At 36.8% G+C, this 57,671-nt stretch carries 51 protein-coding genes, 1 tRNA gene and 1 pseudogene (2 of these 53 cut by a window edge); 7 read left to right on the forward strand and 46 right to left on the reverse strand.

The window, feature by feature from the left end; genetic code table 11:
• Nucleotides 1-196: the 5' end (the start) of an acyltransferase family protein gene (locus AB3I72_RS07400; RefSeq protein ID WP_061101409.1), read on the reverse strand. Its footprint begins 1,682 nt before the window's first position; only the first 196 of its 1,878 coding nucleotides appear in the window; it begins with the start codon at nucleotides 194-196; its stop codon lies beyond the left edge, outside the window.
• Between the two features lie 199 nt (nucleotides 197-395).
• Nucleotides 396-1,727, reverse strand: a complete 1,332-nt coding sequence (rpoN, locus tag AB3I72_RS07405; RefSeq protein ID WP_002366210.1) for an RNA polymerase factor sigma-54 — start codon at nucleotides 1,725-1,727, stop codon at nucleotides 396-398.
• Between the two features lie 58 nt (nucleotides 1,728-1,785).
• On the opposite strand from rpoN, the gene AB3I72_RS07410 reads away from it, so the two are divergent.
• Nucleotides 1,786-1,857, forward strand: a tRNA-Arg gene (locus AB3I72_RS07410).
• 656 nt (nucleotides 1,858-2,513) lie between these two features.
• On the opposite strand, the gene AB3I72_RS07415 is transcribed toward AB3I72_RS07410, so the two are convergent.
• The 6 genes and pseudogenes from AB3I72_RS07415 to AB3I72_RS07440 all read right to left on the reverse strand — a co-directional run bounded on the left by AB3I72_RS07415 (nucleotide 2,514) and on the right by AB3I72_RS07440 (nucleotide 9,656).
• Nucleotides 2,514-2,714, reverse strand: a complete 201-nt coding sequence (locus tag AB3I72_RS07415; RefSeq protein WP_002355647.1) for a cold-shock protein — start codon at nucleotides 2,712-2,714, stop codon at nucleotides 2,514-2,516.
• Nucleotides 2,715-2,947: 233 nt separating this feature from the next.
• A complete protein-coding gene (locus AB3I72_RS07420) occupies nucleotides 2,948-3,355 on the reverse strand; it encodes an NUDIX hydrolase (RefSeq protein ID WP_002361287.1) in 408 nt (135 codons plus the stop codon).
• Between the two features lie 25 nt (nucleotides 3,356-3,380).
• Complete coding sequence (locus AB3I72_RS07425; RefSeq protein ID WP_368023772.1) at nucleotides 3,381-5,168, reverse strand: glycerophosphoryl diester phosphodiesterase membrane domain-containing protein; 1,788 nt, start codon at nucleotides 5,166-5,168, stop codon at nucleotides 3,381-3,383.
• 29 nt (nucleotides 5,169-5,197) lie between these two features.
• Nucleotides 5,198-5,707, reverse strand: a complete 510-nt coding sequence (locus tag AB3I72_RS07430; RefSeq protein ID WP_061101408.1) for a hypothetical protein — start codon at nucleotides 5,705-5,707, stop codon at nucleotides 5,198-5,200.
• Nucleotides 5,708-5,880: 173 nt separating this feature from the next.
• Nucleotides 5,881-6,263, reverse strand: a pseudogene (locus AB3I72_RS07435) (bacteriocin).
• A 24-nt stretch (nucleotides 6,264-6,287) separates the two neighbouring features.
• On the reverse strand, nucleotides 6,288-9,656 hold the full coding sequence (locus AB3I72_RS07440; RefSeq protein WP_368023774.1) for an isopeptide-forming domain-containing fimbrial protein: 3,369 nt from the start codon (nucleotides 9,654-9,656) through the stop codon (nucleotides 6,288-6,290).
• Between the two features lie 464 nt (nucleotides 9,657-10,120).
• Here AB3I72_RS07440 and AB3I72_RS07445 point away from each other — a divergent pair, with 464 nt between their 5' ends.
• A complete protein-coding gene (locus tag AB3I72_RS07445) occupies nucleotides 10,121-10,525 on the forward strand; it encodes a DUF1622 domain-containing protein (RefSeq protein WP_002383026.1) in 405 nt (134 codons plus the stop codon).
• 20 nt (nucleotides 10,526-10,545) lie between these two features.
• Here AB3I72_RS07445 and AB3I72_RS07450 read toward each other — a convergent pair whose 3' ends face one another.
• On the reverse strand, nucleotides 10,546-11,064 hold the full coding sequence (locus AB3I72_RS07450) for a hypothetical protein (protein WP_002355635.1): 519 nt from the start codon (nucleotides 11,062-11,064) through the stop codon (nucleotides 10,546-10,548).
• Nucleotides 11,065-11,259: 195 nt separating this feature from the next.
• Between AB3I72_RS07450 and clpP the strand changes: the two genes are divergently transcribed.
• Nucleotides 11,260-11,853 carry an ATP-dependent Clp endopeptidase proteolytic subunit ClpP gene (gene clpP, locus AB3I72_RS07455; RefSeq protein WP_002355633.1) on the forward strand — a complete coding sequence of 198 codons (594 nt, stop codon included), beginning with the start codon at nucleotides 11,260-11,262 and terminating at the stop codon, nucleotides 11,851-11,853.
• Between the two features lie 42 nt (nucleotides 11,854-11,895).
• On the opposite strand, the gene AB3I72_RS07460 is transcribed toward clpP, so the two are convergent.
• The 8 genes from AB3I72_RS07460 to uvrB form a co-directional block, all read right to left on the reverse strand.
• On the reverse strand, nucleotides 11,896-12,414 hold the full coding sequence (locus tag AB3I72_RS07460) for a DsbA family protein (protein WP_368023776.1): 519 nt from the start codon (nucleotides 12,412-12,414) through the stop codon (nucleotides 11,896-11,898).
• Between the two features lie 112 nt (nucleotides 12,415-12,526).
• Nucleotides 12,527-13,450, reverse strand: a complete 924-nt coding sequence (locus tag AB3I72_RS07465; RefSeq protein WP_002358737.1) for a PEP phosphonomutase — start codon at nucleotides 13,448-13,450, stop codon at nucleotides 12,527-12,529.
• A 233-nt stretch (nucleotides 13,451-13,683) separates the two neighbouring features.
• Entirely contained in the window at nucleotides 13,684-14,619 is a 936-nt protein-coding gene (whiA, locus tag AB3I72_RS07470) for a DNA-binding protein WhiA (protein ID WP_002358736.1), read from the reverse strand.
• 33 nt (nucleotides 14,620-14,652) lie between these two features.
• Nucleotides 14,653-15,648 carry a YvcK family protein gene (gene yvcK / locus AB3I72_RS07475; protein WP_002355627.1) on the reverse strand — a complete coding sequence of 332 codons (996 nt, stop codon included), beginning with the start codon at nucleotides 15,646-15,648 and terminating at the stop codon, nucleotides 14,653-14,655.
• Complete coding sequence (gene rapZ / locus AB3I72_RS07480) at nucleotides 15,648-16,535, reverse strand: RNase adapter RapZ (protein WP_002355625.1); 888 nt, start codon at nucleotides 16,533-16,535, stop codon at nucleotides 15,648-15,650. The genes yvcK and rapZ overlap by 1 nt, the downstream gene beginning before the upstream one ends.
• 165 nt (nucleotides 16,536-16,700) lie before the next feature.
• Nucleotides 16,701-17,495 carry a YusW family protein gene (locus tag AB3I72_RS07485; protein WP_368023778.1) on the reverse strand — a complete coding sequence of 265 codons (795 nt, stop codon included), beginning with the start codon at nucleotides 17,493-17,495 and terminating at the stop codon, nucleotides 16,701-16,703.
• A gap of 171 nt (nucleotides 17,496-17,666) precedes the next feature.
• On the reverse strand, nucleotides 17,667-20,486 hold the full coding sequence (gene uvrA, locus AB3I72_RS07490; protein ID WP_002375984.1) for an excinuclease ABC subunit UvrA: 2,820 nt from the start codon (nucleotides 20,484-20,486) through the stop codon (nucleotides 17,667-17,669).
• A gap of 253 nt (nucleotides 20,487-20,739) precedes the next feature.
• On the reverse strand, nucleotides 20,740-22,737 hold the full coding sequence (gene uvrB, locus AB3I72_RS07495; RefSeq protein WP_002355618.1) for an excinuclease ABC subunit UvrB: 1,998 nt from the start codon (nucleotides 22,735-22,737) through the stop codon (nucleotides 20,740-20,742).
• Between the two features lie 278 nt (nucleotides 22,738-23,015).
• On the opposite strand from uvrB, the gene AB3I72_RS07500 reads away from it, so the two are divergent.
• The gene (locus AB3I72_RS07500) at nucleotides 23,016-25,184 is read left to right on the forward strand and encodes an amino acid ABC transporter substrate-binding protein/permease (protein ID WP_002355617.1); all 2,169 of its coding nucleotides are present in this window, start codon (nucleotides 23,016-23,018) and stop codon (nucleotides 25,182-25,184) included.
• Nucleotide 25,185: 1 nt separating this feature from the next.
• Nucleotides 25,186-25,923 (forward strand): amino acid ABC transporter ATP-binding protein, encoded by a 738-nt coding sequence (locus AB3I72_RS07505; RefSeq protein WP_002355616.1) that lies wholly within the window; start codon nucleotides 25,186-25,188, stop codon nucleotides 25,921-25,923.
• 47 nt (nucleotides 25,924-25,970) lie between these two features.
• On the opposite strand, the gene AB3I72_RS07510 is transcribed toward AB3I72_RS07505, so the two are convergent.
• From AB3I72_RS07510 to AB3I72_RS07580, 15 genes are all read right to left on the reverse strand, one after another.
• On the reverse strand, nucleotides 25,971-26,690 hold the full coding sequence (locus AB3I72_RS07510; protein ID WP_002361276.1) for an MgtC/SapB family protein: 720 nt from the start codon (nucleotides 26,688-26,690) through the stop codon (nucleotides 25,971-25,973).
• Between the two features lie 35 nt (nucleotides 26,691-26,725).
• Nucleotides 26,726-28,630: a heavy metal translocating P-type ATPase gene (locus tag AB3I72_RS07515; RefSeq protein ID WP_368023779.1), complete on the reverse strand. Its 1,905-nt coding sequence runs from the start codon at nucleotides 28,628-28,630 to the stop codon at nucleotides 26,726-26,728.
• A 109-nt stretch (nucleotides 28,631-28,739) separates the two neighbouring features.
• Complete coding sequence (locus AB3I72_RS07520) at nucleotides 28,740-30,188, reverse strand: helix-turn-helix domain-containing protein (RefSeq protein ID WP_368023780.1); 1,449 nt, start codon at nucleotides 30,186-30,188, stop codon at nucleotides 28,740-28,742.
• Nucleotides 30,189-30,191: 3 nt separating this feature from the next.
• Nucleotides 30,192-30,641 carry a hypothetical protein gene (locus tag AB3I72_RS07525; protein ID WP_002408010.1) on the reverse strand — a complete coding sequence of 150 codons (450 nt, stop codon included), beginning with the start codon at nucleotides 30,639-30,641 and terminating at the stop codon, nucleotides 30,192-30,194.
• A gap of 201 nt (nucleotides 30,642-30,842) precedes the next feature.
• Nucleotides 30,843-31,937 carry a DUF916 and DUF3324 domain-containing protein gene (locus AB3I72_RS07530; RefSeq protein WP_002361272.1) on the reverse strand — a complete coding sequence of 365 codons (1,095 nt, stop codon included), beginning with the start codon at nucleotides 31,935-31,937 and terminating at the stop codon, nucleotides 30,843-30,845.
• A gap of 75 nt (nucleotides 31,938-32,012) precedes the next feature.
• Complete coding sequence (locus AB3I72_RS07535; RefSeq protein WP_061101403.1) at nucleotides 32,013-32,753, reverse strand: WxL domain-containing protein; 741 nt, start codon at nucleotides 32,751-32,753, stop codon at nucleotides 32,013-32,015.
• Between the two features lie 22 nt (nucleotides 32,754-32,775).
• Entirely contained in the window at nucleotides 32,776-34,875 is a 2,100-nt protein-coding gene (locus AB3I72_RS07540) for a MucBP domain-containing protein (RefSeq protein WP_061101402.1), read from the reverse strand.
• 19 nt (nucleotides 34,876-34,894) lie between these two features.
• Nucleotides 34,895-35,674 carry a WxL domain-containing protein gene (locus AB3I72_RS07545; protein ID WP_368023781.1) on the reverse strand — a complete coding sequence of 260 codons (780 nt, stop codon included), beginning with the start codon at nucleotides 35,672-35,674 and terminating at the stop codon, nucleotides 34,895-34,897.
• A gap of 16 nt (nucleotides 35,675-35,690) precedes the next feature.
• Entirely contained in the window at nucleotides 35,691-36,422 is a 732-nt protein-coding gene (locus AB3I72_RS07550; protein WP_002361269.1) for a WxL domain-containing protein, read from the reverse strand.
• Nucleotides 36,422-36,805 carry an LPXTG cell wall anchor domain-containing protein gene (locus AB3I72_RS07555; RefSeq protein ID WP_025191083.1) on the reverse strand — a complete coding sequence of 128 codons (384 nt, stop codon included), beginning with the start codon at nucleotides 36,803-36,805 and terminating at the stop codon, nucleotides 36,422-36,424. Before AB3I72_RS07555 ends, AB3I72_RS07550 begins: the two co-directional genes overlap by 1 nt.
• Nucleotides 36,806-36,984: 179 nt before the next feature.
• Nucleotides 36,985-37,935, reverse strand: a complete 951-nt coding sequence (locus AB3I72_RS07560) for a rhodanese-related sulfurtransferase (protein ID WP_002355603.1) — start codon at nucleotides 37,933-37,935, stop codon at nucleotides 36,985-36,987.
• A gap of 495 nt (nucleotides 37,936-38,430) precedes the next feature.
• On the reverse strand, nucleotides 38,431-39,141 hold the full coding sequence (locus AB3I72_RS07565) for a DUF1003 domain-containing protein (protein ID WP_002355601.1): 711 nt from the start codon (nucleotides 39,139-39,141) through the stop codon (nucleotides 38,431-38,433).
• Nucleotides 39,142-39,239: 98 nt separating this feature from the next.
• Complete coding sequence (locus AB3I72_RS07570) at nucleotides 39,240-40,406, reverse strand: serine hydrolase domain-containing protein (protein ID WP_368023782.1); 1,167 nt, start codon at nucleotides 40,404-40,406, stop codon at nucleotides 39,240-39,242.
• 152 nt (nucleotides 40,407-40,558) lie between these two features.
• Nucleotides 40,559-40,939 carry a VOC family protein gene (locus AB3I72_RS07575; RefSeq protein ID WP_002363195.1) on the reverse strand — a complete coding sequence of 127 codons (381 nt, stop codon included), beginning with the start codon at nucleotides 40,937-40,939 and terminating at the stop codon, nucleotides 40,559-40,561.
• 131 nt (nucleotides 40,940-41,070) lie between these two features.
• Nucleotides 41,071-42,462 carry an L-cystine transporter gene (locus tag AB3I72_RS07580; RefSeq protein ID WP_002355598.1) on the reverse strand — a complete coding sequence of 464 codons (1,392 nt, stop codon included), beginning with the start codon at nucleotides 42,460-42,462 and terminating at the stop codon, nucleotides 41,071-41,073.
• A 297-nt stretch (nucleotides 42,463-42,759) separates the two neighbouring features.
• Here AB3I72_RS07580 and AB3I72_RS07585 point away from each other — a divergent pair, with 297 nt between their 5' ends.
• Nucleotides 42,760-43,095: a hypothetical protein gene (locus AB3I72_RS07585; RefSeq protein WP_002419997.1), complete on the forward strand. Its 336-nt coding sequence runs from the start codon at nucleotides 42,760-42,762 to the stop codon at nucleotides 43,093-43,095.
• Between the two features lie 46 nt (nucleotides 43,096-43,141).
• On the opposite strand, the gene AB3I72_RS07590 is transcribed toward AB3I72_RS07585, so the two are convergent.
• The 9 genes from AB3I72_RS07590 to ptcA form a co-directional block, all read right to left on the reverse strand.
• Nucleotides 43,142-43,528 (reverse strand): DUF1149 family protein, encoded by a 387-nt coding sequence (locus AB3I72_RS07590; RefSeq protein ID WP_002358717.1) that lies wholly within the window; start codon nucleotides 43,526-43,528, stop codon nucleotides 43,142-43,144.
• Nucleotides 43,529-43,640: 112 nt separating this feature from the next.
• Nucleotides 43,641-44,072 (reverse strand): hypothetical protein, encoded by a 432-nt coding sequence (locus tag AB3I72_RS07595; protein ID WP_002383008.1) that lies wholly within the window; start codon nucleotides 44,070-44,072, stop codon nucleotides 43,641-43,643.
• Between the two features lie 350 nt (nucleotides 44,073-44,422).
• On the reverse strand, nucleotides 44,423-45,067 hold the full coding sequence (locus AB3I72_RS07600; protein ID WP_002355594.1) for a deoxynucleoside kinase: 645 nt from the start codon (nucleotides 45,065-45,067) through the stop codon (nucleotides 44,423-44,425).
• Between the two features lie 8 nt (nucleotides 45,068-45,075).
• Nucleotides 45,076-45,774: a nicotinamide riboside transporter PnuC gene (gene pnuC, locus AB3I72_RS07605; RefSeq protein ID WP_002355593.1), complete on the reverse strand. Its 699-nt coding sequence runs from the start codon at nucleotides 45,772-45,774 to the stop codon at nucleotides 45,076-45,078.
• Between the two features lie 554 nt (nucleotides 45,775-46,328).
• A complete protein-coding gene (locus AB3I72_RS07610; RefSeq protein ID WP_368023783.1) occupies nucleotides 46,329-47,915 on the reverse strand; it encodes an amidase family protein in 1,587 nt (528 codons plus the stop codon).
• A gap of 196 nt (nucleotides 47,916-48,111) precedes the next feature.
• Nucleotides 48,112-49,041 (reverse strand): carbamate kinase, encoded by a 930-nt coding sequence (arcC, locus tag AB3I72_RS07615; RefSeq protein ID WP_368023784.1) that lies wholly within the window; start codon nucleotides 49,039-49,041, stop codon nucleotides 48,112-48,114.
• Nucleotides 49,042-49,052: 11 nt separating this feature from the next.
• Nucleotides 49,053-50,150 carry an agmatine deiminase gene (gene aguA, locus AB3I72_RS07620; protein ID WP_002364800.1) on the reverse strand — a complete coding sequence of 366 codons (1,098 nt, stop codon included), beginning with the start codon at nucleotides 50,148-50,150 and terminating at the stop codon, nucleotides 49,053-49,055.
• A complete protein-coding gene (locus AB3I72_RS07625; protein WP_002355588.1) occupies nucleotides 50,143-51,519 on the reverse strand; it encodes an APC family permease in 1,377 nt (458 codons plus the stop codon). The genes aguA and AB3I72_RS07625 overlap by 8 nt, the downstream gene beginning before the upstream one ends.
• A 66-nt stretch (nucleotides 51,520-51,585) precedes the next feature.
• Nucleotides 51,586-52,605: a putrescine carbamoyltransferase gene (gene ptcA / locus AB3I72_RS07630; protein ID WP_002355587.1), complete on the reverse strand. Its 1,020-nt coding sequence runs from the start codon at nucleotides 52,603-52,605 to the stop codon at nucleotides 51,586-51,588.
• A 398-nt stretch (nucleotides 52,606-53,003) separates the two neighbouring features.
• On the opposite strand from ptcA, the gene AB3I72_RS07635 reads away from it, so the two are divergent.
• A complete protein-coding gene (locus AB3I72_RS07635) occupies nucleotides 53,004-53,849 on the forward strand; it encodes a helix-turn-helix transcriptional regulator (protein WP_025189171.1) in 846 nt (281 codons plus the stop codon).
• Between the two features lie 46 nt (nucleotides 53,850-53,895).
• Here AB3I72_RS07635 and AB3I72_RS07640 read toward each other — a convergent pair whose 3' ends face one another.
• The 5 genes from AB3I72_RS07640 to gatB form a co-directional block, all read right to left on the reverse strand.
• Complete coding sequence (locus AB3I72_RS07640; protein WP_002383003.1) at nucleotides 53,896-54,213, reverse strand: thioredoxin family protein; 318 nt, start codon at nucleotides 54,211-54,213, stop codon at nucleotides 53,896-53,898.
• Nucleotides 54,214-54,352: 139 nt separating this feature from the next.
• Nucleotides 54,353-54,481: a hypothetical protein gene (locus AB3I72_RS07645; protein WP_002355577.1), complete on the reverse strand. Its 129-nt coding sequence runs from the start codon at nucleotides 54,479-54,481 to the stop codon at nucleotides 54,353-54,355.
• Nucleotides 54,482-55,855, reverse strand: a complete 1,374-nt coding sequence (gene rlmD / locus AB3I72_RS07650; protein ID WP_086281258.1) for a 23S rRNA (uracil(1939)-C(5))-methyltransferase RlmD — start codon at nucleotides 55,853-55,855, stop codon at nucleotides 54,482-54,484.
• Nucleotides 55,856-56,054: 199 nt separating this feature from the next.
• Nucleotides 56,055-57,143, reverse strand: a complete 1,089-nt coding sequence (locus AB3I72_RS07655; RefSeq protein WP_002355572.1) for a diacylglycerol kinase — start codon at nucleotides 57,141-57,143, stop codon at nucleotides 56,055-56,057.
• Nucleotides 57,144-57,161: 18 nt separating this feature from the next.
• Nucleotides 57,162-57,671, reverse strand: partial view of an Asp-tRNA(Asn)/Glu-tRNA(Gln) amidotransferase subunit GatB gene (gene gatB / locus AB3I72_RS07660; protein WP_002358703.1) — the end only. It continues 921 nt past the right edge of the window; only the last 510 of its 1,431 coding nucleotides appear in the window; its start codon lies off the right edge, out of view — the gene reads right to left on this strand; its stop codon occupies nucleotides 57,162-57,164.

Genomic DNA, 57,671 nt, shown 5'->3' on the forward strand with positions numbered 1-57,671 from the left:
TTTCTGCCCATTCTTGCCGCAACAAGTCGTTAATAAGATAACCTGAAACAACAAAGAAAATCGGAACACCTAAGTAGCCACCTCGCATGACTTGGGGAAAAAGGTGATACAAAATCACGCCAATTACAGCGATCGTCCGAATGCCATCAAAACCTGTAATATAGCGTTTTTTCTTGCTATTTGCTGTCTGATTCATTTGTGCTTTCCAACTTTTCTATAAAATTATTCTTTTCCTTTATTTAAAGAAGCAAGTAACTTTAATATACGTTTTTTCCTAGGAAATGGCAAGCAAACTTTGTCTCCTTTAGGCTTTTTTTACAATTCAAAAAACCAACATTTTTTAAATTTAAAAAAACAACCAAAGCTTATGAAAATCACTCATAAGCTTTGGTTGTTTACTCATATCGTTTTCGTTTAGATGAAGATGGAATCCCTAAGGCTTCACGATACTTTGCCACCGTTCGCCGGGATATTTCCATGCCTGAATCTTTTAATCGCTCGACTAATTTTTGATCAGATAACGGTTTACTTTTTACTTCTTCATCAATTAATTTTTGTAGTTGCTTTTTAACCATTGTTGTTGAGACATCCTCGCCATCTTCTTCTGATGAAAGAATACTTGTGGAGAAGAATGAGCGCAATTCAAAGACGCCAAACGTGGTTTCTAGATATTTTCCATTGACCGCACGACTAACTGTCGATTCATGAATAGACAAAGCATCCGCAATTTCTTTTAAAGTCATTGGTTTTAATGGCCGATCTGCTTCTAAAAAGAAGGCTTCTTGACGGCGCACAATTTCTTGCCCTACACGTAAAATTGTATCCCCCCGCTGATTCACTGCGCGCTCTAACCATTCAAATTCGTTTTTCTTATCCTTAATATATTCTTGGACTTCTTTGTCGTCAGTCTCTTGCATTCGTTTGAAATAATTTTCTTGAAAATTTAATGTCGGTCGACCAGCTTTGTTGGAAATCACCACTATTCGATCTTCCTTGATTCGGACAGTTAAATCTGGTCGAATATACAATTCCTCGGTCGCATCAAAAATATTCCCTGGCGCTGGCGATAACGTTTGTATATAATCAAAAATCAATTGAATTTCTGCTAATTCAATCCCAAATTTTTTAGCTAACGGGCCCCATTTACGACTCACTAAGGCATCAAACTCTTCCTCCAATAAAATATACGCTAAATTAGGCGCGGTATCGTCTCGTTCTGTTTGTAGCATCAAGCATTCTTGTAAATTGCGTGCCCCCACACCTGCTGGATCTAGCTGTTGTAACAAAGTTAATGCATCTAGCATTTGAATGGCGCTTGCTTCGGTTTTCTCTGCCGCTTCTTCTAACGAAATCGTTAAATAACCATTCACGTCTATATATTCTACTAAAAACAAAACCAATGTTCGCAAGTATGTATCGCGGTAATTCAAATGAATTTGATCAATTAAAGACTCAAATAATGATAAATGATAGTCTGGAATTTGATTCATATAATTATTTTCTTCGTCTTGGTTGGTGTAAGAACGACTAGTTATCGGAAAATCTGTGGTGTACTGCGTGTCTACTTGTAAATCAATTAATGGATTCTCTAGTGCTTTCGCTTCAACAAAGGCAGCGAGTTCTTCCGTATTAAATTGTAAAATTTGAATGGATTGTTGAAGCTGTTGAGTCATGGCCAACTTCTGGACTTGTTTTTGTTGTTGGGACATTCGTTGCTCAAATTTCATTATTTTCGTCCTCCCTCTTGTAATTTTTGTCAATATCAGCTAAACTAGTATTCGTGCCGCGCCCTTAGTGTAGTGGATATCACGTAAGATTCCGGTTCTTGAGACGGGGGTTCGATTCCCTCAGGGCGCGTTATTTAAATATGTTGATTTATCAACGTTTCTGGACACTCTTTATTCATCTAAAGAGTGTTTTTTCTTGTTTAGGAATGATTTTTCTATCCGTAGTTTTTTCAAATGTTGCTTGTGGCAAGCTCAATCGCACTTAACGCGACAACATTTGTTCTGCTTCAGCTACAAATCCAATAAGGTTAAAATTCCTCCGTTCCTATTGTAACGCATAACGTTTCCTTTTTCTATCTGCTAAACAAAGTATTACGACAAGCAAACACCTGCTTCTCTCTTAAAGATCCCTTTCTGATTATATAGTAAATTGCTTTTAATTTGTTAATTATTTTACCTAAAACTTAATACCCTAATTAAATAAAGAACCTGGGGCAAAAATCACTTTGGATTTTTGTCCCAGGCTTAAAACCTGATAATTGGCGGGAACAGAATCGTTCAGCTCCGACCTCTAAAATACTTAATTAGAAATATGCTACCCGCAATCACACCAATTATGATTACTAGCCAAAATAATCCACTTACAAGTAACAGCTCAGTTAAGGTCATCTTCAGATTTTCCTCCTTTAAATGGCATCTGCTTTGTTCTGCTATATAATTAATGGCGAGATCAGACAACAGCTATCAAAAAAAACGGACCAACACGTGGTCCGTTTTCATTCATTATTAAGCTTTTACGATGTTCGTTGCTTGTAAGCCGCGTGGACCTTCTTCAGTATCAAAAGTTACTGCTTGGCCTTCGTCTAAAGTTTTAAATCCATCTGATTGAATAGCTGAAAAATGTGCAAATACATCATTGCCATCTTCACCTGTAATAAATCCAAAACCTTTGTCTGCGTTAAACCATTTTACTGTACCGTTGTTCATATATATTTCCTCCTAGTGCATAAAAATATGCAAGTTATTGCAAAAAATGTTGAGTGGCAAAAGGAGAAGTATAGTTTTTAAATATATAACTCAAATTACTTATCAAAATTGATTACTTAGTTACTATAACATATTTATTAGGAATAAACAATGCCCACGACTTTTCCTTGAACTTTCTAAACTAATCAAAGATGCGCTTGACAAAGCCCTAGCAAAAGACACTCCTATTCTTTCTATTTCCAGTTAGTTTTGTTTAACTTTAAGTAATCGCTACGCGCTAAATAATCAAATAGCGGAGCTAATCCTGGTGAAAAATTTACTTCCTCAAACCGCTTAATAAATTGTACGCCTTTAATTTTATTTGGTTCGTTCAGCGTAACTTTTCCTTGGGCTTGTTTAGCAAAATAAAAATGTCCTTGCCAAACGATTGAATCAAAAACGAGTGGTCCAGTAAAAATTTCTTCAAGTTCAGTAATTTCCACTGCTAATTCTTCTTTCATTTCACGAATCGCACATTCCAGCGCTGATTCGCCAAGTTCTTGTTTTCCGCCAGGGAAATTCCAAGTGTCTGGCCGATCTTTTAAAATAAGAATTTCATCTGATTGATTTTTAAGAAGTACTCGCGAAAATTCTTTTTTCATTTCGTTTAACCCTCTTCTTCATTTTTTATTGAGAAGCCACACTTGGTAGCATAAAAATATAATGCAAAATACGATCCGCATACGATGGATTTTTTTCAAAGTCATTGACTTCTTCATTGACTAACTCCAAATCATCGGTAATCACTCCAGCAACGTCCATAAAGAGCATTTTACTTAATACCTCTGAGTCATTAACTGTCCAAGCATAAACTGCTTTTTTCTGTTGGTCAGCTTTTAAAATGAAGGTATCATTCAACGTAGTAGCTTCCATTGTATACAAATCAGCTTGTGTTTCTGGAAAAGTGAAATTATAGGGCAAAATAAAACTAACTTTTACTTTTGATTTGGCTTTTTTAAACGCTTTGATCACATTGTAGTCGAGAGATTGAACCTGATGGTTATTCTTTATCAAAGGACGTTCATATTTTTCAATAAAGTTAGAAAGCGCACCTTGACTATCTTGTTTAGACGTTTTAATTTCTACTAGTAATTTTTGTTTGGCTTGGTTTGCTTTCGCTAAATAATCATCAAAACTGGCAATTGGTGCTTCTTGGCCATTTTCTTTAACGGTCATTTTTGTTAATTCAGCCAACGTAAATTCTTGTGGCGTGCCATCAACGCCGGCGAGTTCTTTAAGGTTTGCATCATGCATCACAACAAATTGATGGTCTTTGGTTTCTTGAACATCAATTTCAATATAATCTGGTTTAAATTTAATGGTTCTTTCCATAGCAGGAATGGTATTTTGTACGCCATTACTATTGGTGACCCCTCGATGCGAAATAATCAAAGGTTTTGATTCTAATAGCCCTGTTAAGTAAACAGCGTTGAAAATTATATAGCCGCCAAAAATGGTGAATAGTCCTAGGCCCATTCCGATAGTCACTAATTTATTACGTTTCGTTTCTTTGTCAAAGGCAACTTTTGTCGTCGTTTCTGCTTGAACATTTAATTGTGTATATAAGAAATTAATCAGTAATACTGAAAGCCAAGCATTAGAGACAAACTGTAAAAATTGGACAACTGTTAAATTTAAAATCCCACCTAGCAAGCTAATGGTGTCGCTCAAGGTATCTAACTTCAACTGTAGAAGATAAAGTAACACATAAATAACATACGTTGAAACAAATACCGCGATCGTCACAAATGCAATATTACGAATAATGAACCATAATCGTTTGTTTGTCATTGACCAACTAGCCTTAACTGCCTCGCCTGCTTTTTTTCTCTCCAAAATCATTAATGGAAGCGTGTAAATGAAACGAATAGCTAAATACCAGACTAATAACCCAAAAGCCAGTAGCCCCACCAAGTAAGGAATTCGTTGGGACAAAAATTCAACAATAAAATCTGGAATCACGAATTTCGTCAATAGATTACTTTGGAAAATTAGGTTACCAAAAGGGATAATGACAACAAAATAACCGAAAAAGAATAACCACGAACGGGCACCTTGCTTTTTAAGAACTTTAAAAGATGCCTTGGTAACTCCTTTAAAATGAAAGCGATGGTCTTGCCGTATTTGAAAAATCCCTAATAATAAAAAGGTAAACTGATAAAAAACTGCACCTAAAAAAAGTAACAACAAGAGAATTAATAACACCAGAGCAAGCGGCTTTTCTAACAGTAAATTCAGGTTATTAAACGAAAGATAAGGAATACCTTGAGTTTTTAGTGCGTTGGAAGTAGCCCAACTAAAAGCCCCACCCACCAATAATAATAAAACATTTAAAGTAAAAAATAACCATAAGTACTGCAAGATGTCTTTAAAAAATTGCCTTGTTCCATTTTTAAATGTTTGCCAAGCAGACATACAAACTCCTCCATTCTAAAAGTATCTGATTAAAGTTCTTCCATACGAATCCTAAATAAAACAACGGCAATCCAAATTGAAATAAATGATGGCAAAATAACAATAATGATTGCGACTGGCTCATTAATAGTTCCTTGTAACGTATTTTTTACTTCTGAAGAAACAATAAACTGATCAAAAATCACTTGATAAATAGTAACATAAATCAATACCCATTGAATATAATATTCAATTATTTTCATTAAAGCGATGGGTAAAACAATTTTTCTCATCGTTAAATTCAATAAAAAATATAATAAAAGACTCGTACTGATGATAACGACTATCCCTAAAAGAAATAACGACTCTAACTGCTCCCCTATTACGTTTGCAACGCCTATTGTTAATAATAAATACATAGCTATCGAAATTAAGATGCTCACACTTAGCATAACAGAAAACAAAAGTAATGCCTTAAGAAAAAGCCACTTATCAACTCTTTTATTTCCAATCAATAAACCTAAAAGAATCACCGAAAAAAGTAAAATCAATTCAATCATTCGTTCCTCCTTCCAAAACAAATGAAAATAAATTCATATGTTTGCGTTTATTTTATCAAACCAAAATGGATTTGTAAAACATTTCACATGTTATTTAATAAACGACTATTACTAGAAAAAAGACAAGCCAAGTTTCCTTTATTTAGGAAACTTGGCTTGTCTTTTTATTCTTTTTACTTCGTTATTTTTTGATAGTTTGCGAATAATTGATTCGCATCTCCTTCTCCATCAATTTTCTTGAGATGGCCGTTATCTATTTTAAACATAGATGGCACATGTAAAACTTTATTTTCTCGGATAAATGTTGACCATTCCTTCATGGTCTCTTTGTTGGTTAATTCTACATAGTAAACCTGTTTAGGTGCTTGTAATAGTTTCTCGAAACCCTGACAATCTGAACAGTTTTTCTTTTTTAAAACAACATAAAATGTTTCGCCAGAGTGTTTTTTTCTTGATACTCATTAAAACTTAATTCCTTTTTATGCGGAATAAATGTAAAACCTACCAACAAACTAAGTAACAAAATTAACAGACTGAACGAAATTTTTTTATTCATGTTTTTTCTTCCTTTTTAGTTTGTCTAATTTTTTCTTTTTTTATTTTTTGTTATGCCAAAGCTAATAGCCACTATAAGGACAATTAAACCTGCAATCATGTAAAGTGGATTTACTGTTGTATTAGTCATTGGTAAATGAATTCCTTTACTTGCTGATTTCCCAAAATTGACTGGGTTCGTTGGTGCTTGATGATTTGTAGGCGTCAACGGTTTCTTCGGTTTTAGCGGTTGTTTAGGTTCAGGTTTTTTTGGATCTTCTGGCGTTGGTGCAGGCGGTGTCACTGTTGGTTTGTTGGAATGTAACACGTCCCCTTCATTGCCAAAGTTTAAGTCGGCTTGGTTGGGAATGCCGCCTTGTTCAATATAAGGTGCTAATTCTTCATCGGTTGCGTCAGTTTTAATTTTAGTGGTAATGGTCATTGTGTATGTGTGACCAGCTAAGTAGGCATAACTGTCGTCTTTTTTGTTCATTGCAAAAGTTACTTTGTTATTTTCTTGTGTTACTTTGCCGTTAGCTGTAACATCTTTGCCATTTTCATCTGTGACTTTTACATCTGTAATGTCTAGTAATTGGTTAATATCATCCACCATGCTGGCTTGGGTCCAAGTGCTTGTTTCGTTACCGAAAGCTGTTTTGACGTTCCATTTAAATTCTTGGTCACGGTTGGTTAAATCTAAATGTTCTTGACCTTCGATATCTTTTGTAATCGTTGGATCTTCTGGTGTTGGTGCAGGTGGTGTTACCGTTGGTTTGTTGGAATGTAACACGTCCCCTTCGTTGCCAAAGTTTAAGTCCGCTTGGTTAGGAATCCCGCCTTGTTCAATATAAGGCGCTAATTCTTCGTCCGTTGCGCTAGCTTTGATTTTAGTAGTAATGGTCATTGTGTACGTATGACTACTCAAATAGGCATAATTATCGTCTTTTTTGTTCATTGCAAAAGTTACTTTGTTATTTTCTTGCGTTACTGTACCGTTAGTTGTGACATCTTTGCCATTTTCATCAGTGACTTTCACATCTGTGATGTCCAATAATTGGTTAATGTCATCCACTAAACTGGCTTGTTGCCAAGTACTGGTCTCATTGCCAAAGGCTGTTTTGACATGCCAATCGAAACTATCTTCACGATTGGTTAAGTCTAAGTGCTCTTGACCTTCGATATCTTTTGTAATCGTTGGATCTTCTGGTGTTGGTGCAGGTGGTGTTACCGTTGGTTTGTTGGAATGCAACACGTCCCCTTCGTTGCCAAAGTTTAAGTCGGCTTGGTTGGGAATTCCACCTTGTTGGATATAAGGTGCTAATTCTTCGTCCGTTGCGCTAGCTTTGATTTTAGTAGTAATGGTCATTGTGTACGTATGACCACTCAAATAGTCATAGCTGTCTGCTTGTTTGTTCATTTCAAAAGTTACTTTGTTATTTTCTTGTGTTACTTTGCCGTTAGCTGTAACATCTTTGCCATTTTCATCAGTAACTTTCACGTCTGTGATGTCTAACACTTTATTAATGTCATCCACCATGCTAGCTTGGGTCCAAGTGCTTGTTTCGTTGCCAAAGGCTGTTTTGACATTCCATTTGAATGCTTGGTCGCGGTTGGTTAAATCTAAGTGCTCTTGACCTTCGATATCTTTTGTAATCGTTGGATCTTCTGGTGTTGGTGCAGGTGGTGTTACCGTTGGTTTGTTGGAATGTAACACGTCACCTTCGTTGCCAAAGTTTAAGTCCGCTTGGTTGGGAATCCCGCCTTGTTGGATATAAGGTGCTAATTCTTCGTCCGTTGCGCTAGCTTTGATTTTAGTAGTAATGGTCATTGTGTACGTATGACCACTCAAATAGTCATAGCTGTCTGCTTGTTTGTTCATTTCAAAAGTTACTTTGTTATTTTCTTGTGTTACTTTGCCATTAGCTGTAACATCTTTACCATTTTCATCAGTGACAACGACTTTTTGGATATCTAATAATTGGTTAATATCATCTACTAAACTGGCTTGTTGCCAAGTACTTGTTTCATTGCCAAAGGCTGTTTTGACATGCCAATCGAAACTATCTTCACGATTGGTTAAGTCTAAGTGCTCTTGATTTTCGATATCTTTTGTAATCGTTGGATCTTCTGGCGTCACGTCACACGCATGCGCATTGTCATTTTTAGGAATCGTCGCTTCTGGAAATTCTTTAGCAATTGTGCCTTGATTCATTGTCCCACTACTTACAAGAGTTGCTGCATCAATCGCTGTATTTTCTTTGACTTCGTAGTGAATGGTGATGTTTCCAACGTAACCTTCTGTACTAGTTGCTGAAATAGTTTGTCCGTTAATTTGAACAGGCACATCATTTCCAGCGTCGTCCGTAGCTGTCGCCGATTGAATATCAAATTGATTGGCAATCGTTAATGAAGCTGTTGCCGGTGTCGATTGCGCCAGGCGATCTTTAACAATTTGTTTTAATTGTGCTGTAAAATCATCAATGGATTGACTTGTAATAAAGTCTTCTGGTGTGCTAGATCCTTGTTGCAACTCTTGTTTTACAAAGGGACCAACTTCTGACTCATATTTATCATAGTAAGTTTTGACAGAACTAAGAGCCTCAACACTTTCCCAATACGCATTAATCATTTCATAGCCTTGTTTAGTAATTTCTTGGTTTAACGCTAGAACTTCTGCTGCAGCACCTTTGTAATCATTACTGTATTCAACTGAAACATAGTCGTTACCACTTTGATGACGTGGATCTGGATATTCATTAATTGAATCATTGGTATTGGTTTTATGTGTATAACCATCTAGCCGTGTATTTGCAACCCCATCTGTCACTAATAAGAAGTATGTTTTACGGTTTGTTAAATCGCCATGGGTTTCATTGTATCTATTTAAAGCTAATTCTAGCCCTTTTGCGGTAGGTGTTCCACCATATGTACGAACATCACCAAAATTTGAGACAAACTGAGTTTTATCATAAGTTAATTCAGTATTAATCCGAACATTTAAAGGCTCGTCCCATTGATTAACTTTTGTTGTTCCATCTGAAAACATATAATTTTTTCCGCCGCGATATGAAGCAAGCATCACGCGGTCTTGGTCAGACAAGCCTTGAACCACTTCATCAATCGCTTGTCTTACATGTGGAAAATTATCTGAAAAACTACCACTGGCATCTTCAACAACCACTAAATCAACCGGTTCCGTTTCACCCGCTTGAACTGGGAAAGCAGCTTGTCCTTCCAATATCCGTTTACAATCAGCCAGACTGTCGTCTTTCACTTTCACCGTATTGGTCATTCCTTCTGTATCTCCTGCTTTAACCACTCCTTCAGCTAAAGCCAATGTGGGACTGAAATTTCCCACAACTGTTCCAGCGACAATCACCATTGTCGATAATAATTTCGTTGCTTTCTTAAACATTTTAATCCTCCCTATTTTCTTTCGCTAGTGTTTGGGACACTTGCTTCTCTTTACTTCAACTACAGCTCCTTAAATCTTTCATCAAGTCGATGTGTCCCCTTGTTTTTGTGACACATCTCTTACTCAATTTCTGATTCTATCACCTTTATAGGCTAAAACTTGGCAGTATTCGGCTCTTGAAAACGTAAAATTTGTCTTTTAAAAATTAATGAAAAGACTATCCACTGACAAAGTTGGTTTTCACTTACTTTTTGACACCTGATTCCTTTTAAAAGTCTTTTTTTGCACAAAAAAAGTAAAAGAACCTTTACAATCCTTTTACTTAATTGTTAGATACTATTCATAATTTTCTTAGTTTTGTTCTATAAGCTGAATAGTTTAGCCCGTTTATTTCAACAATATTTGACGTTAATCAACCGTTTCGTTATAGTTAAAGAAAAGGATTTTTGGTAGGAGTGAATACGATGAATGAGTGGCCCCATCAGTTAATGACGCTTTTAACCCCACTTTTTGAGCTATGTATTTTAGGACTGAATGTTTTTTCGATTATTGTTTTAGTTTGGGGTGTTTGTTTAGCAGGAAAAGATTTCATTAAAAGTGAACGACAAAATCAAAGCCGCTTTACCTTAACCAAAATGAATACGTTCATCAAAAACTTCCTTGGTAGCTACATTCTGTTAAGTTTAGAAATTTTAATTGCTGCTGATATTATTGAATCTATTGTTAAACCAACTTTTCAAGATATTTTGAAATTGGCAACCTTAGTGATTATCCGTACAGTTATTTCTTATTTCTTACATAAAGAAATTGAAGATACTATGACCGATATGGAACAACAAGAAAAAGAACCAGATACCCCCAAAAATTAGCGGGTACGCTGGTTCTTTTTTTATTTAATCGCTTTAAAATAATGAAGTGGTTCGTTAGACAAACGCTGCATTTTACGTTTTTTATCTTCAATAATTGCTAGAATCTCGTCTGAAAAATTTTCTAAAATAACACGGCCGCCTTTATAGGTGTGCCCACCCATTTCAGCAACTTCGCTGGCCGTCAAAATGACTTTACGATGCGCAATTTTTTTGAAAAATTCTTCAATTAAGTACGTCGGTAAGTAAAAATTATTTTGAGCAGAAAATGATTCCAAATAAATAAAATCATCGATGCTGATGAAACAATCATCCATCGATAAGTATTCAATTGATCTGTCTATATATAATTCACGCTTTTGTAAAATTTCTTTGACTTTTTTATTTAATAAATTCAATGATTCAATTTCTTTAACCAAATGTTCTAGTTCACGATAACGTACTTCTTTTCGCTCTTTGTAAGATGAATGTAAGGCGGCACTTGCTGTGACTATTAGCGCACCGACGATTACACCGACCATTCCGGCGATAAAAACAAACATATTTTTCCCCTCGCTCTTTTCTAATTTTCCATTTTAGTATAACATAATCCAAAAGTTTCGGATAAAAAATGACACAAAATTTTTCAAGCGACTTCGTTGACCTTTATTGACCAAAGAGGTATACTTTTCATAGGCATTCAAAGTGCTTTGTGATAGAATGACTTTAAAAGTTTCTTTATATAGGAGGATTTACTTATGAATTTAATTCCAACAGTTATTGAACAATCATCTCGCGGTGAACGTGCTTATGACATTTACTCTCGTTTATTAAAAGATCGCATCATTATGCTAAGCGGCCCTATCGATGATAACGTGGCAAACTCAGTGATTGCACAGTTATTATTCTTAGATGCCCAAGATTCAGAAAAAGACATTTACTTGTACATTAACTCTCCTGGTGGCAGCGTTTCTGCAGGCTTAGCGATTTTCGATACCATGAATTTCGTTAAAGCGGATGTCCAAACGATCGTATTAGGAATGGCGGCTTCAATGGGTAGCTTCTTATTAACAGCTGGTCAAAAAGGCAAACGTTTTGCTTTACCAAATGCGGAAATCATGATTCATCAACCACTTGGTGGCGCTCAAGGGCAAGCAACAGAAATTGAAATTGCTGCTCGTCACATTTTAGACACTCGTCAACGTTTAAATTCAATTTTAGCTGAACGAACTGGCCAACCAATTGAAGTGATTGAACGTGATACCGATCGTGATAACTATATGACTGCCGAACAAGCAAAAGAATATGGGTTAATCGATGAAGTAATGGAAAATAGTAGCGCCTTAAATTAAAAATAAAAAATGGAAACAGCGACAGTCGCTGTTTCCATTTTTTTATTTTTCAATGTATCCTCGTAATTCTTCTTCAGTGACACTTTCGTCAAAGATATGCTCACCAATGATGATCGTTGGTACAAATTGAATGTGCGCTGCATTGGCTTCAGCAATCACGGCGGAAACAAGCGTTGCATCTGTTTGTTCTTTTAAGCCAAGATTTTTTTCAGCATACGTCGCTACTTCTTCTAAGGTTAAGTTTCCCCATTCATCTTGCGTAGCAAACATTTTCTGCAATGCTGACAGTGCTTGTTCAGGCGCTGAATAGTCAATGTAGTGATGCATCACATTGCCGCGTTGTAAACTTTCTTTTTCTTTATCAAACAACTTAATGATACGTTCAACTTTACCACTTTTGACAGATTGTGCTAACAGTTCCTCATACTCTTCAAACCATTTTCTGCAATAAGGACAGCGAACATTGATAAATTCTATCATTTTGACAGGGGCATTGCTCTCACCAATGTGAAGCCCTGTTTCTGTGTTAACTTTTGTTGCATCAATTACTGAAATATCCATAAAAAACCTCATCCTTTCAAACCTTTATTTCTCTTTTAGTATACCGTTTTTCAATAAAAAAATCATAAGACACGAATTCAAATTTTCTGAATTCGTGCCTCTGTTCACTTTTTTAACGATTAATCGAACGAGCCATTCTAGCAACAGTATGTCTTTTCCCACGTATCGCATCAGAAAGCTCTTTAATATTTTCAATACCAACTAAGCCCATATTGGCATCGCCAATATGTTGAATATCTACGCCTAAAATTTTATTTCTAATGCCGATAGCTTGGATAACTTCAGGTTGAGCACTTTCTTGTGAAGTTCCAATGGCACTCATAACTAATTTTCCTTTTGAATGTGCAAAATCCACAACTTCTTTGACTTGTTGATCATCGATGCCCCAAACCGTGCCAACTGCTGGGACTAAGACAATATCAGCGCCCGCTTCAATAAATTGTTCAGCTGATTTTAAACTGACCACTGGTTCATCTACGCCTGAACTGTGCATTTTTCCGGCAATAATGATGCCATCAAAATGTTTTTTGGCTAAGGCCACGTTCTTAGCAATCAAGTCGTTGGTCACGCCAGTTCCTGGATTACCTGTCAATAAGATAAAATCCAAACCCAGTTCATTGGCTTTTTTGAAAGTAGCTGCCGATGCTTTTCTACCTGGTTCGATCGAAACTCTCGTTGAAGCTAAATCTAAATTTTCATCAACAGGTTCGACATTCATGCCAATCGGTAAACCGACTAGTTCTTTCAAACGATGAACAACCTCATCATTAGGGACACATGTTTCCGCAGTATATTGCCCTTCATAAGCGGCTACTACAATCGGTTGATTAACATCGAAAACATTCAATAAAATCATGTCTGCGCCATATGCTTTTGACATTTCCGCACAAGTGATATCACCTGCTACGGATGGATGAACTACCACATTTTCCGATAAAATTACGCGCCCTTCGCTCGCTTTAATACTCTGAAACAGCTCTTCTTTTGACATCCGTTTGATTTCTGATGCATTTGCACTAATTAATCGTTGAACCATTTTGACCCCTCCAATAGTTTTTAATGTTTTAGTTAAAAACAGCAATAAGTAATCGCTTGCATTTTATTACATGCAACATTCGTGCCAACGTCATTTCTTTAAAACACAGGTCAACACTACATTTCAGCGCTACACACTTTTTGCACACTTTAATTTTTTTTACACGCTTAAAGAAAAAGTGAAGGATAGCACTTCAAACGGAAATGTTATTCTTCACTTCTTGAGCAGAAAAGTTACGCACTTTTTTCTCGTAATTTTTCTGCAAATTCATTAATTTTTCGAATACGATGATTAATACCTGACTTAGAAATAGCTCCTGAAGGAATCATTTCCCCTAGTTCTTTGAGACTAACTTCCGGATACTCTAACCGTAATTCTGCGATTTCCTGAAGTTTCTCCGGTAATGACGTCAACCCTACTGTACTTTCAATAAATTGAATATTTTCAATTTGTTTTGAAGCCGCATCAATGGTTTTATTTAAATTCGCCGTTTCGCAATTCACTAAACGATTTACTGAATTCCGCATATCACGGACAATCCGGACATCTTCAAATTTCAACATAGAGTTCGTGGCACCAATTAACGTTAAAAAGTCGGCGATTTTTTCAGCACCTTTTAAATAACAAATATACCCGTTTCGGCGTCCCAATGTTCGAGCGTTTAAGTCATAGTAATTCAACATCTTACAAATATCATTATTGTGTTCTTCATAAATTGAAAAAATTTCTAAATGATAGCGACTTGTTTCCGGATTATTAACTGAGCCAGAAGCCATAAAGGCCCCGCGTAAATAGGAACGCATTTTTTGCGCGTTACCCATGATTTCATTTGACACATTGCCATTAAAAACGACCCCATCCATAATATCCAAATCAGCTAGAATTTTTTGTGTATCTTGTTTTAGACGCACAATGTAAACATTATTTTTCTTTAGTTTCATTTTTTTACGAACTAATAATTCTGCTTGTGCATGGTAATGATCTTTCAGCAATGAATACATTCGACGAGCAATTGCAGCATTTTCCGTTTGTACATTCAAGACAAACTGTTGATTAACTAAGCTAAGTGAGCCGTTCATCCGAATTAATGCTGCTAATTCTGCTTTCGCGTGTTCTCGATGGACTTCTAAACCAGTCAACTCTTTTTTGACATCCGAGGCAAAAGACATCTAAGCTCCTCCTCTCTTGATTCTTTTGATTAATTAATATTTCGTTCCAAATACGATACGGAAAAGTTCTTCAACAACTTTTTCCCCATCATGAAAAACTCCGCCATCTCTTAATTCTAAAAAGTCTGTCGAAATAACTCGGCATCCTTCTTCACGTAATCCTTGAAAATCATGCTTTACTTGAACCAAATATTCATCATAAATTTCAGGATCCATGTAATTTTCTGGTACTTTTTCTGTGTTAACCAGCACTGTATCAACAAACTGCGCTTGTAGATGTTCGTTTAAGACACGAACATGATCTGCATCCGTAAAATGTTCCGTTTCCCCTTTTTGGGTCATGATGTTACAAATATAGACTACTTCCGCTGCCGTTTGTTTGATGGCTTCACCAATTTCTGTAATAACTAAATTAGGCAAAATACTTGTAAAAAGACTCCCTGGCCCTAACACGACCATGTCTGCTTCTTCAATTGCTTTGACGACTTTACGCGCAGCTCTTGGCTGCTCTTCTCCGTGTGTATTTGTTACAAACACATGGTCAATCGTCTTGCGATCCAGTGCAATTTTTGATTCTCCCACCGCCACTGAGCCATCTTTAAATACAGCATGTAACGTTAATGGCCGTTCTGATGATGGATAAATCCGTCCATCAACATGCATCATTTTTGAAAGCAATTGAATCGCTTCATACGTACTTCCTCTCATTTCTGAGACAGCAGCAATGATTAAATTACCGATTGCATGATTGGCAAAATGACTATCTGATTTATCAAAACGATATTGAAAAATATCTTCATATAATTGTGGCATATCTGACAATGCCACTAAAACATTTCTTAAATCTCCCGGAGGTGTCATGTTATTAATAGAGGAACGAAGCTCGCCACTACTACCGCCATCATCAGCGACCGTTACGACGGCAGTAATATCAACACTTTGATTTCTTAAACTTTTTAAAATTACTGGCAAGCCTGTTCCACCACCAACAACCACGATCTTCGGTTTACGAATTCGATAGGTTTTCATTAAGAGCGATTAACCGTTTCTTTTCTTTTTAAGCGGTCGCGGTGGGTAATATTTACATGGTAATCTTCCTCTTTTAATTCAGCGCCAACACGTTCTGTCAGTGCAACAGAGCGGTGTTGTCCGCCAGTACAGCCAATTGCAATGGTGACGCTACTTTTACCTTCTTTTTTATATCCAGGTAAGACTGTTCGCAGTAAATCGATAAATTTTGTATAAAATTCATCTGTTTCTGGGAAGCCCATCACATAATCATAAACAGGTTGATCCATTCCAGTTAACGGTCGTAGTTCATCAATATAATGGGGGTTAGGTAAAAAGCGAACATCCATAACGATATCTGCATCAATCGGCAACCCATATTTAAAGCCGAAGGACACCATTTCCACTCGAAATTCGTGTGTCTCTCTCGTTGCTAGTTCTTTATTCAAACGTTCCCGCAATTGACGAGGGGACAAGTCCGTGGTGTCAATGACCAACTGAGCATCCGCCTTGATTTCTTCCAGCATTGCACGTTCTTTACGAATACCTTCTGTCACTAAACCATCCATCGCCATTGGATGCGCACGCCGTGTCTCTTTATAACGAGAAACCAACTCTTCATCGGTGGCATCTAAAAATAAAATCGTTGTATCAATAAAATTAGTATTTTCAAGTTCGACTAACATATCCTGAATTTCTCTAAAGAAGGTCCGTGAACGTAAATCAATCACTAACGCAATCTTGGTAACTTTTCCAGATTCTTTAATTAATTCCCAAAATTTTGGGATTAAGCTTGGTGGTAAATTGTCGATACAGAAATAGCCCATGTCTTCAAAGCTTTGAACAGCGACTGTTTTTCCAGCGCCACTCATTCCTGTAATAATAACCAGTTGTAAATTTTCTGGCATATTCAACACTCCCTTCACTTGCATCACTATATTATAACACCCCGGGCGTATCAAAGAAAGCTTTTCAATCATTCTTATAAAGATTTCTATTCTTTCATAGAAAAACAGCATTGACAAAAATGTCAATGCTGTTTTAATTGCTGAATTATACTATATAACTCTGTGTTATTTTAATACAAACTCAATTTCTGTTTTATCAGTAAAATTAGCTTCAAACTCAAATTGTTTTACTTGTTCATTCACGGATAACTTTTTCGTAATGTGTTCTTTAATTTGTTCATTTGTAGCTGTTTTGATTGACAATCCATCTAAAAGAGTCATGATTTTGTCTTGTGCTGCCTTACCTTCTAATTCTAAATCAGCAGATTCATCTTCATACGTTGCTTCAATTGTTCCGTTCGATTTTATTTCATAGGTGAACTCAATTTCATTTTCGTCGTATTCGATTTCTACGTCAATCTCTTGAAGACTGGCAACAGTTGGTGTCGGTGTGGTTAGTTCATTGTCTGCTGTTTCATGGTCCTCACCAACTTCAGGAGTTACGGTTTCCCACTTAAAGGTACCAATTTTAGCTGTTGCTAGATAGGGATTATTAATGGTAATGACTTTCAATTGAAGGTCTGAATGGTTGGCGATATCTGTTAAAATCCCCAGAGCCTGATATGTATTTTGTGTAAAACGTGTCGCAATATTTTGCGCATCAATTGTGGAATAGCCTAATGTTTCCCAGGTGATTTGTTGCTTTAATTCCTGATGAACGGCTTGTACTGTCGCCGGCTCCAATTGAATGCCCGTTGCTTCTTTTAAGTCTTTCTTGGTAAAACTCATTACTTTTTCATGGTCTGATTGTGAAATTAAAGTAGCTGCTTCCATTGTGTTACTATGTACAAAAGGTGTGATTCCGATAGCTAATACCATTCCTGCTGTTAATAAACTTGTTGTTATTTTTTTGTTTTTCATTTAAGACTTCCCTTCGTGTTCATTGTTATTTTGTTAACAAACATAGTATATCTTTTAATTACACATTAAGTCAACATTTATTTTTAATTTTAATTAAAAAATATTTGTTATTTTATAATAAAAGAACCTTGTTTCCCATAAAAACAAGGTTCTTTATCTAATCATTAATGTTTATTTCAGAACACGTTTTAAATAATATCCTGTGTAACTGTCTTTGACTTTAGCAACTTCTTCTGGTGTTCCTGTCGCCACGATCGTCCCACCACCGTCGCCACCTTCTGGCCCTAGATCAATCACATGGTCCGCAGATTTGATGACATCCAAGTTATGTTCAATCACTAAAACGGTATTGCCCGCTTCCACTAAACGCTCTAATACTAGAAGCAATCGCGCAATATCATCGGTATGCAAGCCTGTTGTTGGTTCATCCAGAATATAAAAGTTTTTCCCATTAGAATTTTTATGAAGTTCACTCGCTAGCTTCATCCGCTGTGCTTCCCCACCAGATAAAGTAGTTGCTGGCTGCCCCAATGTCACATAGCCTAAGCCTACATCCACAATTGTTTGCAATTTACGATGAATTTTAGGGATATGTTTGAAAAATTCTACGGCATCTTCCACCGTCATATCTAAAATATCAGAAATGTTTTTGCCTTTATAATGAACTTCTAACGTCTCAGAATTATAACGTTTCCCATGACAAACTTCGCAAGGCACATAGACATCAGGTAAAAAGTGCATTTCAATTTTGATGATACCATCCCCGCGACAAGCTTCACAACGGCCACCTTTGACGTTAAAACTAAAGCGACCTTTTTTATAGCCACGAACCTTGGCTTCATTTGTTTGGGCAAACAAATCGCGAATGTCATCAAAAACACTAGTATAAGTCGCTGGATTACTTCTTGGTGTTCGGCCAATCGGACTTTGATCAATGTCAACAATCTTTTCAATGGCTTCATAACCAGTGATACTTTTGTGTTTCCCAGGTTTATTGGAATTACGATTTAATTTTTGGGCCAGCGCTTTTTTCAAAATTTGATTGACTAAAGTACTTTTCCCTGAACCTGAAACACCTGTGACAGCAACAAATTCACCTAGCGGAAATTCAACACTGACATTTTTTAAATTATTTTCACTGGCACCAGTGACTTTGATCGCTTTGCCATTACCTTTGCGACGTTCTTTTGGTACAGGAATCACTTTTTTCCCAGAAAGATATTGTCCGGTCAATGAATGCGGATTTTTAGCAACCTCTTCCGGCGTACCAGCGGCTACAATTTCACCGCCCAGATGTCCAGCGCCAGGTCCCACATCAATCAAGTAATCCGAAGCCATCATTGTATCTTCATCGTGTTCCACCACAATTAATGTATTGCCTAAGTCCCGCATTTTTTTCAATGAGTCAATCAAGCGATCGTTATCTCGTTGATGCAAACCAATTGATGGTTCATCTAAAATGTAAAGGACGCCTGATAAGTTTGAGCCAATTTGTGTTGCTAAGCGAATTCTTTGTGCTTCTCCGCCAGAAAGTGTACCAGCAGCTCGACTTAAGGTTAAGTAATCTAACCCGACATTTTTTAAGAAGGTTAGCCGATCTTCGACTTCTTTTAATATTGGCCGAGCAATCGTTGTTTCTTGTTCAGATAAAGACACACCTTCAAAAAATTGGACCGCATTTTTTATTGCTAATTCACTGACTTCACCAATGTGCGTACCATTGATTTTCACAGCTAAAGCTTGCGGATTCAAACGATATCCATGACAGCTTCGACAAGTCAATTCTGTCATGTATAACCGCATTTGATCTCGTGTAAAATCGCTATTTGTTTCATGGTAACGTCGTTTAATATTTTTTAAAATCCCTTCAAACGGCACTTCCACATCACGAACACCACCAAAGTCATTTTCATAATGAAAATGAAAGTTTTTCTCGCCAGAACCATTTAAAATAATTTCTTGTTGGTCTGCAGGTAATTCTTCAAACGGCGTATCCATATCAATCCCAAAACTGGTGGCTGCTTGCTCCAACATTTGTGGATAATATTGGGAACTAATAGGGTTCCACGGAACAATGGCTCCTTCTCTCAAGGTTTTAGTGGGGTCTGGAATCACTAAGTCTTTGTCCACTTCTAATTTAACACCTAAACCATCACAATCGGGACAAGCGCCAAATGGTGCATTAAATGAAAACAAGCGCGGTTCCAATTCACCGACTGTGAACCCACAATAAGGACAAGCATAATGTTCACTAAACAACATTTCTTCTTGACCAATCACATCAACAATTGCGTAACCTTCAGCTAAACGCAAAGCCGCTTCAAACGAATCAAACAACCGAGAGCGAATGCCTTCTTTCACAACGATACGGTCAATCACAATCGCAATATCATGTTTTTTATTTTTTTCAAGTTCTGGTGCCTCACTAACATCATAGGTTTCACCATCCACCCGCATTCTGACATACCCTTCACGTTGGATCATTTCAAACACTTTTTTATGTTGGCCTTTTTTCTTGACCACAACAGGCGCCAAAATTTGAATTTTTGTTCGCTCTGGTAGCTCTAAAACTTTATCAACCATCTGTTCAACAGACTGACTGGTAATTTCAATATGATCGTTAGGACAAATTGGATGACCTACCCGAGCAAATAACAATCGTAAATAATCATTGATTTCTGTGACCGTCCCTACTGTTGAGCGTGGGTTCTTACTTGTCGTCTTTTGATCAATTGAAATAGCTGGACTTAAACCATCGATGCTGTCAACATCTGGTTTATCCATCTGCCCCAAAAATTGTCGCGCATAAGCAGAGAGACTCTCTACATAACGTCGTTGCCCTTCTGCGTAAAGCGTATCAAATGCTAATGAACTTTTACCAGAACCAGATAGTCCAGTTACAACAACCATTTTGTCACGAGGAATCGTGACATCAATATTTTTTAAGTTATGGGCGCGTGCACCATGAATCACAATTTTATCATTTGCCATATATGTTCTCCTTTTACTAAATCTCTTACGTCAAATCATTTCAAGTCATTCTATAGAGAAAAGATTGAGGCTGAGACAAAAGTGTTTAGCTCCAAGAAATAAGAAGGAATTTCCGAAAATTTTTCTTGAATTTTTGGAGAATTTCGGCTTATTTCCGAAGGAGCTGCTTTTGTTCAGCTGATTATCTTAAAATTTAGAAGGTGGGACATATGTCACAGTGTCTTATGTCCCAACCTCTAATCCGTTGGTTGACTTATTTGGCAGCTTTCAATTCAAGAATGGTATCTCGTAATGTGGCTGCAGTTTCGAAGTCTAATGCTTTGGCTGCATCTTTCATTTCTCTTTCAAGTTTCATTAATAAATCAGCTTTTTCTTGTCTTGATAAATCTTCATATGATTTATCCAATTGAACCACTGTTTCATCTTTATCAGCTGTTTTGGAAATAGAAATCAAATCACGAATTTCTTTAATAATTGTTTTTGGTTCAATGCCATGTTCTTCATTATATGCTTCTTGGATTGCCCGACGTCGTGCCGTTTCATCCATAGCTCGTTGCATCGAATCGGTGATTTTATCTGCATACATAATGACTTTTCCTTCGGCGTTCCGGGCAGCCCGTCCCATCGTTTGCACTAACGAGCGTTCACTACGTAAGAAGCCTTCTTTATCCGCATCTAGAATCGCAATTAAGGAAACTTCTGGCACATCGATTCCTTCACGTAATAAGTTAATACCTATTAGAATATCAAATTCGCCTAATCGTAAATCGCGAATGATCTCCGTTCTTTCCAGTGTTTTTATATCACTATGCAAATATTTAACTTTTAAGCCTAATTCTTTGAAATAGTCGGTTAAATCTTCGGCCATTTTCTTCGTTAAGGTTGTGACAAACACCCGCTGATCTTTTTCGATCCGTTCATGAATTTCGCCCACCAAGTCATCAATTTGACCCATAATTGGGCGAATTTCTACTTCTGGATCTAGTAAACCTGTTGGTCGAATGATTTGTTGAACAACAGTCTCTGTTTGTTCCATTTCATAAGGTCCTGGTGTTGCCGATACATAAACAATTTGGTTTACATGTTGTTCAAATTCTTCTAAACGAAGCGGTCGGTTATCAAGTGCACTTGGTAAACGGAAACCATAGTCCACTAACATTTGTTTCCGTGCTCGGTCGCCATTATACATCCCTCTAATTTGCGGCATTGTTACATGAGACTCATCGATTACAAGTAAGAAGTCATCTGGGAAAAAGTCCAACAGCGTATATGGCGGCTCCCCTTCTTGGCGACCATCCATATGTCGAGAGTAATTTTCAATCCCTGACGTGTAGCCCATCTCTCTCATCATCTCAATATCATAGTTGGTTCGCTGTTCCAAACGTTGGGCTTCCAATAATTTGTTTTCACTGCGAAGCACTTTCAAACGTGCCTCTAATTCTTCTTGGATCTGCGAAATGGCGTGTTCCATATGTTCTTCGTTCGTCACAAAGTGTGTTGCTGGAAAAATAGCGACATGCTCTGTTTCGCCGACAATTTCACCAGTTAACGCATCTACTTCACGAATTCGATCAATTTCGTCTCCGAAAAATTCAACACGTAGCGCATGCTCATCCCGTGAAGCTGGGAATATCTCAACCACATCACCGCGGACACGAAAACGCCCCCGTTGAAAATCAATATCATTTCGTTCAAATTGAATATCGACTAAGCTTTTTAGTAACTCATTACGATCCATTTCCATTCCCACACGTAATGAAACAACTTGTTGACTGTATTCCCGCGGATCCCCTAAACCAAAAATACAAGAAACTGACGCTACCACGATGACATCGTTTCGTTCCAATAAAGAACTTGTCGCTGAATGGCGTAGTTTATCAATTTCATCATTAATACTGGAATCTTTTTCAATATATGTATCACTTGAGGGTACATATGCTTCTGGTTGATAATAATCATAGTAACTGACAAAATACTCGACCGCATTATCTGGGAAAAATTCTTTAAATTCCCCGTATAATTGTCCAGCTAGTGTTTTATTATGTGCAATCACTAATGTTGGTTTGTTCACTTCTTGAATCACATTAGAGATTGTAAATGTTTTACCTGTTCCGGTCGCTCCAAGTAAAATTTGAGCTTTTTCTCCACCTTTGACACCGTCAACTAGTTCAGCAATAGCGGCTGGCTGATCTCCGGCAGGCTCATATTTAGAAGCCAAATGAAAGGTATTGGAAGTTTCTCTTTCGATCATTTATAACTCCCCCTCAAAGTGTCTAATTTCTCTTAAATTATCGGCCCATTCTGGCAGAATGTCCACTTATTAGTTTAACATACCGAACATATTTTCGCCACTTTTGCTGTTTCGGACTTCAACTGATTTTAATCTTTTGTTCTTAATTCCTATGTTACATTTTATAACATGAAATGTAAGGAAATTAGAGTTTTTTTCTCTTTTTAGCGTTCAAATACTTGTCAGCTTCCTATTTCTTACTATATAATTGTTCAATATGCAAAACTAGGAGGTATTTTATGAAAAGGAAACACTTTTTACTTTCTTTCTTTGTGATGATGGTAACTCTGCTAACATTCATTAGTGGCACTTCAGCACATGCAGAAGGAAAGAAATATACAATCGGAACGGATTTAACATTCGCCCCTTTTGAATTCCAAGACTCAAAAGGAAAATACATTGGTATTGACGTTGATTTATTAGATGCGATTGCCAAAGATCAAGGTTTTGAAGTGGATTTAAAACCATTAGGCTTCGATAGTGCAGTCCAAGCGATTCAATCTAAACAAATTGATGGCATGATTGCTGGAATGAGTATTACAGATGAACGAAAAAAATCCTTTGATTTTTCAGATCCATACTTCGATAGCGGTTTACAATTAGCGGTTAAAAAAGGAAACGACAAAATTAAATCATATGATGATTTAAAAGGTAAAACGGTTGCGGCTAAAGTTGGAACTGAAAGTGCCAATTTCCTTGAAAAAAATAAAGAGAAATATGACTACACCATCAAAAATTTTGACGATGCAACGGGTCTTTATAAAGCCTTAGAAAACGGCGAAGCGGATGCAATCGTTGATGATTATCCTGTATTGGGCTACGCAGTTAAAAATGGTCAAAAATTACAATTAGTTGGCGATAAAGAAACAGGCAGTTCTTATGGTTTCGCAGTGAAAAAAGGCCAAAACCCTGAATTAATCAAAAAGTTCAACGCTGGTTTGAAAAATCTTAAAGACAATGGTACTTATGATAAAATTTTAAACAACTACTTAGCGACAGGCGATGAAACAAATACACAAGACGCTGGCGAACAGATGAAAAAAATCACTCCTAAAAAAGAGAAATATGTGATTGCTAGCGATTCTACATTTGCTCCGTTTGAGTTTCAAAATGCCCAAGGCGATTATGTCGGCATTGATGTAGATTTAGTCAAACGTGCAGCTGAATTGCAAGGTTTTACTGTTGAATTTAAATTTATTGGTTTTAGTTCTGCTGTCCAAGCTGTTGAATCTGGTCAAGCAGATGGGATGGTTGCAGGCATGACGATTACGGATGATCGTAAAAAAGCTTTCGACTTCTCTGTTCCTTACTTTGATAGCGGCATTCAAATTGCGGTCAAAAAAGGCAATGACAAAATTAAATCGTATGATGATTTAAAAGGCAAAAAAGTCGGCGTAAAAATTGGTACTGAAAGTGCTGATTTCTTAGAAAAAAATAAAAAGAAATATGATTACTCAATTAAGTATTTAGACACGACTGATGCATTATACAGTGCATTAGAAATTGGCGAAGTTGATGCCATGATGGATGATTATCCTGTCATTGGCTATGGGGTTGCGCAAAATCAACCACTAGCGACACCAATTCCTCGTGAAAAAGGTGGTTCTTACGGTTTTGCTGTCAAAAAAGGGCAAAATCCTGAACTACTTGAAATGTTTAACGAAGGCTTAAAAGAAATGAAACGTACAGGTGAATACGATAAAATTATCGGCACTTACGTGAAAGATGGCAACGAAGCCAAAGAAGAAACAGCTGACGAATCTACATTTGTTGGCTTCATGCAAAACAACTGGAAACAATTGTTACACGGTTTATGGATGACGATTCTATTAACGTTGATTTCCTTCGTACTTGCTTTAATTGTCGGCGTTATTTTCGGATTATTCAGCGTTTCACCAATCAAAGCATTACGTGTACTTTCAACCATTTATGTTGATTTAATTCGTGGAATTCCTTTAATGGTCTTAGCGTTCTTCATCTATTTCGGATTACCTGGTGTGCTTGGCTTTAATATCCCGGTCTTCATTGCTGGGATTATCACATTAACTTTAAATGCCAGTGCCTATATTTCTGAAATTGTGCGCGGCGGAATCAAAGCTGTTCCAGTTGGCCAAATGGAAGCTTCAAGAAGTTTAGGTCTTTCCTATAATCGGACAATGCAAAAAATTATTTTACCACAAGCGATTCGCATTATGATTCCTTCATTCATTAACCAATTTGTTATTTCATTGAAAGATACAACTATCCTTTCAGCAATTGGCTTAATCGAACTACTACAAACAGGAAAAATTATTGTTGCTCGGACATTACAAAGTACAATGGTTTACTTCGTTATTGCGTTAATCTACTTAATTTTAATTACTAGCTTAACTAAATTAGCGAAAAACCTTGAAAAGAAGGTGAACTAATATGACTGAAAAAATCTTAGTTGAACATTTAGTAAAAAAATATGGTGACAACACGGTCTTAAACGACATTAATGTTTCTATTAACGAAGGCGACGTAGTCTGCGTCATCGGTCCTTCTGGTTCTGGTAAAAGTACTTTTTTACGTTGCTTGAATCAATTAGAAGAAGCTTCTAGCGGAGACATTATTATTGATGGTGCGAACTTGACAGATAAAAATACGGACATCAACCAAGTCCGTCAACATATCGGCATGGTTTTCCAACATTTCAATTTGTTTCCACATTTATCTATTTTAGAAAACATTGTTTTAGCACCAACCGATTTAGGTCGCTTGTCAAAAGACGAAGCGGAGAAAAAAGCGTTAGAACTTTTAGAACGTGTTGGGTTGGCAGATAAAAAAGATGCCTATCCTGATTCTTTATCTGGTGGTCAAAAACAACGTGTCGCAATTGCACGTGCGTTAGCGATGAATCCTGATATTATGCTTTTCGATGAGCCAACATCAGCCCTTGATCCAGAAATGGTTGGCGATGTTCTTGGTGTAATGAAAGATTTAGCAAAACAAGGAATGACAATGGTCATAGTTACTCACGAAATGGGCTTTGCAAAAGAAGTGGCTAACCGAGTAATGTTCATTGATGGCGGTAACTTCCTAGAAGATGGTTCGCCAGAGCAAGTCTTTGAAAATCCTCAAAACCCTCGAACAAAAGATTTCTTAGATAAAGTATTAAATATTTAAACAAAAGCACTTGGCGCGCGCTAGCGCCCAAGTGCTTTATTTTATGGTTAAATTGTTTCTGTGACAGAGACAGATTGAACGTGCCCTTTTTCTTTTAAGAGATGGTGCAAGTTGGAATGCCAGAAATCTTCTTTGCCTACATAAGAAATCTTTGCTGTCACTGCCTCTTGTTCGGATTCCAAAGTCAATTCTACTAAGCGCTCCCCTTTTTCTAAAGAAGCTTGAAGTTGTTCATGCAGGCGGCTTTCTTTAATCATGGGTTCCTTCATTTTTACGATAAGCTGCAATCGTTTTAAAGGAGTTTTTCGTTTAAAATGGGCCAGAGCTAATACTAGCAAAGTCGCCACGAGATTGATAAACGCAATGGTTAAAAAGCCCATCCCAATGACTAAACCAATAATAGTAACATTCCACATCATTACTGCTGTCGTTAACCCAGAGACTTTCCTTTCTCTAAAAACGATAATCCCCGCACCGAGAAAGCCTACACCACTAATCACTTGGGCGCCATATCGTGTAATATCCATAGAAATAATGGACGCCAAGGCGCTATTTTGTTTCACCACATCGACTAAAATATCCACCGATTGAATCTGTAAAATGGAAATCGTACAGGAGGCCAAACATAAAATGGCATTACTACTAATACCGAAGCCTTTTCTTTTAATACTTCTTTCTAACCCAATCAAAGCTCCAAAAACCACGGCTAGAGCCATCCGAATGACAACGTCTGTGAGAGAAAGTTCAATCATTTTTAAAGAATTCATCGCTTTCTCTCCTTTCTTGCAAGTGACTATTTGGCTTATTTTGTATTAACTAATAAACGCAAGCCATTAAAAATGACCACTAAGGTACTTCCTTCATGAATAAGTACGCTAAATGCGATATTCGCAATACCTAAAAAGTTCAAGATAATTAACGTTGCTACCACTAACATTGAAAAAATAATATTTTGCTGCACAATTTTATTCAAGCGTTTTGAGACACGATGAGCATAGCCTAATTTAGAAAGATCATTTTTCATCACTACCACGTCTGCAACATCGATAGCAATGTCTGTACCATCCCCCATTGCCACTCCGATATCAGCATTCACTAAAGCCGGTGCATCATTAATGCCATCACCAACCATCCCTGTCATTCCTACTTCGCGTTTTAATTGATCAACAATCGCTGATTTTTCCTCAGGCAAAACATTAGCATAAACTTGGTCCACGCCTACTAAGCGGCCAACTGCTTCACCCGTAAGTTTTGCATCTCCTGTAATCATTGTTGTTTCAATATTCTGTGACTTGAAATAGTGAATGGCGTTCATTGCTTCTTCATTAGGAACATCCATCAATGCCACTAAACCAATCACTTGTTCATTTTCGGCAAAGTACACTACCGTTTTGCCTTCACTCGCTAATTTCGTTGTTTGTTTCTCAATGATTGTTGGCACTTGTTCGAAACTAGATGGTTTACCAATTCTAAAAGTTGTGTCTGCAATGGTCGTTACTAAACCCACCCCAACAATATTTTCTACTTCTAAATTTAAAGCCGTTGTTTCTGCTTCAAAGCGATTAACAATCGCTGTCGCCAATGGATGATTGGATTTTTTCTCCATATTTGTTAAAACAGCTACTAATTCGTCTTGGCGATTTTCTAAGCCATCAACAAAAAGATAATCTGTGACCTCAGGTTTGCCTTTTGTTAGCGTGCCTGTTTTATCAAAAGCGAGTGCTTTCACTTCAGCTAAATTTGATAAGAATGAGCCACCTTTAAACAAAACGCCTTGTTTCGCTAAATTGGAAATTCCTGATAAAGTTGCCGGAACGGCACTCGCTGCTAAAGCACAAGGGGAGGCAGCAATTAAGAAAACCAAGCCTCTGTAAAAACTTTCAGCCCAAGTCAATTGGAAAAGTAATGCGCCACCTAAAACAATTAGTGGAAAAACTGCTAAAACTAGTGTGACATATTTTGGTTCAAATCGTTTAATTTTGCTTGCAATTTCTGATTGATTTTCTTGTGATTGGTTCACGAGCTGTACGATTTTTGCAAAAACTGTTTCTGAACTATCTTTCGTTACTTCAACAACAATTGTGCCTGAACCGTTCATGGTACTACCAAAAACTGGGTCCCCACTATTTTTTTCTTTGGGAATACTTTCCCCATTAATAGATGATTCATCCACAGCGGTACTTCCTTCAAGCACGACGCCATCTGTCGGGATTTGCGCACCATTGAGGACTTGCACGCGGTCACCAATCTTCAATTGTTCAACTGACACAGTTTGAATTGAGCCGTCGTCTGTTATCAAGCGAGCTTCTGTTGGATTTAAATTTAATAGTTTTGTAATTTCACGTTGGCTTTTGCCTTGGGCATAATCTTCAAGGAAATGCGCCGCCGCAAAAATCAAAATCAACAATGCTGATTCTTCAAAACTTCCCATTAATGCTGAACCAACTGCAGCTAAGGTCATTAACAAATGAATATTAGGTGAAAACTTTCGATTGTTTTTCGTATCCCGATACGTATCTCCAAAGCCTTCCCCAATAATATGATAACCAGCTAAAATAGCAGCTAACGAGAAAAGAATATTTTTCACTAAGAGCATGTTCCCTAAAAATAAACCGATAAAGAAAAGAGCCAATCCTGTAAAAAAGAGAATAACTGGAACGTTTTTACCTTTTTCTTCATGTGTGTGTGCACCTGTTTGTTTTGACATTGTTATGCGCCTCCTCATTAATGTTTTTCTATTCATATGAATGTATATTCATATTATAAAACACTTGGGTGGTTTTGTAAAGACTTAAACACAAAGACAAGCGATGATTCTATTCGATAGGATCACCGCTTGTCTTTGTCGATTCTTTTTGTTGTTGATATTTTTCTTCTTGAATAGTCAATAATGATTGCGTTAAATTGACCCAATCAATCGAACGAGGTGGATCCAGCCAAACCATAACTTTACTCTGTTCTTCTTGATACAAGTTATTTAAATTGGTAATCACCACATCTGGTAAGGTATCTGATAACGGGTCAATAATTTCTACATTTAAATTCACATAGACGGATAAATTTTTTTTGATGAATTGGTTATACTCTTTTCCATAAGAAAAATCAATTAGGACCTTGGCTGGCTCTGCAATTAAATGAACCGGAACATGATTAATTAGCAACAATAGATAGTTAAAAAACAAACAGTGATTGGCTTTCGCAATTTTTTTATGTTTTGCTGTTAACCAACGAATATATTCAATTAAATAAAAATAAAATTCCGGATATGTTTGCTTAAAAAACTGTAAATCCATTTCAAAATCGTCAAACATATTAAGCGGAAAGTAAATAACATTGAAATGAATAATTGCTAACCCTTCTTCTAGAGTATTCCTTGTTGACTCCTCTAAACAATTAAATGCTTTTTCAAAACTTCCAATGAAAACACGAGTTAAGCTTTCAATCGTAGGATCTTCATGAATGACATATTTTTTCTCTACTTTGCCATGCAAATACAAGAAAAAAACAATCGTATACGTTAATGATTTTGAGGACAATGCCCATGCCACTTGCGATTTTTTTATTAATTCTTCTGAAAATGTATTTAGTGCACGCGTATCGATCCCTTCCACCGCACGTCCTTCGTTGTTAATCATAATAGCTAAATAATGGAAAAAATTGCGTCGCTCATAGGTGGTGAAAGTATAGTTTAACTCAACAGACTGTAATACACGTTTCGCTTCATTATAGACTTTTACCGAATATAGTTCGGAAATTGGTTGATTGGAAAGCGTGAACAATTTATACAAAAAAAATGAAATTACTTTTTGATTGCCGACAATTTCCCGTTTACTAAAATAGATCTGATACTCCTTTAAGGCTTTTTTTAGCCGCTGTAAGGTACTATACGCCACAGAGGTGCTGACATGATTACATTCAGCAAACTTTGTCAAACTATAATTTCCTCTAAAGTAAGACAACACTAATTTAAAAGAGAGCGATTCTGTTAAGTATTTCGTGAGCAAAAGTTTACTTGAATAGTTTCCATCAATTTCAAGTGTAACATCTACATCAGAAACGACTAAAGTTAAGCTGTCGCTTAACTTTAGATTGTCAATATCTGCTTTTAATTTTTCTAATGTTTTTTTGACTAAAAAATTCGACATTGATAATTCTTCGCGAAGTGCAATAAAAGTACCTGATAGCGTGGGACTTTCTTCTAAATGCCTTAGCAAGGAATAACTTCGTTGATCTTCTTTATTTAAAAAAATTTCATAATTCATCATTTATCAGTTCTTTCTCCCATAAATAGCCGTTCCTACTAATTCCCGTATGAAATTCAAGTAAAAAGTGTTTTGCCCCTCCGTTCCAGCACCGCCTGTGCTATTTGGTACAATGGTGATATGGCTAGCATCAAATAATTCATCCGTGAAAAATACTTGATGCTGACTTTTCTTGGAAGAAGGCCTTTCTTCATTTGTTTTTGGATTATTGGTTTTCACTTCTTTTTTACTAACGTCTTCGCTACTTTCTTCCGCTTGCGTTTCGCTAGTAATAGTACTTTCATTTGTTTCTTCCATTTTTTCTGGTGTGCCAGTATTCTCAATCGGATAAATTTCTTCTGTTGGATTAGTCGGATTATAAATTGGATTCCGTTCTTCTGCTGCTTGCACAGTGGTTACTTGAAAAAACGAGAGTAACAATGTACTCCATAATAGTAAATGTTTGTATTTATCCATTTTTCTCACATATATTGCCAAATACTTTAGCTACATAACAAAACAAAAAATATAACTAGTAAAGTGGTATCAGACGATATTTAACAATACTCCTTCTTATTATTTCTTTTTTTGAGTTAGGTTTGTTGAATAAACTGCATGTTTGATAAGTAAAAACAAACAAAAACGTTGCCGATAATCAAATCAAAAATTAACTACTCTTTATATTTCTCTTTCGTTTTTTTCCTGTTTCTTTTTTCGCCAAATCAACCAGGCAATGATTAAAATCACTATCAATAATAGTAGTAAGCCAATCATCAAATATAAATTCGAATGATTTTCTTTTAAGGTGACATCTTTTTCATTTAATTCTTTGGCAACTTCACCATTAATTGTAAAGTCTTTTTCAAATTGCCATTGATTTCTAAAAGATATCGATTCATTGTTTATTGATTTTTTAAATGAGCCTGCAGCATCTTTATTCCCAACAACGGTCATAGACAAATGATAATCTCCTGGCTTAAGTGGTTGCCCTTTTAGCGCAATGGGAACAGAAAAATTGGTATTTGGTGCAATTTGCATGTTTGCTTTTTCCTCTTTATATAAAACTTCTTCATGCCCCTTTTTGGTAATCTCTGCCGAAAAGGCAACTTGGTTAATATATGTTTTTTGATCATTTTGTAGATTGACTAAAATCACATTTCTAGCATTAATCTGTCCTGGTGAGACTTTTTTCAAAAGTAAATTCGGCTCAACCTTTTTTTTGTTTTGTTGCATCAATAATGCAACGACATACGAATATTCATTTTTAATGGATAACCCCTGACTCTTATCGTCTTGGCGTTTACCTTCATCCGACGTTTCTTCTTTAAAAGTGATACCACTAGCTAACACTCCATCAAAGGGTGTATTAGGCATTTTGACGTTAATAGAAACCGTTTGTTCACTTTTCGGTTTTAAACGAACTGAGCTAGGGTATTGAACGTAGTCTTTTATATCAAACGCTAAACTTTGATCTTTTTTCCCCTTATTTTCACCATACTCCACGATTACATTTGAATTGGTAATGGCACTATTGATGGAAATACCTACCTTTACTTCTTTATCTGTATCATTGCGCAAGTTCACTTTCAACTCAGTTTCTTCATTTGGTGCTAGTAATAAATCAAAGTAAGTTTTTTCTTTATCTACTTGTTTTTCTGATGGAATAGGCGTAACCGCAAAATTAAATTCACTGGCAAAACCATTGCTAGGTACTAACGCTAAAAGAATTAGTAGTATCGGAAAAAAAAGAAATCGTTGTTTTTTTCTGTTCAAATTATTTACTCCTTTTCTATATGTAGTGAATAGCAGGTAACCATGTTCCCCGCTATTCTTCTTTTTAAAATTCGTTTAATTTCCTGGAGCGTCTGTCAACGTCCATGTTAATTTTGTGGCGTATTTTTCAGCGTATTTGGTTGTAGAACCTGGAACAGTTAACTCAATACTTTTAGCGGCTGTAGTTGCATCGGTTCCCCAATCAAATAAATAAGTTCCTGCACCGTTTCCTTTCGCTGCACTCATTACATCTGATTGACTACCATCTGAGTTCAACGTGATTGTGGCTGGGCCTATTGGTTTGCCTGAATCTGAAGCAGTCACTACATTTCCGTTTTTAAACGTGATAGCTGCTCCAGTCAATTCTTTACCAGAAGTTGATTTAAATTGTCCTTCTTGTTTCACTTTTAATGACCAGCCAGCTTCGGTTCCACGGTTATCTGTTACTTGGACATAGTTAGGCCCTTCTTTGACTTCATCGGTTGCGCCTACCGTCTTGTATTTTTGGGTAGCAGCAAAATAAGTCTGATCCTTCGACGTGATTTTTTGAACACCGAAGTCTAGACTTGACGCATAATCAATTGACAACGGACCGTTTGTTCCTGGATTAGGACCTTCAGGATCTGTTGGGTCAATAGGATCAACTGGATTAGTTGGATCCGTTGGGTCAACCGGATTAGTTGGCTCTTCACTTGGTGTAAATTCTACGATACCATTAGATGTATAACTACCGCCATCTTCTGCAAAGGCTTGAGAAGTCATGCCTAAGCTCCCTAAAATAAATATGGATAAACATACTGTTGTTACTTTTTTCATTTTCTTTTCTCCATTCTTTTCTTTAATTTCCTGGTACGTCTTCTAACGCCCAAGATAAACGAGCTTTAAATGTTCCAACTCTTTGATAAGCTACAGGAACATTGATTTGAATTCCTTGTTGTTTTGATTCATCAAGTAATGCTGTTAAATCTGTTTCACCTTTCTGATTACTTTCTAAAAGCGTAATTGCCTCATTTGTAATCTGAGAGCTTCCAGCAGTTGAAACGAAAGAAAAAACATCTGGCATTACAATTGAATCATTTGTTAACGGTTGCGTTTGCTTTAGTTGCAAGCGCCAATTATTTGCGTTACGTTCATCCACGACTTTGAGTCCTTCGGTGGGATGCCCAAGTTTAATTAGTGGTTGATTACGTATCTTTTCCGTACCAAAAGTAATCTGTTTTGGTGCCTCTTTAAAATATAGTTCCCCTAAACGATAGTAAAAATAAATATCTTTTGTTTCCTCTGTCATTGTTCCTTCCGCATTGCCCGAGTCTTTTGTAAAAACATAGCCAGAAATATCTAGGGGTTTTTCTTGATAGGGTGCACCAATTTTCCCTGTTACACTTTTAGGTGGAGCAATATCTTTACCTTCCGCGTCTTTATAAAAAACGGTTACTGTTTTTTCTGTTGGTTTAGGAATAGTAATCGTTACATTATTTGACTTTTGCAGTAAGCTTCCTTCTTCATAATAGTCAAAGTTCATAGTTAAAACTTTTTCGGGCGTATTATCTTGAAGGGTTGTTTTTAATTCAATCATCATGTCCTTCTTTAAAACTAGGTAGTCATTTAAAGCAATTGTTAAGTGATTCCCTGTTTGTGTCAGATCTTTGGCTGCTACCTTTTTACCATCAATCGTTAATGAATTTTCTTCATATGCTAATTCATCAGGTAAGTCAATGCTTACTTGCGGTTGACGATCTTCGATAAAGTCATTGTCAATATTCAACGTATTCCGTAGTATCACCTGATCATTTTTCACTGCTTCAACAGCTGAGCTAAACTCCTGACCGTTCACGCTAAGGGCTGCTTGTGACGTAACGTTGGTAGGAATTTGTGTCATTGCTAAAGCATTCTCTTGGTATTTACCACCTGTGGATGATGTAAAGCCCCAATAAACTGTTGTTGCGCCAAATTGTGCATTTAAATCTGAAACTACATACGTATTCGTACCCACACCTTCTAAATCATATGTTAATGCTTTGGCTGCGGCATTCCAATGAACAGTCAACATGCGCCAGGTTCCATTAGATAGATAGGTTGGCGCAACAGTGACGCCTGAATGCTCCCCTGTATAGTTGTTGTTATTAGCTTTCGGAGTGACAAAAGCTAAATGTCCATTTCCCTTATCTTGTGAAATTTCTCGGTCCATTCGGTTGGAACTACCAGTATTTTTATAGGTATCAAACTCAATCGATAAGGCATTTCTAACATAGGGTTGACCCGCTTTCGTGGAATATGCGCCGATTCCCATCCCAGGTGAACCAATGACTTCTTGAGGCGTTGTGGACATCCTAGGATCATTCGTTAAGGTAAAGGTCATACCATCACCAGCATTTGCATACTCGTTTCCTAAATACAAATAACTCTTAAAGGTAAAATCCGACAATAAACTGATTGGTTTTTTTGACCAAATAGCTCCTTTTTGTGATTTAACAGCTGGGTTTAGTTGTAATAACTTCCCACCTTCTAAAATACTTGTTGCATTTCCAATTGGCTCTTGAAACACCTTGTCGATTGGAATGATATTAGGATCATCCGGCAATGAAGTAGCGTATGGCGCAGCCAACATGCGCGGCTGTGGTTCAACTATCACCGATTCCGTTGCACTGTTATCGTCATCCTTTTGTTGTTCGCTAGGTTCTAAAGTAGCCGTTGATTGGTCTGTTTCTGCTGGATGATTATCGGTTGTTGTTGTCGTTCCTAGGGAAGATTCTTGCTCTAATGTTTCCGAGTGAGAAGGAGCGCTAGTTGCCTGATCATTGGCCGATTCCTCCACTATTTCCCGATTGACTTCGTTGATATTTGTCGAAGGATTACTAATCGCTTCGCTAGTAATAGGCGCAAGGAGTAGTAAGAATAAACTACTTGCCAAAAAGACTAGGCTTTGTTTGTTTCGCATCTCTCTTCACCTCTACTTTTTAAATTCCTGGTACATCCGTCAACGTCCACAATAATTTTGTTTGATATTTCACGGCATCTTTAGGGGTTGACCCTGGTACTGATAGCGCAACATCTTTTGTAACATTAACATTGTGTACCGTATTGGTTTCATCGCGTTCTGCAACCACTTCTACATTTCCCCAATAAGTAGCCCAAGTTCCTGCACCGGTTCCTTGCTTCGCAGCTGCCACTAGCGATGCGGTCCCTGGAACAAGGGCAATCTTATTTGTTGCCTCTGGTTTCACAACATTTTGCGCATTACTATTAACAATCGGGTTAGCTAAAGAAATTTGCGCACCTGTCAACTGACTATTTAAAGTAGCCTTTGTTGCTTTAAATTGCTCCTTTTGCGTAACCGTTAAAGACCAACCACTATTGGTTCCTCTATTATCAGAAATTTGCACAAAATTTGGTGTTTCTTTTTGATTTTCTTGATATTGCTGTGCTCTTGCAAAATATACTTGGTCTTTATTCGAAATACGATTTTTCCCAAAGTCAAAACTTGAAGCATAATCAATAGACAACGGTCCTTGGGTACCAGGATTGGGACCTTCTGGGTCTATTGGATCAATTGGTTTGACTGGCTTTTCTGGATCGGGATTTTCTGGATCAACCGGCTCTGTCGGATCTACGTTCGGAATAAATTCTACTAAACCATTCGAACGATACTCTTTTGGCTCCTCTGCCTTCGCTTGCAAGGACCAACCAGCAACTGCAAATGTACTGCATAGAACGATTCCTGTGAATTGTTTTTTCATTGCTTTTCTCCTTTATTTAATTATTAGCGGGAGTATCTTCTAATGCCCAAACTAACTTCGTTGAATATTGTTGTGCAAGCTTTACAGATTTCCCAGGAACGAATAGTTGGACAGCTTCTTTATTTGTTGCTTCATTTGAACCAAAGCGATAAACCCAAGTCCCAACACCTGTTTCTTTTTTAGCGTTCATCGCTAGATTATTATTTACACCAGGTGTTAAGGAAATAGTACTACTGACTTCAGTAGGTTTATATTTTTCATCCACCATTGAGGCAGCTTCTGCCTTTGTAAACGTTAATTGAGCGCCGACTAGTTCCTCTCCAGTAGCTGTTTTAAATTGTTCAGGTTGGGAAAGCGTTAGTTTCCATCCTGCTAACGTTCCTCTTTTATCAGTTACTTGTACATAGGTTGGTTTTTTTGAACCATCTTTCATTTCATCTGGCGCAGCATAATACGTTTGATCTGCCGTAGAAATCTTTTGTGTGCCAAATTTAAATTTTGACCCATAATCAATTGATAAGGCACCACCCGTTCCTGGCCCTGGAGGATCAATTGGGTCTACTGGATCAGTAGGATCGGGATTTTCTGGATCAACTGGCGGTGTGATTTCGTTATCGCCTGCTTCAAAAGTAATTGTGCCTTCCGTATTGTATTCTTTCGGAAAAGTTTCTGCTGCTGATGCGTTTATTGCTTGAAACCCTACGCCTAAAAGTATGGTTGCTGATGTAAGTAAAACAGTTTTTTTCATTAAATAAGCTCCTTCTCTCGTTTCATTTTATTAATTAAATAAATGACTACCCCCAACAAACTAACTCCTATCAAGGAATACAGCGGATTTTCAGACGCGCCTGTTTTAGGTAAAACTGCTTGTCCAGAAGCAGCTAAATTGTTTCTTCCCTGTTCTTCTGATTGTTGGGTATACGCTACGTCATTTGACTCTTTTTCATTCTCATAAACGTAGGTGCCATAGAAGCTCGCTTGACCATTTGATTCATAATTATTTTCTTCAGCCATAACGCTTTTTGTTTGCAACCCAATGATTAATAGCCCTAAACATACCAAACTAAACCCTCTTATGATTTTCATCTGAATTCCTCCTTCCCCATTTTCAACATTGACTGGCCCAGCCAATAAACATTATATAAAAGAAATATTTATTAGATTTTTTTATTTTTTTCAAACGCTTTTAAAAAATAAAATGGTTTTAGCTAAGAAAGCTTTAAAATCAACACTTTTAAAGCCAAAAAAAATAAACAAAAAAAACTTCAAAAAATAATTTTCGAAGTTTTTTTGTTTATTTTTTATTATTTTTATACTTCAACTGCTTCTAACAAAGCCAAACGTTCAGCAACTTCTGCTTCTGTTAAATTATGTTTTTTTACATAACGGTTGGCAGGATGCTGGCTACACTCTAATGAGCAGCCACCTAAATGTTTATGTTCATTTTCTTCTGAAGTTAAGATTTGACGATTACATTCTGGGTTTGCACAGTTAATGTAGCGTTCGCAAGGTGTTCCATCAAACCAATCTTTCCCAATAACTTTTTTATCAACGTGATTAATTTCGACACTGATTCGGTCATCAAAGACATACATTTTGCCGTCCCAAAGTTCGCCACGTGTTTCTGGATTTTTTCCATAGTTGGCAATACCACCATGCAATTGAGCAACATCTTCAAATCCTTCTTTTAATAACCAGCCAGAAAATTTTTCACAGCGAATCCCGCCAGTACAATAGGTAACAATTTTTTTATCCATAAATTGTTCTTTGTTCTCGCGAATCCATTGTGGTAACTCACGGAAGCTACGGATATCTGGGCGCACGGCGCCGCGGAAATGGCCTAAATCATATTCATAATCGTTACGAGCATCGATTACAACAGTGTCTTCGTCTAATAAGGCTTCTTTAAATTCTGCAGGTTCCAAATATTTCCCTGTCGTTTCTAATGGATCAACGTCTTCTTCTAAATTCAACGCCACTAATTCAGAACGTGGGCGAACAAACATTTTGCGGAACGCCATTTCTTCTGCTGGATCAATTTTAAAGAATGTATCCTTAAAGCGCTCATCTGCTTGCATTGCTTCCATATACTTTTCTGTTTCTTCGACAGTACCAGATAACGTTCCGTTAATTCCTTCTGTCGCTACTAAAATACGGCCTTTTAAATTTAATGATTTGCAAAAAGCTAGATGCTCTTTCGCAAAAGCTTCTGGATCTTCAATTGTTGTATATTTGTAATAAAGTAATACTTGGTATTTCATCTTGTTTTCCCCTTTTGTATAAAGTCATTCTATCCCATTATACGGTGAATAAAAAAGGGAAAGCGATTATTTTGCTTGTGTATTTACACACAATAAAAAAAGCCTGATAAACGGCGGGAACAGAACCAACACTACGCGTTGCTCCGATCTCAACAACTTCTAAGGTGTTTTCTCGACATGCGTCTCGTCACAGTACAGCCTTCAAAAGAGCTACAGCTCTAAGAGTTGCGATGTTTCACTGTGAAGCATGAACAGATGAAATCATCGTACCTACTTGGTGAAGGTCCTTCGGAAATAAGCCGAAATTGTTGAGAATCACGAAGAACGTAGTGATTCGATGATGAACAATACCTACTTGGTCTCCAAAAATTAAAGAGCAATTTTCGGAAATTTCTTCTTATTGCTGAGAAACACTATTTGCAAAGCAAATAGATGTTAATCAGTACCTACTTGGTTCTCGGAGCTAAACGGTTCTATCCCGACGTCTTCTATATACTACTCCTTTTCAGAAGTCGCAGCGAGTTGTTCTTGCAACTCACCTAAAAGTTCAATTTGAATATTTTGGATTTTTACCAAATTTTCTAGTTGATTATTGATAATATAATCCATTTTCTCATGTAATAAATTAATTTCTACTTCTGCCTTTAAGTTAATTTTATAATCATTATTCGCTTGTTCTCTGTCACGGGCTTCTTGTCTGTTTTGACTCATCATAATAATCGGTGCTTGGATAGCTGCTAAACAAGATAAGGCGAGATTTAGCAAAATATAAGGATATTTGTCAAATGGTTGTCCCAATAAAGTGGTAGAGTTAATCACAATCCAAGCAATCAACACGAAGCAAAAGAAGCCAATAAACACCCAGCTACCGCCAAATTTAGCAATGGTATCCGCTGCTCGTTGGCCAAAGGTTAATTTCTTTTCCATCTTTTCATTCATATTATTGGAAATCAGCTTATCTTCTTTGATATGTTGAACCACCAACTCATTCAGTTGTTGGATTTTTTCAGAATCATTTGCGACCAATTGTTTCATGTAATCCAAACGATAATTAAGTAACTCCGCCAATGTAATCATCGATTCAGCTGTCAATTGTGGATTGTTTTGGAGAATAAAAGCTTGCGTTTCCTGTTCTATATCTTGAAGATAAATATTTTTTTTCGTTGATTCACCAATAACAACTTGTTTATTTTTTGATTGCTTCATCTTCGTCACTCCCTTTGATTGTTCTTCCCTTTATTTTAATATAAAGTCTCTCAGAAGAAACCTAAAAAGGCTTTGGAGTGATCGTTGTTGCTTCTGCTTTAAAATTTCACAGTTAAATTGGTTACATCATGGAACAACGAACCAATTAATTCTTTGTATTTCGCTGGATTCACACAATTAGTTAGCAATATGACCCCGGTTTTCATATCTTTTGAAAATAAAGCTAGAGCTTGTTGACCCGCTTCAACGCCGTGTAAGCGTAAATAATTATCATGAACATAGATGCCGCCATGATAAGAACTTTGCTGAGAAGACGTCCATAATTTTTGCAAAAGTGCGGTGGAAACTAAATGTCCACTCATTAATTGATGTAAGTACCAATACAAATCACCTGTCGTCATATCCACATTCCCAGTTCCAAATTCATGGGCAAAACTAGCTGCAGGAATTGAGAGCACCTGGTTATATGAATTGTCTTCTGTCCATTTATAACTTGTTGAATTATTGGGTTGTTCCAATAAGGTTTCATAGAAGCCAAAATTCTTTAAACCAGCCGTTTTGTGATAAAGATTATTAAATAATTCTCGATAGGTACGTTGATACATTTTCTCTAACATTCCTGCTAAAAGGACAAAATTTACTGGGGAATAATTGTATTCTCCTTTATTGACTTGAATGGTATTTTGTTTAACAAATTGAATAATTTCTTCATCCGTAACGATATTATTAGGTATTGCTGATAACTTCAAACCGCTTGTCATATTCAACATATCGCTAATCGTAATGTCCTCAGCACCTTGAATTTGCGGATAAAACGTAGCGAGTTTTGTATCTAATGTAAGTTTACCTTCTTCAATCGCTTTTAAGATCAAGGTTGTGGTAAAAGATTTTTGAATTGAACCAATCTGAAACCTTGTGTTTGGCGTGTTGGCTTGTTGCTTTTCAAAATTGGCAAAGCCATATCCTTTATTTACTAAAACCTGATCATCTTTAATGATCAAAGCCGAACCAATATAATTTGTTTCTTGAATTTTTTGATCAAGTTCGCCACTATCTGGTGCAACTATTTCTTTCGTTAAATTCGCATAATTATCACTTCGGCGATCTTCTTCCAAGACCACTTTCGATTCTTGACTAACTTGTGAATCTCTAGTGAAAAAGAACGTTTTTATTAAATAACCACTACCACCAATCACCACCAACAAACATACTATAAAAAGCCAATTCACTCCTCCATGTCTTTTCTTTGCATGTCGTTTACGCATACCGCTTACCTCCGCCTATTCTATTAACAGCATTATCATACGCTATATTTTCATGAAAATTACAGATTTTAGTAAAATTTATAAAACTTTCAACTTTTATAAAAAACAGCTTGGCACCAGAATCAATCTAGATTCTGGTGCCAAGCTGTTTTTTATTTACTTTCTTGCCCCATCACAGCAAAGTAATTATCATCGTTATCTGCAAAATTAAAAACTAAGCCTGTTGGCAATTGAACCATTTCACCGACAGTAACGCCAGCCTCTTGCATTTTTTTATAGAGACCAATGATATCATCGCTAGCAAACATTAGAGAAGGGGTATTCCCCGCCACTTCTGGTGAATGTTTTTGAATAAAGGCCAAATCATATAAAACAATAATCGTCTCTGCTGATTCACTTGGCGCAATCTCTACCACCAATGTGCCGTCAACTTCCTCTCTTTCCTTTTCAACAAAGCCAAACGTTTGCCAAAATTGACTAGATTCCTCAACATTATTCACATATAACATAATCTTTACTTGGTTTGAAAACATTCCTTCACGTCCTTTTGAATTTAGTTAACAACTTATTATATACGTTCTTTTAAATAATTACTGCACTTTCGCTTAAAATCAAAAAAAGTGTTTGAGCAAGACATTGCTCAAACACTTTTCGTTTTATTGATTTAGATATTTGCATCTAAGACAACGTCGCGATCATTTAAGACATCACGATCTAATTCATGAATACGAGCACTTGTTAACACACCTGCAACCATACTATCGTTAACGTTAACAGCTGTCCGCGCCATGTCAATAAGTGGTTCAACCGAAATTACTAAACCAACAATTGCAACTGGCAAGTTCATTGCGCCTAAAACGATTAGAGAAGCAAAGGTTGCTCCGCCGCCGACACCGGCTACGCCAAATGAACTGATTGTGACAACTGCTACTAACATTAAAATAAATTGTAAACTAAAGACATCAATTCCAACAGTTGGTGCAACGATGGTTGCTAACATAGCTGGATAAACGCCGGCACAACCATTTTGTCCAATAGACAAACCGAAACTACCAGCAAAGTTTGCTGTGGCATCATCGACACCTAATGCTTTGGTTTGTGTTTCAATATTTAATGGTAAAGCTCCTGCACTTGAACGAGAAGTAAAAGCAAAGCTCAAGACTGGAAAAACTTTCTTTAGATACGTAACTGGATTGACTTTTAAAGTAATTAAAATCAGCATGTGAATGGCAAAAACAATGATTAAGGCCACATACGATGCCAACACAAATTTACCTAAGTTAATAATCGCAACAAAATCACTTGTTGCTACAACATTAATCATTAACGCTAACACGCCATAAGGGGTCAAGCGTAAAACTAAGGTAACAATTCGCATGGTAATTTTATATAAACTATCAATTAAATTTGCAAAAAATTCAGCTTCTTTTGGCGCTTTACGACGAACGCCTAAATAAGCGACACCAACAAACGCAGCAAAGATTACCACCCCAATGGTACTCATTGGTCGTGTTCCCGCAAAGTCAGCAAAGACATTTTTAGGAATAAATGAAACGATTTGTTGTGGAATCGTCAAATCTTGAATCGCATCTTGACGCGTCGCTAACTCAGCAATTCTTGACGTTTCTGCAGCACCTTGCGTGAATTTTGCCCCTTGAAGACCAAACGCTAAGGTTGTTCCAATCCCCACCAAGGCAGCTACTGCTGTTGTTCCTAGTAAGGTGGCTAACACATTAAAGCTAATTTTTCCTAATTTATTGGATTCTTTCATTTTTGTAAATGCACCTACGATAGATACAAATACTAACGGAATTACGAGCATTTGTAGAAACGCTACATAACCATTACCTACAATCCCGATCCATTCCATTGATTGCGTAGTAATTTTACTGTCTGTACCAAAAGCAAATTGAATAATTGCACCTAAAACAATCCCCACGCCTAATGCTGAAAAGACACGTGTTGAGAATTTTAAATGTTTCTTTTGCATTTGGTAGAAACCGAATAACACAGCAATAAATGCAAGGATCACTAATACAGTGATGAATGTTGTCATTTTAGTTCCTCCCTATGTTTTTAATGACAAGTACATCAAAGGAAGTAAAGGTTCCCGGTACTCACTCTCCAGTAAATACCCTGAAAACAGCAGACTGTTTCCAGTGATAGTTCTATTGTACCTTATTTTATAGCAAATAGTGGGATAATTTGCTTACTTTTTGATAGAAAATAACCGTTGCGATAGTTTAAAACTATCACCAAGCGTTGTTTTACTAGTCACTGTAAAAATAATTTGTTTTTTGTCCTCTTTCTTTTAATCTGACGTGATATACTTAGTTCTAGGAGGTGTAAGCGTATGCAAAAAATTTGTTGGATCCTTTCTGTCAACCGTGATGGAGCAATGTTGTATGTTGGGAGCCCTGCAAATGGAGGTCCTTGGCTCTTTTCAAATAAAGAGCAGCAAAACATCAAAGCCTTTTTTCAACCAACCTATGAAATTGACTTTATCAGTTATGATGTTCTTTCAGAGAAAGTACCAGAAGCTGCGTTCATTTTGTACAATGAAATGCTCGCTCCCTATCTTCCCGAAAAAATCACCAAAGTTGGTCAGCCGATTGCTTATGTGGATATCGCTACAAAAAATTATGAACAGTTTAAAAAAGCTTTGGTTGCTAAATCTTCACAAGAATAAAAACAGCGTTTGTAACGGAATCCGTTACAAACGCTGTTTTTAAAAGTTAAGCTTCTTCTGATTGTTGAAAATTCAATTGAACACCTGGACGATCCAGAGCAATTTCAGTTACTTCATAAGATAAACGTTCGACGATGCTAAATAAAGGACGTACAAGTTCATCGACTTCTTCTTGCGAAATATCTTCTTGTTTTTCAATTTTACGATCAATAATGTGATTAATTTGGCTAATCGCCCCTGATAAAACAAATTCGTCAAAGACAATTCGAAATTCTAAGCGAGCAACAAGTGCTGAGCTATTTTCTGGATAATTTTCTTCTTCTACTTCAATTGGTGAAAAACTGACACGTAAATCTGTCTCTACTTCTGAATCAGGTACTCGCATATCATAGTGATACGCTTCAACAATTTCTTGTTGGCGTTTAATTTCCATTGTTTTTTCTCTCCTTTTTTAACAAGATATTCCCCTTTTAGAATATCCAATGGTTTCTTTTCTCAAGTATACCACAAGTCCGAAAGTTGCCTAGACCAAAAAACACAGAAGGTCAGACTTTTTTGATAAATTGATTTTGGCAGTTTGAACAAGTGACTTTGATTGTTCCTCGTCCTTTCGGCGCACGTAATGACTGCTGACATTTTGGACATTTAAAATAACGATATCCTTTCTGAGTCATGTGTCGCTTGCGAAAAGCATGAACCTTTTGCATTAGGCGTTGTTTTCGAAGAATAAACCGTTGATTTTCATTCAATCGCGGGTGAATATGTTTTGAAAAAAAGCGATAATACACGTAGGCGACTGTGATTAAAATCAATAATCGAACCCAAAGATAGCCAGTAAAAATATTGATAAGCGCCAGCACAACACTTGTTAGCAACAGCGTTCGATTCAATTCATCGAACCGGGCATAACGTCCTTGTAAAAATCGTTGCGCTTTTTTGCGCCAACGTAGAATGCGTTCAAACCAAATTTGGCCCATTTATCTTCCTTCTTTCGAGCATTATTTTTTTGAATAAATGATTGATTTACAGAAACTTTCAATCAAAATTTACACTTACTAAGTCCAAATTTTGAACAACTGTCGGTTATTTTCGATGGTATACTTCTAGAGAAGTCAGGTCAACCGATGAATGACTTCGTTGATAATAGCTACCGCTATTTTATACAAACTTAAACTGTCGATGGATAGATTATCCGATTTTAACTTAGGGGAAGGTTAAAATCCGATTCTATAATTTAGCACTACACTCCTTTATTTAGTAGCAACTTTAGCCTATCTATCCACATTTTAAGTCAAAAAGAAGCAAGTCCGGACTTGCTTCTTTTTATTTATCTTTCTAATTCTTCAATTTTCTTCTCGATTAACGCCAAGACATATTGACACGCTTCAGGATCTTCGACAAAATCATATTTATCGCCATCAATTTGAATTTTAGGACTTTCATCATAGTCTTCATACCATTGATCATAACGCTCGTTCAACATTTGATAGTAATCATACAACGTTGGATCTGTCTCAATTTGTTCATAAGGACGGCCACGTTTTTTGATGCGTTCTAACATTTTGGGAAATGAAATACGAATGTGAACTAACAAATCAGGTCTTTTTTTATGCGCAGCATAAGGCAATTCTTGGAGCATGTTTTGTAATAAGTCATCGTACACTTTGACCTCTGTTTCGTTGGCACGACCTAAATCTGCATTTAAATGAAAAAGTAATGAATCTTCATAAATCGAGCGATCCAATACATTATTTTCATGCGTTAATGCTTGTTTAATACTATCAAAACGTTTATTTAAAAAATAAATTTGTAATAAAAATGCGTACTTTTCCGGTTCCGCATAAAATAAAGGTAATACCTCATTATCATCAACTGATTCGTAAAAGGCTTCTGAACCTAAACGGTTTGCAATTAAAGCTGTTAAACTAGATTTACCAGCGCCAATCGTACCTGCTAAAACAATCACTGCCATCGAACTCCCTACCTATTTTTTTCCATTTTATTTTTTATCTTCAACCAATTAAACATACCAAAAATTGAGTTAAAAGTATACATACAATACATAACAAATATCGCATAATCACCACCAGCGTGCGTCCCTGCTCGGAACCATAACAAAATTGAAAAAATATTTCCTAGTAACCAAAACACGAATTGCGATTGATAACGTTTAATCATCAATAACATCCCTGTCGCTGAAACACTGAACGTGATTGCATCTAATGTTTGTTGCGCATCATTTACAAAGCCTAACAAAATATATGCAGCTACGCCAATGAGCAGCCACGTGAAAAAGGCATACAACCACTGAATACCTTTTAGAACTTTTACTTCGGTTACTTGACCCGAGCCATCTTCGCTAGCCCGAAGCCAAGCATAAAGCCCTGTAATGTCCATAATAATATAGAAGCTTTGTAAAAGAACTTCCGCATATACCCGTGTTACTAACCCAAAATAGCCAATAATCACTGCACTGATTAAGCCAAAAATGTAATTGCTGACTTTTCCTTGGGCAATTAAATTCACACAAATGATGCCTGCTAAACCACCTACTAACGTAATCCAATTCGATGGATTGATAGCAAATGCAATCAACTGTACCCCCACCATCAAAGCTAAAAACAAGTAACTTCTCGTTTCCCAACCTTTAAAATCATTCACCAAAAAATTCTTATTCACGACAAATTTCCGACCTTCCTAAAACCAAACTTTTCTCTGTTGACGTCTCAATAAGAGTACTCCGTTTTAAAAAACAAGTCAATCAGATTTCGGAATAAAAAGAAGATTTTAATACTATATATTGATTACAAAAACAAACAGACACTACATATAGTCATTCTACAAGCATTCTGATATCCTTTATTGCTACAATATTTTCTTCATCTTGTTTTAATCTTCTATGTATTCATGGATTTGTTTCCATCTAATGATTCCTGCGGCAGAACCCTTTACGACGGTAGCGCTTCAAATTAATGTTGCGAAAGCGGAAGCAACCGCACATATTTATACTTCAAATACAGTCATCGTTCACTCTTTTTATTGAAATGCTTAAAAATTGATGGCCTTATTTCTCGAATCTGGCCACTTATTAACTTATTACATGAAAACATTCGCCTAAAAAAGCAAAAAAAACGACTAACCTAAATAATCGACCTACAAACAATTCCTTTCATTTGTAGGTCGATTATCTTTATTAGATTTGATACGGGTGTTTCGCCATCCCTAGTTTCCCTTTACTGCTCATCTCTATTTATTTTTTTACTGTTTGCCAACAGCTCGTTGTCTGAAAGTACTATCCGTCCTTTGGTACTTTGTTCAAAGCTGTAAGCTTGCTCAAATAACTTTTGCTCTTTATTGGCAGTTTGTGTAAAAGTCAGCCCATAAGGTTGTCCTTCACTGTTTTTCGCCAAAGGAACAGTCAATTCAGGATATCCTGCCACGGCACTTAAACCCGTACCTTCAGAATCAATAAAAGCATATCCGTCTAATTGTTGTTTTTTTAGCAACGCATCAAACGTTTGTTGTGCTTTTTTAATGGTTGCTTGAATGACTTCTTTATCTGGTTGTTTCTTTTTAACATCTGCTTCTAATAAATCTTGCCCATACTTGGCACGAACCTTTTTATCTTGTTGATTATACGCAATTAGTTCCTCCAGTGTTTTAAATGGTAGGTCATAACGTTTCGCAAATTCTTCCAATGCAAACTTAAATTCATTGGAAATAACTTTCCCGCCATCAATCCCTTCCATATCTGGCGTTACCGGAATCACTTCTGCTCCAGCTTTTTGGAGGGCCTTTTTAGCAGCCGTAAATTCTTCTTCAGCACTTGGCATTTCTAGCAACCCAATGCGTTGACCTTGTAAGTTATTTTTAGTAAATTTCGTTGAATCAATGCTCGGAACCGTGTCTTTCTTAAACGCATTATAGCCTTGTGCAGCATCAACGACACTTCGGGCAATCGGGCCAACTGTATCTAATGACGGTGCCAATGGCAAAACACCTTCGCCACTTACTGAACTGTGGGTCGGTTTAAAACCAACCACTGATTGATGAGAAGCGGGGGAAACAATCGATCCCATCGTCTCAGTGCCTAAAGAGAAGGCGCCGATATTCATCGTCACACTGGCTGCACTCCCAGAACTTGAACCTGAAGGTGTTATTTTGAGTGGCCCATAAGGATTAAGTGTTTGTCCATGTTTGGAACTATAGCCACTTGGTGCTTTCATTGACATATAATTCGCTAGTTCAGATAAGTTTACTTTTCCTAAAATCAAAGCTTGCGCCTCTGTTAACTTCTTAACTACTTCCGCATCTTCCTTAGGCTTGAACGTGCGTAAGGCATAAGCTCCTGCACTCGAAATCATGTTGGTCGTATTTATATTTTCTTTCAAAGTCACGGGAATACCATACAAAGGCTTCTTCGGTGTTTGAGAGGCTTGCTGGTCAAATGCCTTTGCTTCCTTAATTGCTTGCGGATTGATTTCAGAGATGCTGTTCATACCATTATCTATTTGATCGAACTGTAAAATACGGTCCAAATAAAACGCCGTAAGTTCTTCATAGGTCAATGTTCCGTTGGCAATCGCTTGCTGTAATTCAGTGATATTTTTTTCAATAATCAACGGTGCTTTAGTACGAGCTTTTTGTACATCTGTTTCTTTTAATTGGTCTTCAATCGTTTTAACGATTCTCTCTTGATTGTACATTGCTGGGGTTTCTGCCTCAGGAGTGAACTTTTTGAGTATAAACCAATACGCTGCAGCGCCTATTATGACTAACAAAACAGCAATTATTCCGATTACTTTTAAAAATTTAGACATTTTTATCCTCCTATACCATTTAAAGATTATCTTACTATGTTTATTTTTGCATGACAACTAACAGTTTTGTTCGTTAAAAAGACAAAATAAAGAGTAGGACATCCGTCAAAACGACCGATGTCCTACTCTCTAACGATTAAGTTAGTCCGCTAAATGCGTTTGTTTTAGTCTTTTGTAAAAGTTAAATACTGAGAATTTATTGTGTAATTCGTGTACCACTTTCTCCTTTGATTGCTTCCGAAGCTAATTCTAAAAGCCCGATAATCGCCTGGCGGTTTGGTTTACTTTCTGCAAAACTGATGGCCGCTTCCACCTTGGGTAACATACTACCTGGCGCAAATTGATCTTCTTCTATATATTGTTGCATTGCCGTAACCGTAACATCGGTCAAAGCTTGTTGATTTGCTTGACCAAAGTTAACAAAAACATGTTCTACTGCAGTTAATACCACAAAAACATCTGCTTCAATGAGTTCAGCCATTTTAGCTGCCGCAAAGTCTTTATCAATGACTGCATCTACACCATGATAGACTGGACCATCATAGGCAATAGGAACCCCCCCACCACCACAAGCAATTACGATCTGTCCTGCATCAACAAGTGTTCGCAAGCTAACTTTTTCGTAAATATCAACTGGTTTTGGCGAAGGAACTACCCGTCGCCAGCCTCGACCCGCATCTTCTTGATAGACGTTCCCAGTTTCCGCCATCAATCGTTTGGCTGTTTCTTCGTCATAATAACCACCAATTGGTTTTGTTGGTTTTGTAAACGCTGGGTCTTTTGGATCCACCACGACTTGTGTAATTAACGTAACAACTGGTTGTTCCCCTAAATTTCTGGCTACTAGTTCTTCATCAATTGCTTGTTGTAAATGATAGCCAATATAGCCTTGGCTCATTGCTGTGCATTCAGGAAACGGCACGACATCTTCTGGAGATTGACTCGTTTCCTCAAAAGCTAAGCGAATTTTGCCAACTTGTGGCCCGTTGCCATGAGCAATCACCACTTGATGGCCTTGTTCAATTAAATCAACAATGGATTTTGCAGCGGTTTGTGCTTTTGCCAATTGTTCTTTCGAAGAATTTCCTAACGCATTTCCACCTAATGCAATCACTATTTTTGACATCTGTTTCCCTCCTAGCGCTTTGGTTCTTGTTGTGTGATACAGTGAATATTGCCGCCCCCATAAACAACTTCTACCGTATTAACGCCGACAATTTTTTTATCTGGGAACATCGTTTGAACTTGCTCTAAAGCCAAACGATCATTTTCATCACCATACTGTGGCACAATCACGCCATCATTTGTAATTAAAAAGTTCATATAGGATGCGATACAAATATCGCCATCTTCTCGTGGCATGGTTCCTTCCACGAAATCAATTTTGAAGGAGCCTTTAATGGTCACGTTTTTGACAGGACAGCATAATTTGTGGACTTTTAATTGGCGTCCTTTAGCATCAGTCATTTTAAGCAAACGTTGATACGCATCTTGTGCCGCTTCATAAAATGGACTATTTTGATCTTCGGTGTAAATACAAGCCACTTCACCAGGTGCAATAAAACAAGCTACATCATCCACGTGACCATTGGTTTCTTCTGGGTCAATTCCATCACCTAGCCAAAGAACTTTTTCAACATTTAAATAGTCGCATAATTTTTGTTCGATTGCTTCTTTTGAAAGTTGTGGATTTCGACCTTCACTTAATAAGCACATTTCTGTAGTCAAGACTGTTCCTTGTCCATCTACGTGGAATGAACCGCCTTCTAAAACAAAATCATCTGTACGATAAGAATCTACATGCTCAATTTCACAAATTTTTTGTGCAACCAAATCGTCTTGGTCCCAAGGAAAATATAATCCATCTACTAATCCCCCCCAAGCATTGAATGTCCAATCCACACCACGGATTTCTCCATGGTCGTTAATGACAAATGATGGTCCACAATCACGGACCCACGCATCATTGTTTGACATTTCGTAAACCGTAATTTCTGGCGGCAATTGGCGACGGCAATTTTGAAATTGTTGTTGAGAAACCACCACATTCATCGGTGTAAATTGACTAATTGCTTTGGCCACATTAGTAAAAGCTTCTTGGACAGGTTTACCACCATCACGCCAATTATCCGGTCTTTCTGGCCAAATCATCCAAACTTTCTCTTGTGGTTCAAATTCTCCTGGCATTCTAAAGCCATCTTGTTTAGGGGTACTTCCTACAATTCGTTTAGCCATTTTCTTTCGTTCCCTTCTTAATTTTTTTCACGTAAATAATTACTTCACCAAACAGAATAAAAATGATTGCCCCAATTGTGATTGGTAATTTTTCATTTAATGCTGCGGGACTAAAATCTAAAGGTACTGCTGTGAAAATCAGTGAAATAATAATCATAATCATTGGTAAAACCACTAAAACTTTTAAAAATCCTGGTTTTCCGTTAACTTTAAACGGACGTGGTGTATCGGGATCAATTTTTCTAAGCTTATAAAAAGCTGGGAAAACTGGGATATACGATAACAAGAATAGGACGACATTCAAGGAGAAAAAGGCCCAGAATAAATCTTGATTAGGTAAAATTGGTGCTAATACAATGACCACCGATGCCACAATGCCATTCATCAAAGCAGCCCCAATTGGCATGTCATTTTTCTTACTACGTTTTTCAAAAAATTTAGGCATGTCACCATTTTCAGCAGCATAACAAGCTGTATTATTGACTCCTAATGACCAAGAAATCATGTTGCCGAACAACGTAAGAAGGAATAGGAAAGCCATCAACATAATGAACCAACCTTCTGTCGAGCCTGTCAATAGTTTAAAGCTATCCATCATACCACTGCCGGTACTAATTTGATCGGTGGGAATCGCTACCCCAATTCCAAAGGCTGAAAAAATATAAATGGCCGCAATGACTAACCCCGCTGCTACAATAGCTTGTGGAATTTGCTTCTTAGGATTTTCCATATCATCTGCAAACGTACAGATGACTTCAAACCCTAACAAATTAAAAATGATTACAGAAATAAAAGATAAACTCCTTAAGTCAAACGTTGGCAGCATTGATTTCAAGGTAAATTCATTGGCAACACCTTTCGTCAAGGCTACATACAATCCTAGCCCACCAATTAAGACTGCTAAAACCATCTTGATTACGGCAGCTCCATTTAGAATCCAGATACTGTCGCTGACTGGATAAAAACTAATCCAAACCACAATCCAAGTAAAAATTAATTCAACAATAATCATCATCGGTGTTGAAAACTTAATACCTGTAATTGTCGTTAATAGTTCTGGCGTCATAACGGCTAATGAAGCTAGCCACAATGGATAATTAATCCAATAATACCAAGAAACTCTGGCACCCCAACGATGACCATATGCTTTGGTCACCCAATCATAGATGCCCCCTTCACCAATATAAGTTGTTCCTAATTCTGATGAAATTAACCCATATGGCAATAGGAATGCAATTAATAAGAAAATCCACCAAAAAAACTGAGAATTACCAATTGCAGCAACAGGCGCCGCTGCTTCAGCAACGAAAACCACACAGATCACTGATAAAATGGCACTCGTTAAACTAAATTTCTTTTTCCCCTCCATGAAGACTCTTCCTCTCTTTATAAACTGTCCACTGATTCATTTTTTCAATCAGTGGACAGTTGGCCGTTAAATGCTTTGAGTGTCTAAGAAAACTTCTAGTTCTTTTTTTGCTTCTGCTTGTTTGATTAAATCATAAGGATTTTTTGCTTCATAATCATTCATAAGATATACTAATAAGCCACGAATAGATGTTAAACGGTTTTCTGCTTCATCGAAACAAATAGAATTTTTACCGTCAATTACTTCATCAGTTACTTCTTCCCCACGTGTTGCTGGTAAACAGTGCATGAATTTACAATTGGCACCTGCCCGATCCATCATTTCTTGATTCACTTGATATTTTGGATAGAAAACCTTCATACGTTCTTCTTCAGATAATTCCGCTTCGTACAAGCCATACCAAACATCCGTGTACAAGAAATCAGCGCCTTCAACAGAACTTGCATCATCTGTGACCAAAAAGCTACCGCCTGAAACTTCACAATTTTTTGCTAATTTCGCTTGATGCTCTTCATTTAATTGGAAGCCTTCTGGACCGAAGTGAACAAAATTCATGCCCATTTTTGTTGTGATTAATCCTAAAGAAAAACAAACTTGTGTCGCATCTCCGACAAAGACAACTTTACAATCTTCTAATTTTTTGCCTTCTGGTAAATGCTCAACCATGGTACACAAATCACCTAATTCTTGGGTTGGATGATTGTAATCAGACATACCGTTAATGACTGGGATAGTAGCACAATTAGCTAAATCAACAATACTATGGTGACGTTCCACACGAGCCATCAAAATATCTACTAAACGTGACAATACGCGGCTGGTATCTTCAATCGTTTCATGTCCCCCTAATTGAATTTGACCAGGTGCTAAATATTCGCCATGTCCACCTAATTGTTCCATTGCAGTTTCAAAAGATACTCGTGTTCGAGTTGAAGATTGTTGGAAAATCATTCCTAAAGATTTGTTTTTTAACAGTTGCGGATAATACCCATTTTTAATCGCTTCTTTAATTTTTAATGATAAATCGACTAAGTAGTGCATTTCCTCTTTCGTATATGTTTCTGTTGTAACGTAATCTCTTTTCATGATGTGTTCCTCCTAAAAGTTGTTTTTGTTTACACATTGACTTTACCAAGTTTAGCGAAGAGTTTACTATCCGCCAAAAGTTAGAAAACGCTTTCTTTTTTGGCGTGATTTTTCATTAAAAAAAGTTTATTTATGGTTATAAACCGTTGGTACACCAGGGGTTTATAAAAGTTTAGGCGGATTTCTCTCTAATTTCTGACCAATCATAGATTTGAAAATGGTATAATTATTTTGAAAAATCATTCACTTAAAATAAAAGATGAAAGGGGTTTCCAATCGTGACATTTGTTTTTATTTATAACATCTTGTTGATTATTTTATATTCGTTTACTTCAACCTTCACCTTAAATCTTTACTTGAAAAATAAACAACCGATTTTTTTATTGCTTCTCTTTTTAATGGTTATTTTTATTTGTGACAATGTGATTGTTTATATGACTGAGTTCATTAATTCGTTTGCAACCGAATATAATCAGACCTTTATGACCGCACCTTTTTTAAAGACCATCATTTTTATTTGTTGTAATTTTGCCTATCTGGCTATTATCAATACTATTAGTGGGCGTCCTTTTAAAAATTATCAATTTGTCTGGTTATTTTTAATTGGTTTATGGATGCTAGCTATTCCATTTTCACAAAATTCCGCCTTAAAAGTTTGGTTGTACTATTTACCCAATCAGTTATTTTTAATTTACCTTGGTTTCTATGCGCTCTATCAATTACGAATAGATCCTTTATCAGCCCTTGCGAAAAAATATCTTCGTTTTATTGGTTGGCTAAGCATTGGTTTCGGTGTGGCAATTCTTTTGGAAGATACCTTCGTTATTTTTAACATTGACCAATATTCTGATATTGTCTTTAAAATTAACAACCGAAACGTTTCTGAAGATATTTATACAATCATTCTCTCCATCGCCATTATCTACTTCTGTAATCGTGATTTTCCTCTGTCGGCTCTTGAAAAAGAAGCTACTAAATTGGAAGAAAATCAATCAGATGAACCCGTACTTTTGGCGCCTTTTTGTGATGCCTATCAATTAACGCAGCGAGAAAGAGAAGTGCTTTCGTTACTTTTAGAGTGCAAAACAAATCAAGATATAGCCAACGAACTATTCCTATCAATCGGGACAGTAAAAACACATATCCACAATATTTTCGTTAAATTAGAAGTAAACAAAAGAGCAGAAGTTTTTGTCAGTTATCAACTTTTTTCTCAACAACAAACTGAACATTTAGCGAGATAATCAAAAAGGAAGCCTCTCCGTGATCGGTGGGTGGCTTCCTTTTTGATTAACTATTTTCTTGTACTTGTCGAACTCTCTTTTCAATTTCTTGAAAGTTAATAATTTTAGCTTGGCGATGAATTTCTTTTCCTTCATAGTATAAGATAATGGTCGGTGCAGAAAAAGCATTTAATTGTCCAATTATTTCTGGACTTTTATCAGCTTCTGCAATGTATGTAGGAAATTCATATTTTGTTGAAATTTTTTCGACAATCGGTTTATCAACTGTACAAACACTACAATTTTTTGCTGTCAAAAAGACGGCTTGTAGACGATTGTCTGTAATTTTTTCTTCTAATTCTTCTAATGTTGTTACATATTCCACTGAATAGCCCTCCTTGTCTTTTGTCTAAAATAACAGATTTACTAGCAAAAGAACAACTTATTTGTTTGGCTAGGAATACTTTAACAAAAAAGTTGCCGCCCATTTCATTAATGGGCGGCAACTTTTTACTGATAACCGCTTATTTATTAAAAATTTTAGGCCCTTTGCGCATGTTTTTACGATCATTTTTGGGAGTTTCCATTTTTTTAGAACGGCCACCGCCTTGTTTCTTTTTAATTAATTCTAACATTTTTTCTTTTTCATTCATTTAATCCACCGCCTTTGTTAATAACGTGACAGATTCAATATGGGTCGTTTGTGGGAAATTATCCACTGGTTGAATTTCTTTTGCTTCATAGCCACCTTCTGTTAATAATGCAATGTCGCGAGCGAGTGTGGCTGGATTACAGCTGACATAAACAATTCGTTCAGGTTGCGTTTCAACTAATGTGTTTACTAATTGACCATCTAACCCTTTCCGTGGTGGATCCACCACCACAACATCTGGTTGCAAGCCATTTTCAACTAATTTTGGCAATAATTCTTCCGCTAAACCAGCCGTGAAAGTGGCATTCTCAATGTTGTTTAATTTAGCATTATTTTCTGCATCTTTGACCGCTTCTTCAATTACTTCAATACCGTAAACTTGCTTTGCATCTTGGGCTAAAGTTAAGCCAATCGTCCCAATCCCGCAATAGGCATCCACCACAATTTCATTGCCTGTTAAAGCCGCATACTCTTTAACTTTTTGATACATCACTTCTGTTTGTTGTGGATTTACTTGATAAAATGAACGCGCGGAAATTTCAAATTTCAAATCAAAAATAGTATCTGTAATTTTTTCAGACCCATGTAATAAGATGGTTTCGTCGCCAAAAATGACATTGGTTCGTTTTGGATTTACATTTTGTACAATGCTGACTACTTCCGGAATAGCTTCCAAAATATCTGGCACAATTTTACTAATTGGGAATAATTTCGGTGTTCTCGTAATTAGAACAACCATCATCTCCCCAGTATGGTAGCCACGACGAACGACAATATGGCGTAAGTTCCCTGTATTATCAGATTCATTATAAGGTTTTACGCTATATTTACGCATAATGTCACGGATTTTAACAATTGCTGCATCAATTTCTGGGTCTTGAATATAGAAATGTTCCATCGGAATTAAATCATGGCTATTTTTCCGGAAAAAACCTGTTTGTAGTTGGTTGTCAATTTTACGCACGGGAATTTGTGCTTTGTTCCGGTAATGCCACGGATCGTTCATCCCAATTGTTGGTAAAACAGGAACTTCTGGCAATTTAGCGACACGTTGCATAACATTTTCGACTTGTTGCGTTTTAAATGATAGTTGGGCGCCGTACGCTAAATGTTGCAACGGACTGATCCCGACTTTTGTAAAGTTTTCATCTTTCACGGGCACCCGCTGTTCACTGCTTTTTAGGACAGTCAATACTTTCCCATAACCAAAACTTTTGCCTGTTTTTAAGACTTTGATTTCAAGTTTTTCACCTGGTAAGGCATTTTCAATAAACAATGGATAATGGTCCACTTTTGCCACGCCTAAACCTTCATGCGTCAAGTCAACGATTTCTACTTCAATGACGTCATTTTTCTTTACTGGATAATTTTTCATAAGTCGCTCCTTCTTTTTATACACTTCACTCATTCTAATGAAAATACCTAAGAAAAGCAACAACGAATTTTCATGGCGATTTAGCAATTCCGTTTGAGCTTTTTGGGTAAATAAAAGAATGAGACCCTTTCCCTTAGTCAAAAAATAGCCAATGAAAGATCTTATCAACTAAATCTTTCATTAGCTATTCACGGACTACTTAGTGCTTTTCTTTTTCGGCAATCTTTCCATCGCCATCAATATCTTCGTCTGTTAGTCGTTCAACTTCTTTGACAAATTCTTTGCTAGCTTCGTTATATGCTTCTTCCTCTTCGTCTTCTGATTCTACGACAATTTCATCGCTGCCAGTTAAGACAGAACCCATAATCGCATTGGACGGCAGTGCATCACCATTTGCAAAAATTTCAATATGTTGATGCATATTTTTAAAGGTCATTGGAGCATCGCCTCCATATTCACCATCTAAATTAATCATCATTTTATTGTTCTTTTCTAACGTTTCTGCATGTAAATAGCTGGTCTTTGTATAGATTAGTCGATGATCTTCAACATGCTTTCCACCATTTAACATTAACGCAACTAAATGAAGAATCTCAAAAATATTGGCTGTTTTTACAATGATTAATGAAAACTTACCATCATCTAATTTAGCATCTGGTACGATTTGCTCGAAACCACCCACCGAGTTAGTCAGCCCTAGGAAAAACATTGATGCGTTGCCTTCGTACACACCTTCATCATATGTCATGCGCATTTTAATCGGCTTCACTCGCGGCAACATTTCGGCTCCTTTGGCTAAGTACGCTAAGTAGCCAAAAATACTTTTCAACTCTGACGGAACTTCATAAGTCAGTTCCGTTAAATGACCACCCGCCGCAATATTGATAAAGTAATTTTTGCCGGCTTGACCAATATCCATTTTGACAGTTTGATTTTTTTTAATCACTTCTGCTGCCTTAACGATATTATCACGAGGAATCTTCAAGGCCCGTGCATAATCATTCGTCGTTCCAGCAGGAATAATGGCCATTTTAGGGCGCCGCTTCAACGGAGCAATCCCATTCACGACTTCATTAATGGTCCCATCTCCACCTGCTGCTACTAGTAAATCAAATCCTGCACGCGCAGCACGATGTGCTTCATTGCGTGCTGAATTTTCTTCTGGTGTGGTCGCAAATGCACTGGCTTCATAACCACATTCTTCTAAAATAGATAAAATATCGGCTAAGTTCTTTTTGATTAACTCTTTGCCTGACGTTGGATTATAAATCACTCTAGCTTTTTTCATGGTTTGCCTGCTACTTTCTTATCGTTTTGAAAGCTCTTCTTGCAATAACTTGTTAACCACACCTGGGTTTGCTTGTCCACGAGTTGCTTTCATAATTTGTCCAACAAGGAAACCAACTGCACGGTCTTTACCGTTTTTAAAGTCATCAATTGATTGTTGGTTGTTGTCTAATACTTCGTTAATCATTGGTAATAATTGCGCTGGATCAGATAATTGAACAAGGCCTTTTGCTTCGACAACTTCTTTAGCGTCTCCACCGTTTTCAATTAACTCTTTGAACACTTTCTTCGCAATTTTCGAGCTGATTGTGCCATCGTTAATCAAAGTAATCATACCTGCTAGATTTTCTGGTGTTAGTTTAGTATCGGCTAATTCAACTTTTTCACTGTTTAAGTAAGCAGAAACTTCGCCCATTAACCAGTTTGATGCTTGTTTCGCATCTGCACCGTTTGCTAAAGTTGCTTCAAAGAAATCTGACATTTCTTTCGTTAAAGTCAAGACCATTGCGTCATATTCAGGTAACCCTAA

Origin of the sequence: Enterococcus sp. GC34 (genome assembly GCF_040886645.1) — a bacterium.
GTDB classification, from domain to species: Bacteria; Bacillota; Bacilli; order Lactobacillales; family Enterococcaceae; genus Enterococcus; species Enterococcus faecalis.

Excerpts from the sequence above, each read along its gene's own strand:
- rpoN (WP_002366210.1), bottom strand. The coding sequence starts at position 1,727 with ATGAAATTTGAGCAACGAATGTCCCAACAACAAAAACAAGTCCAGAAG.
- AB3I72_RS07415 (WP_002355647.1), bottom strand. The coding sequence starts at position 2,714 with ATGAACAACGGTACAGTAAAATGGTTTAACGCAGACAAAGGTTTTGGA.
- AB3I72_RS07420 (WP_002361287.1), bottom strand. The coding sequence starts at position 3,355 with ATGAAAAAAGAATTTTCGCGAGTACTTCTTAAAAATCAATCAGATGAA.
- AB3I72_RS07425 (WP_368023772.1), bottom strand. The coding sequence starts at position 5,168 with ATGTCTGCTTGGCAAACATTTAAAAATGGAACAAGGCAATTTTTTAAA.
- AB3I72_RS07430 (WP_061101408.1), bottom strand. The coding sequence starts at position 5,707 with ATGATTGAATTGATTTTACTTTTTTCGGTGATTCTTTTAGGTTTATTG.
- AB3I72_RS07440 (WP_368023774.1), bottom strand. The coding sequence starts at position 9,656 with ATGTTTAAGAAAGCAACGAAATTATTATCGACAATGGTGATTGTCGCT.
- AB3I72_RS07445 (WP_002383026.1), top strand. The coding sequence starts at position 10,121 with ATGAATGAGTGGCCCCATCAGTTAATGACGCTTTTAACCCCACTTTTT.
- AB3I72_RS07450 (WP_002355635.1), bottom strand. The coding sequence starts at position 11,064 with ATGTTTGTTTTTATCGCCGGAATGGTCGGTGTAATCGTCGGTGCGCTA.
- clpP (WP_002355633.1), top strand. The coding sequence starts at position 11,260 with ATGAATTTAATTCCAACAGTTATTGAACAATCATCTCGCGGTGAACGT.
- AB3I72_RS07460 (WP_368023776.1), bottom strand. The coding sequence starts at position 12,414 with ATGGATATTTCAGTAATTGATGCAACAAAAGTTAACACAGAAACAGGG.
- AB3I72_RS07465 (WP_002358737.1), bottom strand. The coding sequence starts at position 13,450 with ATGGTTCAACGATTAATTAGTGCAAATGCATCAGAAATCAAACGGATG.
- whiA (WP_002358736.1), bottom strand. The coding sequence starts at position 14,619 with ATGTCTTTTGCCTCGGATGTCAAAAAAGAGTTGACTGGTTTAGAAGTC.
- yvcK (WP_002355627.1), bottom strand. The coding sequence starts at position 15,648 with ATGAAAACCTATCGAATTCGTAAACCGAAGATCGTGGTTGTTGGTGGT.
- rapZ (WP_002355625.1), bottom strand. The coding sequence starts at position 16,535 with ATGCCAGAAAATTTACAACTGGTTATTATTACAGGAATGAGTGGCGCT.
- AB3I72_RS07485 (WP_368023778.1), bottom strand. The coding sequence starts at position 17,495 with ATGAAAAACAAAAAAATAACAACAAGTTTATTAACAGCAGGAATGGTA.
- uvrA (WP_002375984.1), bottom strand. The coding sequence starts at position 20,486 with ATGGCAAATGATAAAATTGTGATTCATGGTGCACGCGCCCATAACTTA.
- uvrB (WP_002355618.1), bottom strand. The coding sequence starts at position 22,737 with ATGATCGAAAGAGAAACTTCCAATACCTTTCATTTGGCTTCTAAATAT.
- AB3I72_RS07500 (WP_002355617.1), top strand. The coding sequence starts at position 23,016 with ATGAAAAGGAAACACTTTTTACTTTCTTTCTTTGTGATGATGGTAACT.
- AB3I72_RS07505 (WP_002355616.1), top strand. The coding sequence starts at position 25,186 with ATGACTGAAAAAATCTTAGTTGAACATTTAGTAAAAAAATATGGTGAC.
- AB3I72_RS07510 (WP_002361276.1), bottom strand. The coding sequence starts at position 26,690 with ATGAATTCTTTAAAAATGATTGAACTTTCTCTCACAGACGTTGTCATT.
- AB3I72_RS07515 (WP_368023779.1), bottom strand. The coding sequence starts at position 28,630 with ATGTCAAAACAAACAGGTGCACACACACATGAAGAAAAAGGTAAAAAC.
- AB3I72_RS07520 (WP_368023780.1), bottom strand. The coding sequence starts at position 30,188 with ATGATGAATTATGAAATTTTTTTAAATAAAGAAGATCAACGAAGTTAT.
- AB3I72_RS07525 (WP_002408010.1), bottom strand. The coding sequence starts at position 30,641 with ATGGATAAATACAAACATTTACTATTATGGAGTACATTGTTACTCTCG.
- AB3I72_RS07535 (WP_061101403.1), bottom strand. The coding sequence starts at position 32,753 with ATGAAAAAAGTAACAACAGTATGTTTATCCATATTTATTTTAGGGAGC.
- AB3I72_RS07540 (WP_061101402.1), bottom strand. The coding sequence starts at position 34,875 with ATGCGAAACAAACAAAGCCTAGTCTTTTTGGCAAGTAGTTTATTCTTA.
- AB3I72_RS07545 (WP_368023781.1), bottom strand. The coding sequence starts at position 35,674 with ATGAAAAAACAATTCACAGGAATCGTTCTATGCAGTACATTTGCAGTT.
- AB3I72_RS07550 (WP_002361269.1), bottom strand. The coding sequence starts at position 36,422 with ATGAAAAAAACTGTTTTACTTACATCAGCAACCATACTTTTAGGCGTA.
- AB3I72_RS07560 (WP_002355603.1), bottom strand. The coding sequence starts at position 37,935 with ATGAAATACCAAGTATTACTTTATTACAAATATACAACAATTGAAGAT.
- AB3I72_RS07565 (WP_002355601.1), bottom strand. The coding sequence starts at position 39,141 with ATGAAGCAATCAAAAAATAAACAAGTTGTTATTGGTGAATCAACGAAA.
- AB3I72_RS07570 (WP_368023782.1), bottom strand. The coding sequence starts at position 40,406 with ATGCGTAAACGACATGCAAAGAAAAGACATGGAGGAGTGAATTGGCTT.
- AB3I72_RS07575 (WP_002363195.1), bottom strand. The coding sequence starts at position 40,939 with ATGTTTTCAAACCAAGTAAAGATTATGTTATATGTGAATAATGTTGAG.
- AB3I72_RS07580 (WP_002355598.1), bottom strand. The coding sequence starts at position 42,462 with ATGACAACATTCATCACTGTATTAGTGATCCTTGCATTTATTGCTGTG.
- AB3I72_RS07585 (WP_002419997.1), top strand. The coding sequence starts at position 42,760 with ATGCAAAAAATTTGTTGGATCCTTTCTGTCAACCGTGATGGAGCAATG.
- AB3I72_RS07590 (WP_002358717.1), bottom strand. The coding sequence starts at position 43,528 with ATGGAAATTAAACGCCAACAAGAAATTGTTGAAGCGTATCACTATGAT.
- AB3I72_RS07595 (WP_002383008.1), bottom strand. The coding sequence starts at position 44,072 with ATGGGCCAAATTTGGTTTGAACGCATTCTACGTTGGCGCAAAAAAGCG.
- AB3I72_RS07600 (WP_002355594.1), bottom strand. The coding sequence starts at position 45,067 with ATGGCAGTGATTGTTTTAGCAGGTACGATTGGCGCTGGTAAATCTAGT.
- AB3I72_RS07610 (WP_368023783.1), bottom strand. The coding sequence starts at position 47,915 with ATGTCTAAATTTTTAAAAGTAATCGGAATAATTGCTGTTTTGTTAGTC.
- arcC (WP_368023784.1), bottom strand. The coding sequence starts at position 49,041 with ATGTCAAAAATAGTGATTGCATTAGGTGGAAATGCGTTAGGAAATTCT.
- aguA (WP_002364800.1), bottom strand. The coding sequence starts at position 50,150 with ATGGCTAAACGAATTGTAGGAAGTACCCCTAAACAAGATGGCTTTAGA.
- AB3I72_RS07625 (WP_002355588.1), bottom strand. The coding sequence starts at position 51,519 with ATGGAGGGGAAAAAGAAATTTAGTTTAACGAGTGCCATTTTATCAGTG.
- ptcA (WP_002355587.1), bottom strand. The coding sequence starts at position 52,605 with ATGAAAAGAGATTACGTTACAACAGAAACATATACGAAAGAGGAAATG.
- AB3I72_RS07635 (WP_025189171.1), top strand. The coding sequence starts at position 53,004 with ATGGTTATTTTTATTTGTGACAATGTGATTGTTTATATGACTGAGTTC.
- AB3I72_RS07645 (WP_002355577.1), bottom strand. The coding sequence starts at position 54,481 with ATGAATGAAAAAGAAAAAATGTTAGAATTAATTAAAAAGAAACAAGGC.
- rlmD (WP_086281258.1), bottom strand. The coding sequence starts at position 55,855 with ATGAAAAATTATCCAGTAAAGAAAAATGACGTCATTGAAGTAGAAATC.
- AB3I72_RS07655 (WP_002355572.1), bottom strand. The coding sequence starts at position 57,143 with ATGAAAAAAGCTAGAGTGATTTATAATCCAACGTCAGGCAAAGAGTTA.